55 protein-coding genes (2 of these 55 cut by a window edge) are annotated in these 54,022 nt (G+C 72.6%); 26 read left to right on the top strand and 29 right to left on the bottom strand.

The features are described 5' to 3' along the window. The 3 genes from BMW67_RS01280 to BMW67_RS01270 form a co-directional block, all read left to right on the top strand. A protein-coding gene (locus tag BMW67_RS01280; RefSeq protein WP_072746828.1) for an MFS transporter crosses the window boundary here: on the top strand, positions 1 to 343 show its 3' end. Its footprint begins 893 nt before the window's first position; 343 of the gene's 1,236 nt are visible here — the last part of the coding sequence; the start codon falls outside the window, past its left edge; it ends in the stop codon at positions 341 to 343. A gap of 13 nt (positions 344 to 356) precedes the next feature. Next, positions 357 to 1,865, top strand: coding sequence for an MATE family efflux transporter (locus BMW67_RS01275; protein WP_072746827.1), 1,509 nt, complete (start codon positions 357 to 359; stop codon positions 1,863 to 1,865). A gap of 79 nt (positions 1,866 to 1,944) precedes the next feature. Next, positions 1,945 to 2,265, top strand: a complete 321-nt coding sequence (locus BMW67_RS01270; RefSeq protein WP_072746826.1) for a 2Fe-2S iron-sulfur cluster-binding protein — start codon at positions 1,945 to 1,947, stop codon at positions 2,263 to 2,265. Positions 2,266 to 2,286: 21 nt separating this feature from the next. Here the strand turns inward: BMW67_RS01270 and BMW67_RS01265 are convergent, their stop codons facing one another. The 6 genes from BMW67_RS01265 to BMW67_RS01240 form a co-directional block, all read right to left on the bottom strand. Further along, the gene (locus tag BMW67_RS01265) at positions 2,287 to 3,906 is read right to left on the bottom strand and encodes an MBL fold metallo-hydrolase RNA specificity domain-containing protein (RefSeq protein ID WP_072746825.1); all 1,620 of its coding nucleotides are present in this window, start codon (positions 3,904 to 3,906) and stop codon (positions 2,287 to 2,289) included. Positions 3,907 to 3,979: 73 nt separating this feature from the next. Then, a complete protein-coding gene (locus BMW67_RS01260; protein WP_072746824.1) occupies positions 3,980 to 5,065 on the bottom strand; it encodes a Rossmann-fold NAD(P)-binding domain-containing protein in 1,086 nt (361 codons plus the stop codon). Positions 5,066 to 5,636: 571 nt separating this feature from the next. Next, entirely contained in the window at positions 5,637 to 6,614 is a 978-nt protein-coding gene (locus tag BMW67_RS01255) for an NAD(P)H-dependent flavin oxidoreductase (RefSeq protein ID WP_072746823.1), read from the bottom strand. Between the two features lie 82 nt (positions 6,615 to 6,696). Continuing rightward, positions 6,697 to 7,467 carry a CoA-transferase gene (locus BMW67_RS01250; RefSeq protein ID WP_072746822.1) on the bottom strand — a complete coding sequence of 257 codons (771 nt, stop codon included), beginning with the start codon at positions 7,465 to 7,467 and terminating at the stop codon, positions 6,697 to 6,699. After that, a complete protein-coding gene (locus tag BMW67_RS01245) occupies positions 7,464 to 8,294 on the bottom strand; it encodes a CoA transferase subunit A (RefSeq protein WP_083581214.1) in 831 nt (276 codons plus the stop codon). The genes BMW67_RS01250 and BMW67_RS01245 overlap by 4 nt, the downstream gene beginning before the upstream one ends. Positions 8,295 to 8,370: 76 nt before the next feature. After that, on the bottom strand, positions 8,371 to 9,663 hold the full coding sequence (locus BMW67_RS01240) for a multidrug effflux MFS transporter (protein WP_083581213.1): 1,293 nt from the start codon (positions 9,661 to 9,663) through the stop codon (positions 8,371 to 8,373). A 144-nt stretch (positions 9,664 to 9,807) separates the two neighbouring features. Here BMW67_RS01240 and BMW67_RS01235 point away from each other — a divergent pair, with 144 nt between their 5' ends. Genes BMW67_RS01235 through BMW67_RS01220 form a run of 4 tightly spaced genes read left to right on the top strand, consistent with a single transcriptional unit; the run spans position 9,808 to position 12,863 of the window. Further along, positions 9,808 to 10,569 carry a GntR family transcriptional regulator gene (locus BMW67_RS01235; RefSeq protein WP_072746821.1) on the top strand — a complete coding sequence of 254 codons (762 nt, stop codon included), beginning with the start codon at positions 9,808 to 9,810 and terminating at the stop codon, positions 10,567 to 10,569. Beyond that, a complete protein-coding gene (locus BMW67_RS01230; RefSeq protein ID WP_072746820.1) occupies positions 10,566 to 11,408 on the top strand; it encodes an alpha/beta fold hydrolase in 843 nt (280 codons plus the stop codon). Before BMW67_RS01235 ends, BMW67_RS01230 begins: the two co-directional genes overlap by 4 nt. Further along, positions 11,405 to 12,334 (top strand): DMT family transporter, encoded by a 930-nt coding sequence (locus BMW67_RS01225; protein WP_072746819.1) that lies wholly within the window; start codon positions 11,405 to 11,407, stop codon positions 12,332 to 12,334. Before BMW67_RS01230 ends, BMW67_RS01225 begins: the two co-directional genes overlap by 4 nt. Positions 12,335 to 12,338: 4 nt before the next feature. Further along, positions 12,339 to 12,863 carry a cyclin-dependent kinase inhibitor 3 family protein gene (locus BMW67_RS01220; RefSeq protein ID WP_245728420.1) on the top strand — a complete coding sequence of 175 codons (525 nt, stop codon included), beginning with the start codon at positions 12,339 to 12,341 and terminating at the stop codon, positions 12,861 to 12,863. A gap of 6 nt (positions 12,864 to 12,869) precedes the next feature. Here the strand turns inward: BMW67_RS01220 and BMW67_RS01215 are convergent, their stop codons facing one another. From BMW67_RS01215 to BMW67_RS01195, 5 genes are all read right to left on the bottom strand, one after another. Then, complete coding sequence (locus BMW67_RS01215) at positions 12,870 to 13,415, bottom strand: biotin transporter BioY (protein WP_072746818.1); 546 nt, start codon at positions 13,413 to 13,415, stop codon at positions 12,870 to 12,872. 2 nt (positions 13,416 to 13,417) lie between these two features. Further along, on the bottom strand, positions 13,418 to 14,104 hold the full coding sequence (locus BMW67_RS01210) for a CbiQ family ECF transporter T component (RefSeq protein ID WP_072746817.1): 687 nt from the start codon (positions 14,102 to 14,104) through the stop codon (positions 13,418 to 13,420). Then, positions 14,098 to 15,033 carry an energy-coupling factor ABC transporter ATP-binding protein gene (locus tag BMW67_RS01205; protein ID WP_072746816.1) on the bottom strand — a complete coding sequence of 312 codons (936 nt, stop codon included), beginning with the start codon at positions 15,031 to 15,033 and terminating at the stop codon, positions 14,098 to 14,100. Before BMW67_RS01205 ends, BMW67_RS01210 begins: the two co-directional genes overlap by 7 nt. A gap of 90 nt (positions 15,034 to 15,123) precedes the next feature. Then, positions 15,124 to 16,269 (bottom strand): thiolase family protein, encoded by a 1,146-nt coding sequence (locus BMW67_RS01200; protein WP_072746815.1) that lies wholly within the window; start codon positions 16,267 to 16,269, stop codon positions 15,124 to 15,126. A 31-nt stretch (positions 16,270 to 16,300) separates the two neighbouring features. After that, positions 16,301 to 17,731, bottom strand: a complete 1,431-nt coding sequence (locus tag BMW67_RS01195; protein ID WP_083581211.1) for an AMP-binding protein — start codon at positions 17,729 to 17,731, stop codon at positions 16,301 to 16,303. A 382-nt stretch (positions 17,732 to 18,113) separates the two neighbouring features. On the opposite strand from BMW67_RS01195, the gene BMW67_RS01190 reads away from it, so the two are divergent. From BMW67_RS01190 to BMW67_RS01160, 7 genes are all read left to right on the top strand, one after another. Beyond that, positions 18,114 to 19,607, top strand: a complete 1,494-nt coding sequence (locus BMW67_RS01190; protein WP_072746814.1) for an amidase family protein — start codon at positions 18,114 to 18,116, stop codon at positions 19,605 to 19,607. 35 nt (positions 19,608 to 19,642) lie between these two features. Further along, positions 19,643 to 21,211, top strand: coding sequence for an acetolactate synthase large subunit (locus BMW67_RS01185; protein ID WP_091764114.1), 1,569 nt, complete (start codon positions 19,643 to 19,645; stop codon positions 21,209 to 21,211). Between the two features lie 88 nt (positions 21,212 to 21,299). Then, entirely contained in the window at positions 21,300 to 22,295 is a 996-nt protein-coding gene (locus BMW67_RS01180) for a BMP family protein (RefSeq protein ID WP_083581210.1), read from the top strand. A 90-nt stretch (positions 22,296 to 22,385) separates the two neighbouring features. After that, positions 22,386 to 23,927 carry an ABC transporter ATP-binding protein gene (locus BMW67_RS01175; protein WP_072746812.1) on the top strand — a complete coding sequence of 514 codons (1,542 nt, stop codon included), beginning with the start codon at positions 22,386 to 22,388 and terminating at the stop codon, positions 23,925 to 23,927. After that, on the top strand, positions 23,927 to 25,000 hold the full coding sequence (locus BMW67_RS01170) for an ABC transporter permease (RefSeq protein WP_370426839.1): 1,074 nt from the start codon (positions 23,927 to 23,929) through the stop codon (positions 24,998 to 25,000). The genes BMW67_RS01175 and BMW67_RS01170 overlap by 1 nt, the downstream gene beginning before the upstream one ends. Next, on the top strand, positions 25,000 to 25,941 hold the full coding sequence (locus BMW67_RS01165) for an ABC transporter permease (RefSeq protein WP_072746810.1): 942 nt from the start codon (positions 25,000 to 25,002) through the stop codon (positions 25,939 to 25,941). Before BMW67_RS01170 ends, BMW67_RS01165 begins: the two co-directional genes overlap by 1 nt. 17 nt (positions 25,942 to 25,958) lie before the next feature. Continuing rightward, on the top strand, positions 25,959 to 27,245 hold the full coding sequence (locus tag BMW67_RS01160) for an amidohydrolase family protein (protein ID WP_072746809.1): 1,287 nt from the start codon (positions 25,959 to 25,961) through the stop codon (positions 27,243 to 27,245). A gap of 12 nt (positions 27,246 to 27,257) precedes the next feature. Here the strand turns inward: BMW67_RS01160 and BMW67_RS01155 are convergent, their stop codons facing one another. From BMW67_RS01155 to mutM, 6 genes are all read right to left on the bottom strand, one after another. Further along, positions 27,258 to 28,589 carry an aspartate aminotransferase family protein gene (locus tag BMW67_RS01155; RefSeq protein WP_072746808.1) on the bottom strand — a complete coding sequence of 444 codons (1,332 nt, stop codon included), beginning with the start codon at positions 28,587 to 28,589 and terminating at the stop codon, positions 27,258 to 27,260. A gap of 110 nt (positions 28,590 to 28,699) precedes the next feature. After that, a complete protein-coding gene (gene dnaA / locus BMW67_RS01150; RefSeq protein WP_256598368.1) occupies positions 28,700 to 30,160 on the bottom strand; it encodes a chromosomal replication initiator protein DnaA in 1,461 nt (486 codons plus the stop codon). Between the two features lie 107 nt (positions 30,161 to 30,267). Beyond that, complete coding sequence (locus tag BMW67_RS01145; RefSeq protein ID WP_072746806.1) at positions 30,268 to 30,717, bottom strand: rhodanese-like domain-containing protein; 450 nt, start codon at positions 30,715 to 30,717, stop codon at positions 30,268 to 30,270. Positions 30,718 to 31,126: 409 nt separating this feature from the next. Further along, complete coding sequence (rpsT, locus tag BMW67_RS01140; protein ID WP_072746805.1) at positions 31,127 to 31,414, bottom strand: 30S ribosomal protein S20; 288 nt, start codon at positions 31,412 to 31,414, stop codon at positions 31,127 to 31,129. A gap of 99 nt (positions 31,415 to 31,513) precedes the next feature. Continuing rightward, on the bottom strand, positions 31,514 to 32,290 hold the full coding sequence (locus BMW67_RS01135; RefSeq protein ID WP_072746804.1) for an enoyl-CoA hydratase: 777 nt from the start codon (positions 32,288 to 32,290) through the stop codon (positions 31,514 to 31,516). Positions 32,291 to 32,393: 103 nt separating this feature from the next. Further along, positions 32,394 to 33,245, bottom strand: a complete 852-nt coding sequence (gene mutM, locus BMW67_RS01130) for a bifunctional DNA-formamidopyrimidine glycosylase/DNA-(apurinic or apyrimidinic site) lyase (protein ID WP_072746803.1) — start codon at positions 33,243 to 33,245, stop codon at positions 32,394 to 32,396. 37 nt (positions 33,246 to 33,282) lie between these two features. Here mutM and ubiE point away from each other — a divergent pair, with 37 nt between their 5' ends. The 7 genes from ubiE to BMW67_RS01095 all read left to right on the top strand — a co-directional run bounded on the left by ubiE (position 33,283) and on the right by BMW67_RS01095 (position 39,702). Next, positions 33,283 to 34,056, top strand: coding sequence for a bifunctional demethylmenaquinone methyltransferase/2-methoxy-6-polyprenyl-1,4-benzoquinol methylase UbiE (ubiE, locus tag BMW67_RS01125; protein WP_072746802.1), 774 nt, complete (start codon positions 33,283 to 33,285; stop codon positions 34,054 to 34,056). Next, entirely contained in the window at positions 34,056 to 35,582 is a 1,527-nt protein-coding gene (gene ubiB / locus BMW67_RS01120) for a 2-polyprenylphenol 6-hydroxylase (protein WP_072746801.1), read from the top strand. Before ubiE ends, ubiB begins: the two co-directional genes overlap by 1 nt. Before the next feature lie 129 nt (positions 35,583 to 35,711). After that, positions 35,712 to 36,938 (top strand): bifunctional phosphopantothenoylcysteine decarboxylase/phosphopantothenate--cysteine ligase CoaBC, encoded by a 1,227-nt coding sequence (gene coaBC / locus BMW67_RS01115; RefSeq protein ID WP_072746800.1) that lies wholly within the window; start codon positions 35,712 to 35,714, stop codon positions 36,936 to 36,938. After that, the gene (gene dut, locus BMW67_RS01110; RefSeq protein WP_072746799.1) at positions 36,935 to 37,429 is read left to right on the top strand and encodes a dUTP diphosphatase; all 495 of its coding nucleotides are present in this window, start codon (positions 36,935 to 36,937) and stop codon (positions 37,427 to 37,429) included. The genes coaBC and dut overlap by 4 nt, the downstream gene beginning before the upstream one ends. A gap of 22 nt (positions 37,430 to 37,451) precedes the next feature. Beyond that, positions 37,452 to 37,901 (top strand): RrF2 family transcriptional regulator, encoded by a 450-nt coding sequence (locus BMW67_RS01105; RefSeq protein WP_072746798.1) that lies wholly within the window; start codon positions 37,452 to 37,454, stop codon positions 37,899 to 37,901. A 57-nt stretch (positions 37,902 to 37,958) separates the two neighbouring features. Continuing rightward, positions 37,959 to 38,912, top strand: a complete 954-nt coding sequence (gene cysK / locus BMW67_RS01100) for a cysteine synthase A (protein ID WP_072746797.1) — start codon at positions 37,959 to 37,961, stop codon at positions 38,910 to 38,912. 4 nt (positions 38,913 to 38,916) lie between these two features. Continuing rightward, positions 38,917 to 39,702, top strand: coding sequence for a HesA/MoeB/ThiF family protein (locus tag BMW67_RS01095; protein ID WP_072746796.1), 786 nt, complete (start codon positions 38,917 to 38,919; stop codon positions 39,700 to 39,702). A gap of 186 nt (positions 39,703 to 39,888) precedes the next feature. Here the strand turns inward: BMW67_RS01095 and BMW67_RS15610 are convergent, their stop codons facing one another. The 3 genes from BMW67_RS15610 to BMW67_RS01080 all read right to left on the bottom strand — a co-directional run bounded on the left by BMW67_RS15610 (position 39,889) and on the right by BMW67_RS01080 (position 41,561). Beyond that, positions 39,889 to 40,044: a hypothetical protein gene (locus BMW67_RS15610; RefSeq protein WP_170258809.1), complete on the bottom strand. Its 156-nt coding sequence runs from the start codon at positions 40,042 to 40,044 to the stop codon at positions 39,889 to 39,891. 131 nt (positions 40,045 to 40,175) lie between these two features. After that, positions 40,176 to 40,481 (bottom strand): hypothetical protein, encoded by a 306-nt coding sequence (locus BMW67_RS01085; RefSeq protein WP_072746794.1) that lies wholly within the window; start codon positions 40,479 to 40,481, stop codon positions 40,176 to 40,178. 93 nt (positions 40,482 to 40,574) lie between these two features. Further along, positions 40,575 to 41,561, bottom strand: a complete 987-nt coding sequence (locus tag BMW67_RS01080) for a 2-hydroxyacid dehydrogenase (protein WP_072746793.1) — start codon at positions 41,559 to 41,561, stop codon at positions 40,575 to 40,577. Between the two features lie 110 nt (positions 41,562 to 41,671). Between BMW67_RS01080 and BMW67_RS01075 the strand changes: the two genes are divergently transcribed. Beyond that, positions 41,672 to 42,190 carry an SH3 domain-containing protein gene (locus tag BMW67_RS01075; protein WP_245728419.1) on the top strand — a complete coding sequence of 173 codons (519 nt, stop codon included), beginning with the start codon at positions 41,672 to 41,674 and terminating at the stop codon, positions 42,188 to 42,190. A 7-nt stretch (positions 42,191 to 42,197) separates the two neighbouring features. Here the strand turns inward: BMW67_RS01075 and irr are convergent, their stop codons facing one another. Further along, positions 42,198 to 42,641, bottom strand: coding sequence for a Fur family transcriptional regulator Irr (gene irr, locus BMW67_RS01070; RefSeq protein WP_072746957.1), 444 nt, complete (start codon positions 42,639 to 42,641; stop codon positions 42,198 to 42,200). 191 nt (positions 42,642 to 42,832) lie between these two features. Here irr and fabA point away from each other — a divergent pair, with 191 nt between their 5' ends. The 4 genes from fabA (at position 42,833) to BMW67_RS01050 (ending at position 46,239) form a co-directional block, all read left to right on the top strand. After that, positions 42,833 to 43,345, top strand: coding sequence for a bifunctional 3-hydroxydecanoyl-ACP dehydratase/trans-2-decenoyl-ACP isomerase (gene fabA, locus BMW67_RS01065; protein ID WP_072746792.1), 513 nt, complete (start codon positions 42,833 to 42,835; stop codon positions 43,343 to 43,345). 39 nt (positions 43,346 to 43,384) lie between these two features. Next, a complete protein-coding gene (gene fabB / locus BMW67_RS01060) occupies positions 43,385 to 44,608 on the top strand; it encodes a beta-ketoacyl-ACP synthase I (protein WP_072746791.1) in 1,224 nt (407 codons plus the stop codon). A gap of 10 nt (positions 44,609 to 44,618) precedes the next feature. Beyond that, positions 44,619 to 45,407, top strand: a complete 789-nt coding sequence (locus tag BMW67_RS01055; RefSeq protein WP_072746790.1) for an enoyl-ACP reductase FabI — start codon at positions 44,619 to 44,621, stop codon at positions 45,405 to 45,407. A 118-nt stretch (positions 45,408 to 45,525) separates the two neighbouring features. Beyond that, on the top strand, positions 45,526 to 46,239 hold the full coding sequence (locus tag BMW67_RS01050; protein ID WP_072746789.1) for a DVUA0089 family protein: 714 nt from the start codon (positions 45,526 to 45,528) through the stop codon (positions 46,237 to 46,239). A 24-nt stretch (positions 46,240 to 46,263) separates the two neighbouring features. Here BMW67_RS01050 and BMW67_RS01045 read toward each other — a convergent pair whose 3' ends face one another. The 8 genes from BMW67_RS01045 to infB form a co-directional block, all read right to left on the bottom strand. Next, a complete protein-coding gene (locus tag BMW67_RS01045; protein WP_072746788.1) occupies positions 46,264 to 47,226 on the bottom strand; it encodes an endonuclease/exonuclease/phosphatase family protein in 963 nt (320 codons plus the stop codon). Between the two features lie 51 nt (positions 47,227 to 47,277). Next, entirely contained in the window at positions 47,278 to 48,156 is an 879-nt protein-coding gene (locus BMW67_RS01040) for a DMT family transporter (protein WP_072746787.1), read from the bottom strand. Between the two features lie 157 nt (positions 48,157 to 48,313). Further along, positions 48,314 to 50,449 (bottom strand): polyribonucleotide nucleotidyltransferase, encoded by a 2,136-nt coding sequence (gene pnp / locus BMW67_RS01035; protein ID WP_072746786.1) that lies wholly within the window; start codon positions 50,447 to 50,449, stop codon positions 48,314 to 48,316. A 236-nt stretch (positions 50,450 to 50,685) separates the two neighbouring features. Beyond that, positions 50,686 to 50,955 (bottom strand): 30S ribosomal protein S15, encoded by a 270-nt coding sequence (gene rpsO, locus BMW67_RS01030; RefSeq protein WP_072746785.1) that lies wholly within the window; start codon positions 50,953 to 50,955, stop codon positions 50,686 to 50,688. A gap of 215 nt (positions 50,956 to 51,170) precedes the next feature. Next, entirely contained in the window at positions 51,171 to 51,956 is a 786-nt protein-coding gene (locus tag BMW67_RS01025; RefSeq protein ID WP_072746784.1) for a hypothetical protein, read from the bottom strand. A gap of 82 nt (positions 51,957 to 52,038) precedes the next feature. Beyond that, positions 52,039 to 52,947 (bottom strand): tRNA pseudouridine(55) synthase TruB, encoded by a 909-nt coding sequence (truB, locus tag BMW67_RS01020; protein WP_072746783.1) that lies wholly within the window; start codon positions 52,945 to 52,947, stop codon positions 52,039 to 52,041. A gap of 68 nt (positions 52,948 to 53,015) precedes the next feature. Next, a complete protein-coding gene (rbfA, locus tag BMW67_RS01015; protein ID WP_072746782.1) occupies positions 53,016 to 53,468 on the bottom strand; it encodes a 30S ribosome-binding factor RbfA in 453 nt (150 codons plus the stop codon). Positions 53,469 to 53,568: 100 nt separating this feature from the next. Then, on the bottom strand, positions 53,569 to 54,022 hold the end of the coding sequence (gene infB / locus BMW67_RS01010; RefSeq protein WP_072746781.1) for a translation initiation factor IF-2. Its footprint extends 2,171 nt past the window's final position; only the last 454 of its 2,625 coding nucleotides appear in the window; its start codon lies beyond the right edge, outside the window; its stop codon occupies positions 53,569 to 53,571.

The following is a 54,022-nucleotide window of genomic DNA, read 5'->3' as shown; positions in this document are numbered from 1 at the left end:
GGTCTATTTCAACGACTGGCCCGCATGGGTCGCGGCCGCGCTTTACGTGATCGACCATCTGCTGTTCGCCATGGCCTTCGCGCAGAAGACATACTTCCAGAAGATCGCGGCGCCGGGCGACATCGCGCCGACCGCGGCGGTGGCCTTCACCATCAACCATGTCGCCGCGGTCGCGCTGCCGGCCTCGCTGGGCTATCTGTGGCTGGTCTCGCCGGCGGCGGTGTTCGTGCTGGCGGCGGCGATGGCCTGCGTGTCGCTGGGGCTGGCGCTGCTGATCCCGCGCCATCCCGAGCCGGGGCGCGAGACCGTCCTGTCGCCGCGCCTGGCCGGGGCGCCTTCGTGAGAGGGCGGCGGGCATGAGCGCGCGCGGGCCGCAGGGCCGCTTCGTCACCGGCTCGACCATGCGGCATGTGGCGGTGATGACCATGGCGGGCTCGCTGGGCCTGACCTTCATGTTCCTGGTCGATTTCGTCACGCTGTTCTACGTCTCGCTGCTGGGGGACGAGCGGCTGACCTCGGCGGTCGGATACGCCTGGACGATCCAGTTCTTCACCGTCTCGGTCGGCATCGGCTTCGCCATCGCCGCCACGGCCACGGTCAGCCGGGCGCTGGGCGCGCGCCGGCGCGAGGATGCGCGGCGCCTGGCGACCTCGTCGTTGAGCATCGCGGTGGCGGGCATGGCGCTGACGGCCGGCGCGGCGCTGGCCTTCCGGCGCGAGCTGCTGGCGCTGCTGGGGGCCGAGGGCATGGCCGCGCAGGCGGCGGCCGATTTCCTGTCGGTCACGCTGCCCTCGCTGCCCTTGATGGCGGCGGGCATGGCCGGAGGCTCGATCCTGCGCGCGCAGGGCGACGCGCGGCGCTCGATGATGGTGACGCTGGGCGCGGGGCTGGCGGCCATGGTGCTGGACCCGCTGTTCATTTTCGGCTTCGACATGGGCGTTCAGGGCGCCGCCTGGGCCATGGCGCTGTCGCGCGCGGTCACCACGGTGCTGGCGTTGCGGTTCCTGGCCCGCGTGCACGACCTGCTGGCGCCGTTCGATCTGCGGGCTGCGCTGGGCGATCTGCGGCCGGTGCTGGCGGTGGCGCTGCCGGCCAGCCTGACGCAGCTGTCCACGCCCTTCGGCAATTTCCTGTTCACCGGCGCCATCGCCCAGTTCGGCGACAGCGCCGTGGCCGGCTGGTCGGTGGTCAGCCGCATGACCGTGCTGGCCTTCGGGGGGATCTTCGCGCTGAGCGGCGCGATCGGGGGCATCATCGGCCAGAACTACGGCGCCGGGCGGCTGGATCGGGTGCGCAGCACGCTGCGCGACGCGCTGATCTTCAACGCGGGCTACGTCGCGGCGGTGTGGGCCGTTCTGGCGCTGAGCGCGCCGCACCTTGCGGCCGCCTTCAGCCTGTCCGAGGACGGGGCGCGGGTGGTGGCGGCCTTCGGGCGCATCGCGGCGGGGGGCTTTCTGTTCGCGGGGGCGCTGTTCGTGGCGAACTCGGCCTTCAACAATCTGGGGCGGCCCATGTGGTCGGCGCTGTTCAACTGGTCGCGCGACGCGATCGCGGCGCCGGTCATGCTGGCGCTGTTCGTCGGGCCCTTCATGGCGCCCGGCGTGGTCTATGCGCAGGCCGCGGCGGGGGTGCTGGCCGGGATCGCGGCGGCGGCGGCGGCCTGGCGGCTGGTCGGGCGGCTCGAGGCCGGCGCCCGGCCCGCCGCCGGCTGGGGCGCCGCGCCGCCGACGCCCTCGGGGCGGGCGGGAGCCTCGATGCCCGTGGCCGAGGCGGCGGGCGTGCATCCCTCGGCGGGCGACGAGCCGGACGGGGTCGGCGGGGCCGACGGCGCCGATGGGGCCGACGGGGGCGCCCCGCGCCGCTGAGCGCGCCGCGCATTGCGTCTGGCGCCGTGGCGCGCGCCGGACTAAGTATGCCGGGCACAGCGAAGGAGGCTTCCCCAGCATGGTCAAGATCACCTATGTCGAACACAACGGGACCGAGCATGTGGTGGACGTTCCCGTCGGTCTGACGGTCATGGAGGGCGCGCGCGACAACGGCATTCCCGGCATCGAGGCCGACTGCGGCGGCGCCTGCGCGTGTTCGACCTGCCATGTCTACGTCGATCCGGCCTGGACGGACCGCCTGCCGCCCAAGGACCCGATGGAAGAGGACATGCTGGATTTCGCCTACGAGCCGAAGGAGAACTCGCGCCTGACCTGCCAGATCAAGGTCACGCCCGAGCTCGAGGGGCTTGTCGTGCGGATGCCCGAGAAGCAGATCTGAGCCGCCGCGCCGCGCCGGGCGTCAGCCGTCCTTCTCGGGCGCGCGCGCATCGCGCAGCGCGCGCTCGAGCTCGGCCTGCAGCCGCGCCAGCACCTCGAGCCTTCGCCGCGGGTCGGGGATGGCCTCGAGCGCGCGGTCCATCCGGTGGCACAGCGCCACCTTGGCGTTCATCCAGTCCTGCGTCAGCTGCTCGGGAGCGGCGCGGCGGCTTGCGGGCTGGCGCAGCGGCGCGCGCCCGGCGCTGAGCGCGAAACGCTCGTCCAGACCGGGCAGCAGGATCTTCTTCTCGGGCACGCCCTGGGCGGCCAGCAGCGCCGCCAGGGCGCGGCGCGCGTCGTCCTCGCCATGGTTCAGGAACACGGCCGCGCGCACGGGCAGGCGCGCGCGCAGCCAGGCCAGAAGCTCTTTCTGGTCGGCATGGGCGGAATAGCCCTCGATGGAGCGGATGCGCGCCTTGACCTTCACGTCATGGCCGTGGATGCGCACGATGTCGGCGCCGTCCAGGATCAGCCGACCCAGCGTGCCCGGCGCCTGGTAGCCCACGAACAGCACGGTGCAGTCGTCGCGCCACAGATTGTTGCGCAGGTGGTGCTTGATGCGCCCGGCCTCGCACATGCCCGAAGCCGAGATGATGATGGCCCCGCCGCGCAGGCGGTTGATGGCCATGCTGTCCTCGACCGATTCGACGATGCGGAAATTCGGGTTGCGGAACAGCTGCGAGGGGTCCAGGTCGATGTCTTCCAGCTCGCGCGCGTGCTTCATGAACACCTTGGTCACGCGGCTGGCCAGGGGGCTGTCGAGGAACACCGGCACGCGGCGGATCCGCCCTTGCGAGAGCAGAACGCCGATGTCGTGCAGCAGCTCCTGACTGCGCTCGACGGCGAAGCTGGGGATGATCAGGTTCCCGCCGCGCGCCAGCGCCGCGTTGATCTCGTCGCGCAGCTGCTCGCGCCGCTGCTCGGTGGTCACGTCCTCGCGCTCGCGGTCGCCATAGGTCGATTCGCACACGACGTAGTCGTAGCCCTCGGGGGCTTCGGGCGGCTCGTGGAAGATCTTCTCGTCCGGTCCCAGATCGCCCGAGAAGATCATGCGCAGGGGGCGCGGGCCCCCGACCTCGATCGCCAGCTCGATCGAGGCCGAGCCCAGGATGTGCCCTGCGTTCCACAGCCGCGCGCGCACGCCCGGCGCGGGTTCGAACCATGTCTCGAGCGGCTGCGGCGCGCCATGGCGCAGGCATTCTTCGGCGTCGGCGGCGGTGTAGGCGGGGGCGACGGGCGGCTCGCCATGGCGGCGGCGGCGGCGGTTCAGGCGCTCGACGTCGCCCTCCTGGATCTTGCCGCTGTCGGGCAGCAGGAATTCGAGCAGGTCCAGCGTCGGCTGCGTGGCGTGGATCGGCCCCTTGAAGCCCATCCGCGTGAGCTTGGGCAAGAGGCCGCTGTGGTCGATATGGGCGTGGGTGAGCAGCACGAAGTCGATGGCGCGCGGATCGAAGGGAAACTCCTGGAAGTTCAGCTCGCGCACCGTGCGGTTGCCCTGGAACATGCCGCAATCGATCAGGAACCGCACGTCGCCGGCGCGGATCAGGGTGCACGAGCCGGTCACGGTTCCGGCTCCGCCGTGAAACGTCGCCTCGATCTTCATGCCTGCGCCTCCCTGCGGTCCGCCTCGGGCCGATCATGGACCCCGGCGCGCCTATGCGCCAGCGCCGAGGCGCTCAGGCCAGCTCTTCGGCCTCGGCCAGGCGGGCCAGGAAGACGGCGCGCGCGGCCTGCCATTCCTCGCCGTCCGGGAAGCGCGCAAGGGCCGGAGTCAGCTGGGCCGAGAAGTCGAGCGACGATTCGCGCGGGATCAGCGAGGGCAGGTTGTCGATGGCGGTCAGCTCGACCGGCTCGCCGGCGCCGTTGGTCCCGACGTTGATGAAGGGCGCGTCCCAGCCGGTGGGCGCAAGGTAGAGCGGCAGCGGGTTGAAGTCGCTGAACGGATCGCACGAGACGTCGCTGATGACGCGCAGCCGGCACTCGGGGCGGGGCAGCATCTCGGGGGTGGCCAGCGTCAGGCCCGGCCCGGTCATGAGCACGCAGTTGACCAGAAGCTCGTGCCCCAGCAGCGCGGCGCGCGCGGCCGGGTCGGCGTCGAGCGCGGCGGTCTCGGCGATGTCCCAGCGGGAGATCTGCGCGCCGCCCTCGGCCAGCGCGTCGGCCGCGCCGCGGCCCGAGCGCCCGAGCGCCCCGATCACGATGGCCTTCGGCGCGCGGCCGAGGCGCGCGCGCAGCGCCCGCAGCCGCTCGGCCAGCTCGGCGCGCGACTCGAAGGCGGCCACGCCGGCCTCGGGGCCCGGCTCGCCCAGCTCGCGCGCCATCAGCCGCCACAGCCCCAGCGCCGCGCCCATCCAGCCGGCCCAGTAGCCGAAGGCGGCCACGCGCCGACCGTCGGGGCCGGTCAGGTATTCGAGGTCATAGAGCGCCCCGCCCCCGCGGCGAAAGCGCGCCAGCTCGTCCGCCCAGCCCGACTGGCGCTTGAAGACATGGGCGAAGTGGATCATGCGCCAGGGCAGGTCGCGCGGCTCGGGCGGCAGTTCCTTCAGCCCCAGTATCGCCACGTCGCGCGGCGCCGTCGTCCAGCTGCCCGGCTCGGCCAGCGCGCAGCCGGCGCGGGCGTAGTCCTCGTCGGGGAAGACGCGCTTGTCCGAGCGCTCGACGGCGATGCTGGCGCCCTGCGCGATCAGCGCGGCGGCGTCGTCGGGGGCAAGGGGGGCGCGGCGCTCGGTGGCGCGGGCCTCGTCGCGCAGATGCAGCTTCATGGCGTCCTCTTCCGAGATCTGTCCGCGCACAGATAGTGGCTTGCGCGCGATGGCGAAACCCTTTCGCCCGCCCGGCGGGGCGGGCGGGGCGGACCGGGAGCGGGCATGGCGGCCCGTCGGCGGGCATCGGCCGATCGGGCGGTCGGGGATATGGGCGGACATGCGGGCGGGTGGGCGGACCGGCATGCGGATGGACGGGCCGAAGGCGACGCGGGCGCCGGTCGGGCCCGGGCGGAATGCGGCGGGGCGCCTTGCGCGCGCGTTGGAGCGGCGCGGGGCGCAGGCGCGAACATGTGCGCGGCGTGCGCAGGTCGGCCCGCGCGCGGGCGGTTGGGCGGCCCGGCTGCGGCGGGGCATGCGGCCGGACGCGGCGACGCAGGCGCAAGGCGAGGCAGGCGACGCAGCGGCGCAGGCGGCCGGGCCGGGCCGGGCGGCCGCCTTCGGGCGGCGGCGGCTGGCCGGCGCGGTTTCGGCGCCGGGGCGGGGGCGCCGCCCGGGGCCGCGGGGCGCGGCGCGGGCGGCGCGGATCGGATCGGGCGGCCCGATCGGCGAACCCGATCGGGCGGCGGGATCAGCGGGCGATCATGCCCGCCAGCCGGCGCGAGATGATCTCTTCGGCCTCGGCCATGATGCGGTCCATCAGCTCGGCCACCGAGGGCACGTCGTGGATCAGACCGGCCACCATGCCGCAGGACCAGGCGCCGGCCTCGACGTCGCCTTCGCGCATGACCTTGGGATAGACGCCGGCGACCAGCTCCATAATGTCGCCGATCTGCAGGGCGTCGCCCTTCTCGCGCTCGATCTCGAGGATCTTCTCGACCGCCGGGTTGGCCAGCACGCGCTCGGTGTTGCGCAGGCCGCGCATGACCAGGCGCGTGTCCAGCTCGGTGGCCGCGACGATGGCCTGCTTGACCTTCTCGTGCACCGGCGCCTCGCGCGTGGCCAGAAAGCGCGTGCCCATGTTCATGCCCTCGGCCCCCAGCGCCAGCGCCGCCACCAGCGAGCGCCCGTCCGCCATGCCGCCCGAGGCGACGAAGGGGATGCTCAGCTCTTCGGCCGCGCGGGGCAGCAGGATGAAGTTCGGCACGTCGTCCTCGCCGGGGTGGCCGCCGCACTCGAAGCCGTCGACGCTGACCGCGTCGCAGCCGATGCGCTCGGCCTTGAGGGCGTGGCGCACCGAGGTGCATTTGTGGATCACCTTGATCCCCGCCTGCTTGAGCGCGGGCATGTATTGCTCGGGCGAGCGGCCGGCCGTCTCGACGATCTTCACCCCGCCCTCGACGATGGCCTGGATGTATTCGGGATAGGGCGGCGCGGTGAAGGCGGGCAGGAAGGTCAGGTTCACGCCGAAGGGCTTGTCGGTCATCTCGCGGCAGCGGGCGATCTCGGCGGCCAGCTTCTCGGGCGAGCCCTGGGTGAGCGCGGTGATGATGCCCAGCCCGCCGGCGTTCGAGACGGCGGACGCCAGCTCGGCGAAGCCGACATAGTGCATGCCGCCCTGGATGATGGGGCGCTCGATGCCGAAAAGCTCGGTGATGCGGGTTTTCATGCGATGGCCTCTTGGCGAAATGAAAGCGGTTGCGGGCACAGTCAATGCCGCGCCGCGCGGGGCGCGCAAGCGTGTCGTGGCGTCATTGGGGCCGCGGTTCGGGCCCGGCGGCCGCGGCCAGGCCGGCGGCGAAGGCGGGGTAGGGGTCGGCGATGCGGCGCAGCACCTCGCCGCGGATCAGCGCCAGCGTCTCGGGATCCGGCGGCGCGGTGACCGGCGGGCGGGCCGGGGCGTCGAAGTCGAAGCCCGTGTTGTCGCGCACCTCTTCCAGCGTGACGCCCGGATGCAGCGACTCGAGCGCGAAGCGCGCCCGCCCGCGGTCGAAGCGCATCACGCACAGCCCCGTCACCAGCGCGTGGGGGCCGCCGGGGCGCAGCACGCCCTCGGGGCCGACGCCGGGGGCGGTGACGAAGTCGACGCGCTCGGGAAAGACGCGGCGCGTGTGCTCCTGCCGGAACAGGATCACGCGCGGGACCATGTAGTAGAGAAAGGCCGAGCCGAAAGCCCCCGACCAGCGCACCGTCATGCGCGGATGCGCGCCGATGCCGGTCAGGTTCACATTCGCGCGCCCGTCGATCTGCCCGCCCGACAGGAAGAAGGCGTCGATGCGCCCCTGCGCGGCCAGGTCGAACAGCTCGACCCCGCCATCCGAGCGGTGCTGCGGCAGCTCCGAGCCGATGATCGTCACCCGCGCGCCCTCGCGCAGCCCGGTCAGGATCGCGGCCGCGCCGGGAATGGGCGACAGCACCCCGACGGCGATGTGCCCGCAGCCCGACAGAAGGCGCGCGGTCGCGGCGATGAGCAGCTCCTCGAGCCGCGCGGGCGGCTGGTCGGCGGGGGGCGCGGCGCTCATGCGGCCTGCTCGCGCGGCAGCACGAAGCGGCGCAGATAGTCGGCGAACGAGTCCGCCCTGCGCGCGGCGGCGGCGTAAAGGCGGTGATGGGCGTCGTCGCGCGCATAGGCGCCGGGCATGGCCGTGGGCCAGGCGCCGCGCGGCGCCTCGGCCAGGGCGGCGACGTAGATCCCGCCGATCAGGTTGGGCGCCAGCGCCGGGTCGGCCGCCAGGTCGCCCTCGACGATGCGCTCGGCCGTGGCCAGCGTCGCATGGGCCGCATGCGCCATGGTCTTGAGCTCGTGCCGTCCGCCGACCCACAGATTGCCCCGCCGGTCGGCCAGCGCCACGTGCATCAGCGCCAGGTCGGGCCGCAGCGGCGGCAGCGCCACAACCCTGTCGCCCGGCGCGAAGGGGTTGTCGATCACCTTCCAGTCGGGCCGCGCGCGCATCAGGTCCGAACCGATGATGCCGCGGATGGTCGCGAAGGGCTGTCCCTTCTCGCCCGCCTGAAGGGCGGCGTAGACGGCGGGGCATGTCGCGTCGCGGATCTCGACCGCGCCGGCGCGCACGGCGTCGGCGAAGCGCGCGGCGGGGCCGAACTCGCCGAGCGAGACGCCGGCGGTCTCGATCCGGGCCACGCATCCGGCGCCGATCAGCATGTCGGCCGCCATGGCGCCGGTCGGCACGGTGACCAGGCGCAGCCCGCGCGCGCCGCGCCGGATCAGGGCGCGCGTCAGCGCCATGGGCGCGCCGGGGTCCTTGGCGATGGCGACGCTTGCGCCGTCGGGGGCAAGGCGCGCCAGCGCGTCGGCGTCGGGCTCGAGGCGGGGCGGCTGGCTGGGCATGGCATCCTCCTTGCCGGGCGTCGGACCCGTTCCTTGCAGGCTAGCGCCCCGACGCGCCCGCGCAAGGGGCGCGCGGTCAGGGCTCTGCGCCGACCGGCCCCTTGCGGCGCGAGACGCGCAGCACCCACAGCGTGCAGACCAGCGCCATGGCGCTGGCGCCCAGCATCATCAGCAGCAGCGGATAGGGTCCGGTCTCGGGGCCCAGCAGCGCGCCCGTCGTCGCCGCCAGCGCCGCGCCGCCGCCGATCATCAGCGCGCCGCCCAATCCCGAGGCCGCGCCCGCCAGATGCGGGCGCACCGACAGAAAGCCGGCCATGGCGTTGGGCATGGTCAGGCCGTTGCCCAGCCCCACCGCCAGCAGCGGGCCGAAGATGGCCATGGGGTGGCGCAGCCCCGCCGCGTAAAGGATCGGCGGCAGCGCCACCGCCGCCAGCGTCAGCGTCGTGCCCCAGATCAGCATCCGGTCGATGCCCGCGCGCCGCGCCACGCGCCCGGTGACGAAGTTGCCCGCCAGGTAGCCCAGCGCGATGAAGCCGAAATAGAAGCCCAGCCGCGCCGGCTCCATGCCCAGCATGACGCTGGCCACGAAGGGCGCGCCGCCCAGAAAGGCGAAGAACGCCCCCGAGGTGAAGGCCGTCACCAGCGCATAGCCCCAGAAGCGCTGAGAGCGCACCAGCTCGGGATAGCCGCGCGCCTGCGCCAGCAGGCTGGGCGAGGGCGCCCGGTTCGTCTCGCCCAGATCGGCCCATGCCAGCGCCAGCGTCGCCGCGCCAAGGGCCGCCATGACAAGGAAGTTGGCCTGCCAGCCGAACAGCTCTTCCAGCAGTCCGCCCAGCATGGGCGAGGCCATGGGCGCCAGCGACATGCCCATGGTCACATAGCCGATCATGCTGGCGGCGGCGGCGGGCTCGTGCAGGTCGCGCACGATGGCGCGCGACAGCACCATGCCCGCCGCCACCGCGCCCTGAAGGCCGCGAAAGGCCAGAAAGGTCTCGACATTGGGCGCCAGCACGCAGCCGATGCTGGCCAGGGTGAAGATGGCGAAGGCCGTCAGCGCCACCGGCCGGCGGCCGTAGCGGTCCGACAGCGGGCCGATGACCAGCTGCAGCACGCCCGTCACCGCCAGATAGCCCGACACCGCCAGCTGGATCAGCGCGTAATCGGCGCCGAACCAGCGCGCGATTCCGGGCATCGAGGGCAGGAACATGTTCATCGCCAGCGCCGACAGCGCCGCCATGGCCACCAGCGTGGCGATGTGCGGCGGCGTCGCGCGGTCCAGGAAGCGGACCGGCGGGTGGGCTGGCGGCGCGTCTTGCGGCGCGTTCGGGGGCGCGCCCGCGGGCGCGGCGGCGTGCTCGGCGAAGGACATAAGGGCTTCTTATTATGTCGCCGCGCCGCCGTCCATCCTCGGCTCGCGCGCGCCGCGGCGCTTGACGGGCGTCGGCGAATGCGGAATGCTGAATTCCGTATTCCGTCTTGTTCGGCGCAAGCCGCCCCGAAGGACGCCGCCGCGATGCAGCCGCTCAGCCCCGACGCCGCCCTGACCGACCGCGTCTGCGACGCGATCGTGGACGCGATCCTGGACGGCGACCTGGTCCCCGGCCAGCGCCTGGCGCAAGAGCGCCTGGCCGCCGCGCTGGGCGTCTCGCGCCAACCGGTCAGCCAGGCGCTGCGCCTGCTCGGCGCGCAGGGCATCCTGGTTCCGCTCGGGCGCAAGGGGCTGACCGTCGCGCCGATGGAGCCCGCGCTTGTCGCCCAGCTCTACGAGCTGCGCGGCGCGCTCGACGCGCTGGCCGCGCGGCTGTGCGCCGAGCGGGTCGGCCGCGGCGCGCTGACCGAGGCCGAGCTGGCCCCGCTCGGGGCGCTGACCGAGCGCTTCGCGGGGCCCGAGGGCGCGCGCGCCGGGCTGGCAGAGCGGATCAACGCCGACATGCGCTTTCACACCGCGCTCTACGAGCTGTCGGGCAATCCGCAGATCGAGCGCGTGACGCGCCCGCACTGGGTGCATTTCCGCCGCTCGATGCGCGCGGTGCTGACGCACCCGCAGGCGCCGCCGCCGGCCTGGGACGAGCACCGCGCGATCCTCGAGGCCGTGCGCGCCGCCGACGCCGACCGCGCCGAGGCGCTGGCCCTGCGCCATTGCCGCGCGGCCGCGGCCAAGGCCGGCGCCTGCCTTGGCCGGGGCGCCGGGCGGGCCGAGGGAACGCCGCCCGCGGCCGAGGGACCCGGCGCGGCGCTTGCGGGCAGGGGACAAGGGGAGGACCACGCGCAATGACCTATGACCATCTCGAGCTCGGCCCCGCCGAGCGCCTGCGCTTTCGCCACGAGCGGCCCGCCCGTGCGGGCGCGCCGACCTTCGTGTTCGTCAACGCGCTGACCGGCAGCGCCGCCGCCTGGGAGGCCGAGGTCGCGCCCGCGCTGCGCGCCCGGGGCTTCGGCACGCTCAGCTGGAACTTCCGCGGGCAGGAGGGCTCGGACTTCGCGCCGGGAACCGAGCTGACGCCGGATCTGATCGTGGACGACCTGGTGCGTCTGCTCGAGGCCGAGGCCCCCGACGATCCGATCCTGACCGGCCTGTCCATCGGCGGGCTTTTCGCCGCTCACGCGGTTCTGCTCGGCGCGCGGGCGCGGGGGCTGGTCCTTCTGAACACGCTGCGCCGGATCGGGCCGCGGATCGCCTGGGTGAACGAGGCCATGCCGCGCATCGTCGGCGCCGGGGGCGTGGCGCTGTTCCTGGACGCGCTGCTGCCGCTGCTGGTCAACGAAGAGCACGCCGCCCGCGTGCGCCCCGACTTCCTGCGCGCGGACTACGCCCCGCTCGACCCCGCGCATGGACACATGAACCTGATGCGCAACGCCGGCGCCGCCGACTGGGATCTGCCGTGGGAGCGGCTGACCCTGCCCGTGCTCAACGTCACCGGCCTGCAGGACCGCGTTTTCCTTGACCGCGAGGTGGTGGACGCGCTGTTCGCCCGCCTGCCCGACGCCCGCCGCGAGGACTGGCCCGACGCCGGCCACCTTCTGCCCGCCGAGCGGCCCGAGCGCCTGGCGCGCAGCCTTGCCCGCTTCGGGGCCGAGATCGAGGGCGCGGCGAAAGGGGGGGCGGGCGCATGAACATTCCTCCGCGCCTGGCGCTGGCGGCGGTGTTCGTCGGCGTGCTGGGCCATGCCTCTTCGGAATTCGTGGCCAAGGCCTCGGGCGTGTCGGGGCCCGAGCTGTCGGTCTGGCGCTATCTGCTGGGCGGCGCGGGGCTGGTGCTGCTGGCGCTGCCGGCGGCGGGGCCGCGGGCGCTGCTGGCGCCGCTGCGCGAAAGCCCCTGGGAGCTGACCTGGCTGTCGCTTGCGGGCGTGTCGGGCGCGTATCTGGCCTTCCACTGGGCGCTGGATTTCGCCTCGCCCATCCAGGTCGCCACGCTGGTGACCACGATCCCGATCTTTGTCGGGCTGGCCAACCTGATCCTGAACGGCCAGCGGCTGACGGCGGTCAAGATCGTGACCGGCCTGGCGGCGGTGGCCGGGCTGGCGATGCTGATCACCGACGGGCTGCTGGACAAGCTGCTGGCCGGGCGCGACTCGATCTGGGGCGTTCTGCTGGCGCTGGCCTGCGCGGTGCTGGCCGCCTTCTACGCCGTGCGGGTCAAGCCGCTGATCGCGCGCCACGGGGCGCTGCCGGTGACGGCGGTCTCGCTGATGATCGGCGGCGTCGGGCTGTGGCTGGGCGTGGCGCTGGCCTTCGGCGTGGCGGTCGATCCGCGCACGCTGTTCGACCGCCCGCCCGCCGAGGCCGCCTGGATCGTGACGCTGGCGCTGTGGAACACCACCATCACGCAGTTCCTGTGGATCGGGGGCCTGGCGGCGGCGGCGGACATCACCCGCGCCAGCTATCTGTTCTTCCTCAAGCCGGTGATCGCGGCGGCGCTGGCCATGGCGTTTCTGAGCACCCCGCTTTCGGCGCTGCAGGCGCTGGCCATCGCGGCGGTGACGGGCTCGGTGCTGGTCGAGCTGTTCTGGCCGCGGCTTGCGGGCCGGGCGCGGGGCTGAGCGCGTGCCGCAAGCCTGGCTGCGCATCGACCAGCTGCCGCTGGGCGCCGGGCGGCTGGGCCTTTGCGCCTGCCCCGGCGCCGAGGGGCGCGATCTGGCGCAGGATGCGGACGCGCTGGCGCGCTGGGGCGCGGACGCGGTGCTGAGCCTGCTGCCCGAGCCCGAGCTGGCTGCGCTGGGCGCATCGGGGCTGGGCGCGGCCGTGCAGGAGCGCGGCATGGCATGGCTGCGCTTTCCCATCGCCGATTTCGGCGTTCCCGCCCCCGAGGCGATGGCGCGCTGGCCCGGGATCTCGGCTTGCGCGCGGCGCCTGACGCGGGACGGCGGGCGGCTGGCGATCCATTGCCGCGCCGGGCTGGGGCGGACGGGGACGATCGCCGCGCTCTTGCTCATCGAGGCCGGCGCGCCCCCGCGCCGGGCCGTCGCGCAGGTGCGCGCCGCGCGGCCCGGCGCGATCGAGACCCCGGCGCAGCTGCGCTGGCTGTTCCGGCAGGCCGCCGCCCTGCGGGCGCCGGGCGGCGGCGCATGAGGGGGCTCAGCGCAGCGACGCCACCGCTTCGGGGCGCGCGCGCCAGATGGCGTTGACGACAAGGCCCGTGCAGATGGCCTTGATGAGGTCGCCGGGAATGAAGGGCAGGGCCAGCAGCGCCGCCTCGGGCAGGGGCTTGTCCAGCATCGCGGCCATGCCGATGATGCCGGGCACGTAGATGGCGACGATCCCGCCCAGAACGGCCGCCAGAGTGGCGGTGACGAACACGCCGCCGACGCGCAGGCGCTCCATGACCAGGCCGGTGACATAGGCGCCCAGCGGCCAGCCCAGCAGGAAGCCCACGCTCGGCCCCATGAACACGCCAAGCCCGCCGCGCCCGCCGGCCAGCAGCGGCAGGCCCAGCGCGGTCAGCGCCAGGAACAGCAGCACCGACAGCGCGCCGAGCCGCGCGCCCAGCACGGCGCCGGCCAGCATGACGCCCAGCGTCTGGGCGGTGATGGGCACGCCCGAGGCGAGCGAGAGCTTGGGCAGCAGGCCCAGCGCCGCGGTCAGCGCCGCGAACAGCGCGGTCATTGCGATCTTGCGTTCCATGGTCATGGTCTCCGGTGAGGGGAGGTTGCAGATCCGCCCTCTTGGGGGAAGGGCGAGGGGGAAGAAGAGCGCCCCGGCGGCGCTGCGCCGCCGCGCGCGCGCAGGGCTTCGGCCACGCGCTCGGCGTCGTCAAGTGCGCTCAGGCACAGCGGGGCGGCCAGGCGCCAGCCGGGGCGGCGGCGCGCACGCGCGCGCCAGGCCTCGGACAGCTGGGCGCCGCGCAGCGTCAACACCGGCGTGAAGCGCACCGCCAGCGCCGCCGCCAGCGCCAGGGCGCGCGGCTGCACGCCAAGCGGCCGCAGCGGGGCGGCCAGGCGCTCGGCCACCGAGGTCAGATCGTCGAGCCGCGTCGTCATGGTGACCAGGTTGGCCAGGCTGACCGCGGTCAGGAGGCGCAGGCACACGCGCGCGCCCTCGGCCGTCTGTCCGGTCGCCAGGTGCCAGCCCATCACCAGCACCAGCACCCAGACGAAGGGCCGCAGCATGCGCAGCGCCTCGCGCGCCGCGCCCAGCCGCCGGTCGGGGCCGAGCGAGACGTGCAGCGCCGCGCTGGCGGCGGCGGCCGCGCTCAGCGCCGCCAGGTCGTCGATCGGAAACAGCGCGGCCGTCGCCGCGGCCAGCGCCGCCAGCTTGGGCGCGGCGGGCACGTCATGCGCCCATGTGCGAAAGGGCAGGGCCAGCGTCAGCATGGCGTTCCCCTTGCACGGCTCCGGGCGTCGGCGGCGCCGTCCTCCGCGCCGCCGCCCGGCGCGCGCGTCCCCGCCCCCGCGGCCTGCGCGGCGCCTTCGCCCCCCGCCCCCGCCGCTGCGGACCCGGCGCTTGCGTCGGCGCGCCATGGCGCGGCATCGGCGGATGCTGGGCTCGGGGCGGCTTGCGGGGCGGGCGCCTGGGCGGCCTCTTCCGCCGGCGGGTCGGCGTCAAGCGCGCCCAGGCGCTCCATCTCCTGCGCGAAGGCGGCCAGAACGGGGCCGGCGGGGCCGTCGGCGCGCACGCGGCCCTGCTCGAGCCAGATCACCCGGTCGTAGCGCGCCAGCGCGGCGGGGTCGTGGGTGACCAGCACCACCCGTTGCTCGAGCGCGTCCAGAACCCGGTGCAGGCGGCGCGAGGTGGGAATGTCGAGCCCGGCATAGGGCTCGTCCAGCACGATGGTGCGCGGCGCCATGGCCAGAACGGCGATCAGGCACACCAGGTGCTTCTCGCCCTCGGACAGCGCGGCGCAGGGGCGCTCGGCCCAATGGGCGCGGCCATGGGCGGCCAGCGCGGCGCGGGCGGCGGCGCGGGCCTGGGCGCGCGGGCGGCCCTGCTGCTCGAGCCCGAAGGCGATCTCTTCCTCGACCGTGGGGAAGATGATCTGGTGGTCGGGGTTCTGAAAGATGATCCCCACGCGTTCGAGCGCCGCGGCCCGGTCGCGCGCCGGGTCGGCGCCGCCCAGCAGCACCCGGCCGGCGTCGGGCTCGGCCAGGCCGCAGATGGCGCGCGCCAGCGTCGACTTGCCCGAGCCGTTGCGCCCGACCACGCCGATGCGCCGCTCGGTCAGGCGCAGCGTAACGCCGTCAAGGGCAGGGCGCCCGCCGCGCAGCACGCGCAGCCCGGTCAGTTCGATGGCGTCCTCGTCCATGCGGCTTCGGCCCGGCCCTGGATTGTTGCGCTGCAAAACGAGTGCGAAGTTAAGAATTGCGCGCTGCAGGTCAACGAAAATCCCGCCCCCTCAGGCCTCGAGCGCCAGCGCCGTGCCCACGCCCCCCGCGGCCGCGATGGCGGCGACGCCGGTCCCGCCGCCCGAGCGGCGCAGCTCGTGCGTCAGCCGCACCGCCAGCACGGCCCCCGAGGCGCCGATCGGATGGCCGCGCGCCAGCGCGCCGCCGCCGCGGTTGACGATGCTCGGGTCGATGCGCGCGCCGCGCTGGCAGGCGATGGCCTGCGCCGCATAGGCTTCCATGATCTCGGCCGCGGCCAGGTCGGCGGGGCGGGCGCCGATCTCGGCCAGCACGGCCTCGATGGCGGCGACGGGCGCAAGGCCGGGCAGTTCCGGCGGGCCGCCGCGGCTGGCGCCGGCCAGAACGCGCACGGGCCGCGCGACGCGCAGCCGCGTCAGCAGCCGCTCGGCCGTCACCAGCACGAAGGCGGCCCCGTCGGCCGCGGGGGCCGCGTTGGCGGCGGTGACGGTTCCGTCGGGGCCGTTGAGCGGACGCGCGCGCGCCAGCAGCCGCGGCGTCAGGCGGCGCGCGTAGGGGTCGGCCTCGAGCGGCGCCTCGGGGATCGAGACGATCTCGTCGCGCAGGCGCGCGCGCTCGGCCAGGGCGGCGTGATGGCTGCGGCGCGTCCAGGCGTCCTGCTCGGCGCGCGTCAGGCCCAGGCGCCGGGCCAGCGCCTCGGCGGCCTCGTGCATGGGCGGATCGCGCTCGGGCCAGGGGGCGAAGGGCGGCTGTTCATACGGCGTCGGGGGGCCGCCGTCGGGATCGACGCGCAGGCGGATGGGGCGGCGCGACCAGCTTTCCGCGCCGCCGGCCAGCACGGCTTGCGCGGCGCCCGATTCGATCAGCCGCGCGGCCAGGATCACCGCGTCCAGCCCGCCGCAGCATTGCCGGTCGATGGTCAGGCCGGGGATGCGTTCGGGCAGTTCGGCGCGCAGCAGGGCGAGGCGGGCCGGATTGCCGCCGCCGCCCAGCGCGTTCGACAGCACGACCTCGTCCAGCGCCTCGTCGGGCAGGCCCGCCTCGTCGAGGCAGCGGCGCATGACCGGCGCCGCCAGCTCGCTTGCGTCCAGCCGCGCCAGCGCGCCCCCGCGCGGCGCGACGGCCGTGCGGAAGGCCGTCGCGATGAAGGCGCGGGCGGGGGTGCGCGCCGCTCTCATGGAGCGCGCGGGCGATGGAGGCGCGCGGGGCTCATGCGCGTCCGGCGGCCGGCCTTGCGCGGCGTCGGGGCGGGCGGGCGGGCGGCCTGCTCTCGGCGCCCAGAAGCTGCGCGATCCGCTCAAGGTCGGTCTTGCCCGCCGGCAGCATGGGCCAGCTGGTCAGCACCGCGACGCGGCGGGGGCTGAGCTCGGGTCCCAGAGCCGCGCGGCATAGCGCCTCGAGCCGGGCGGCGCGCGCGGCATCGTCCGCCTGCGGCGCGTGCACCGCCACCGCAAGGCGCGCGCCGCGCAGCGGGTCGGGCAGCGCAAGGGCGGCGGCCGCGGTCACGCCCGGCAGGGCGGCGAGGGCGGCTTCGACCTCTTCCAGATGCACGTTGCGCCCCGCGATCACGGTCATGCGCGCGGCCCGCCCCAGCAGGATGAGCCGCCCCGCCCCGTCGATCCGCCCGATTTCGGGCAGGCGCACGAAGCCGTCGGGGGTTCGCTCGGGGGCGGGGGCGCCCAGGGCCGGGCCTTCGCAAAGATAGGGGCTGCGGACCTCGACGCGGCCCGGCCGGCCCGGCGCGGCAAGCGCGCCGTCCTCGGCGCGCAGGCGCAGCTCGACGCCGGCGAAGGGGCGCCCGGCCGCTTCGGGCGGGTCGTCGGGGCCGGCGATGGCGACGAAGCTGGTCTCGACGGCGCCGTAGAAGCTCAGCAGCCGCGCGCTCGGAAAGGCGCGCGCGGCCTCGGCCCGTGCGGCCGCGTCAAGCGCCGCGCCGCCGCTCAGCGCCAGGCGCGGGCGCGCGGCGGGCGGGCCGGCGGCGGCCATCAGGCGCAGCTGCGTCGGGGTCGCCCACAGGATGTCGGCATCCTGCGCGGCGCGCATCTGCGCACGCGGCGCCAGGCCGGTCAGGAACAGCGCCGTCGCGCCAAGGTGCAGCGCCTCGGCCGCGGCGTACAGGGGCAGCGAGTGGGCGGGCGTTCCCACGATGGCCACGGTCTCGCCCGCCCGCGGGGCGCCGTCCGGCGCCTGGGCGCCGAAGCTGGCGATCCACGAGGCCTGGCTGCGCAGCACCGCCTTGGGCGCGCCGGTGACGCCGGACGAGAAGCAGATCAGCCGCCCGGGCGCGGGGTTGGCCTTCGGGCCGCGATCGGCGCCGGCCGCGCGCGACAGCGCATCGGCGAAGGGTTCGAGGCATGCGGCATCCCCGCCCCGGGCCAGGCGCTCGATCTGGCGCGCCTCGGCCACGCAGGCGTCGCGCCCGGCGGCCAGGGCGGCGAACAGCGCCAGCATCGCTTCGGCTGGGTCCTCGGCGGGTATCGCCAGGGCGGGTCCGGCGGGCGCCAGCCGCGCGGCCAGCTCGCGGATGCGCGCCTGCGCCTCCTCGGGGCCGATGCGCCGCGCGCCGAAAGCCGCGACGCCGCGCCATTCAAGGCGCGGAGCCGGCGGGTGCGGGGCGGAGGCGGCGCGCGGCGTGTTCATGTTTCATCGCCTAGCGGGCCGCGCCGCCATTGTCGAGGCGGCCGCGCCGCGACAGGCGGCCTGGCGTCGCCGCGATCCGAAATGCGAAACCGAAATGCGAAACCACGCGCGCCCTCGCCGCGCCGCCCGGCCGGGTCGCGATGGGCCGCCGGGCGAATCGCCGCGGCAAGTCCGTCACGGGGCCTCGCGGCGCGGCGGCGCGTGCGCGTGCCGGCGGCCTGTCGCGGGGCGCTCCGCCTTGCGCCGCCGGCCGGGGCTTGGGGCCGCGCCGGGCGGGGCGGGCCCTCGTGGCTCCGGATCTTCCGAAACTCCGTTCCGCAGGCTGGACAAGCCGCCGCGCCTGTGCTGCGCTGGCGCAAGGCGCTTGCTGCAGGAGGAAGCCATGCCCGACGACGCATCCCCCCTTTGGGCGCTGCCGGCCTTTCGCATCGCGGCGCTGGTGCGCTCGGGGCAGATTTCGGCGCGCGAGGCGGCGCAGGCCGCGCTGGCGCGCATCGAGGCCGCGAACCCGGCCATCAACGCGGTTGTTCGCCTGACGGCCGAGGACGCCTTGCGCGACGCCCGCGCGGTGGACGAGGCCGTGGCCCGCGGCGAGGACCCCGGCCCGCTGGCGGGCGTTCCCGTCACCGTCAAGGAGAACGTCGATCAGAAGGGGCATCCCACCACCAACGGGCTGCGCATCCAGGCCGGACTGATCGCGGCCGAGGACAACCCGGTCGTCGCCAGCATGCGCGCCGCGGGGGCGCTGATCGTGGGGCGGACGAACACGCCCGCCTTCTCGTTGCGCTGGTTCACGCGCAACAGCCTGCACGGCGCCACGCGCAATCCCCGCAACCCGGCGCTGACGCCGGGGGGCTCGTCGGGCGGGGCGGGCGCGGCGCTGGCCGCGGGCATCGGCGCGGTGGCGCATGGAACCGACATCGGCGGTTCGATCCGCTATCCCGCCTATGCGTGCGGCGTGCATGGCCTTCGCCCCTCGCTGGGGCGGGTGGCGGCGGCCAATCTCAGCGTCGGGGATCGGCACATCGGCGCGCAGCTGATGGCGGTTTCGGGGCCCTTGGCGCGCAGCGTGCAGGATCTGGGCCTGGCGCTGGCGGCCATGGCGCGGCCCGATCCGCGCGATCCGTGGCACGCGCCGGTTCCGTTGACGGGTCCCGACCTGCCGCGCCGCGCGGCGCTGTGCCCGGCGCCCGAGGGGCTTGCGCCCGATCCCGCGGTCGAGGCCGCCTTGCGCGGCGCGGCCGAGAAGCTGTCCGACGCCGGCTGGGAGGTCGAAGAGACCGACGCGCCCCCGATGCGCGAGGCCGCCGAGCTGCAGCTGATCCTGTGGCTGTCGGAGATGCGGCGCATGGGGCCCGAGGCGCTCGAGCGCGAGGGGGACCCGGACGCGCTGTTCGTCGTCTCGCAGCTCGAGCGCATGTGCCCGCGCAGCGGCTTCGAGGCGCTGATGGACGCGCTGCAGCGGCGCGTGACCCTGGCGCGGGCGTGGAACCTGTTTCTCGAGCGGTTTCCCGTGCTGCTGTGCCCCGTCTCGGCCGAGCCGCCCTTTCCCGATCATCTGGACGTTTCGGGCCCCGAGGGCTTCGCCCGCGTCTGGCGCGCGCAGCTGACCCAGCTGGCGACGCCGCTGGTGGGGCTGCCCGGCCTGGTCGTGACCACGGGCGCGGCGCAAACGCCGCTCGGCCCGGCGCCGATCGGCGTGCAGCTGATCGGCCCGCGCTTTCGCGAGGATGTGCTTCTGGCCGCCGGCGCAGAGATCGAGCAGCGCTCGCCGCCCGTTCTGCCCGTCGATCCAGCGCCCGCCGATCCCGCGCCCGCCGATCCCGCGCCCGCCGATCCCGCGCCCGCCGATCCCGCATCGGGCGGGGCGCGCTGACCTCGCCGCGGAACGCGCAAAGTCAAGGAAAGCCAATGACCGAACAGCCGATGAACGGCGCCGAAAGCCTGGTCCGCGCCCTGCATGGCGCGGGCGTCGAGATGTGCTTCGCCAATCCCGGCACTTCCGAGATGCAGTTCGTCGACGCGCTGGGCCGCACGGGCCTGATCCGCTGCGTGCTGGGCCTGGCCGAAACCGTGGTCGCGGGGGCGGCGGACGGCTATGCGCGCATGACGCGCAAGCCGGCGGTCACGCTGCTGCACCTGGCGCCGGGTTTCGCCAATGCGGCGGCGAACATCCACAACGCCCGCAAGGCGCGCACGCCCATGGTCAACCTCGTGGGCGATCACGCCTCGCGCCACCTGGCCTACGACGCGCCGCTGACGGCGGATCTGGACGCGGCCGTGGCGCCGTTCTCGGACTGGGTGCGGCGCGCGCGCTCGGCCGCCGAGATCGCCCATGACGGCGTCGCCGCCGTGGCCGCCGCCGCGGGCCGGCCGGGGCGCATCGCCACGCTGATCGCCCCGGGCGAGGCGGGATGGGACCCCGTGCCCGCCGATTTCCGCCCGCCCGCGCCCGTCGCCCCGGCCGGCCCGCGCGCGGTCGAGGACGCGGCCGTCGCCCGCGCCGCGCAGATGCTGGACGCGCGCGCCCCGGCGGCGATCATCGCCGGCGGCGCGGTGCTCGAGGACCCCGAGGCGATGGCCCTGCTGCGCGCGGCGGCCGACAAGGCGGGGGCGCTGTTCCTTGCGCCCGGCGCCAACCGCCGCATCGAGCACGGCGCCGGCCGCTGCGCGCCGCGCCGCATCCCCTATCCGGTCGATCAGGCGCTGGCGCTGCTGCGCGACGTGCGCCGCGCGGTGCTGATCGAGGCGGCGCCGCCCGTGGCCTTCTTCGCCTATCCGGGCAAGCCCTCGCTGATCCTGCCGCCCGAATGCGAGGTTCTGACCCTGGCCGATTTCGACCAGGACGGCCCCGCCGCGGCGCGGATGCTGGCCGAGCGCATGGGCGTGCGCCCCGCCGCGCCGCCGCGCCGCCGGACGCCGGACGCGCCGGCCGGCGGGTTCATCTCGCCCGACACCCTGCCCGCCGCCATCGCCGCCGCCCTGCCCGAGAACGCCGTCGTCGTGGATGAAAGCATCACCTCGGGCCGCAAGATCTTCGAGGGCTGCGCCCATGCGGCGCCGTGCTCGTGGCTGGCGATCACCGGCGGCGCCATCGGCATCGGTCCGCCCCTGGCGACCGGGGCGGCGCTGGGCGCGCCCGACCGGCCGGTGGTGGCGCTGCAGGCCGACGGCTCGGCGATGTATTCCATCCAGGCCCTGTGGACCCAGGCGCGCGAGGGGCTGAACGTGACCACCGTCATCTTCGCCAACCGCGCCTACCGCATCCTGAAGGGCGAGCTGATGAACGTCGGCGCCAATCCGGGCCCTCAGGCGCTGAACATGCTCGAGCTGGACCGTCCCGAGCTGGGCTTCGTCGAGATCGCCCGCGGCATGGGCGTGCCCGGCCGCCGCGTCGAGGATTGCGCCGCCCTGACCCGCGCCATCGCCGACGCGACGCGCGAGCCGGGGCCCTTCGTCATCGAGGCGTTCATGCCTTAGCGGCGCCGTTGACCATGCGGTAAAACATCGCGCAGTATCCCTGTTGCGCCGGCGCTCGGGCATGGCGCCGCCAGCAAGGAGGACCTTCATGCGATTTTCTCTCACGCGAATGACCCGGCGGGGGCTGATGGCGCTGGCCGCCGCCGGCGCGGCGGCCGCGGCCGCGCCCGGCTGGGCGGCCGAGAAGCTGTCCGTCGCGGCCATCTACACCGTTCCGGTCGAGCAGCAGTGGGTCAGCCGCATCCACAAGGCGCTGGTCGCGGCGCAGGAGCGCGGCGACATCGACTACGTCTATTCCGAGAACGTCGCCAACACCGATTACGAGCGCGTCATGCGCGAATACGCCGAGGCCGGCAAGCAGCTGATCGTGGGCGAGGTGTTCGCGGTCGAGCGCGCGGCGCGCAAGGTGGCGGCGGACTATCCCGACACGGCCTTCCTGATGGGCTCGAGCTTCGGCCCCGCCCAGCCCAACTTCTCGGTCTTCGACAACTGGATTCACGAGCCCAGCTACCTGACCGGCATGGTCGCGGGCAAGGCGACCAGGTCGAACCTGATCGGCCTTGTGGGCGGCTACGCGATTCCCGAGGTCAACCGCCTGATGAACGCCTTCATGGACGGCGCCCGCGCGGTGAACCCGGACGTGCGCTTCATGGTCAGCTTCATCAACTCCTGGTATGACCCGCCCAAGGCCAAGGAGGCCGCCTTCGCCATGATCGACGCCGGCGCCGACGTGCTTTACGCCGAGCGTTTCGGCGTCGCCGACGCCGCGGTCGAGCGCGGCGTGAAGGCCATCGGCAACGTGATCGACACCTCGGCCGACTATCCGGGCACGATCCTGGCCTCGGCCCTGTGGCACATGGAGCCGACCATCGACCGCGCCATCGAGGCGGTGCGCGAAGGCAAGTTCGAGGCCGCCGATTACGGCGTCTACAGCTACATGCAGTATGGCGGCGGCTCGGTGGTCATGGACCCCGCGCTGGTTCCCGAGGACGTGCGCGCCATGGTCAAGGCCAAGGAGGAAGAGATCCTCTCGGGCATGTTCCGCGTCAAGGTCAACGACGAGGCCCCGCGCTCGGACAACTGAACCGGCCCGCGCCCGCCCCGCGCGGGCGCGGCGCTCGCGGCGCGCCCGGGTCCGGGCGCGCCCGTCTTCGCTCGTGAAACGGATCTCACCATGCCGCCAACCGATGCGCCGCATGTGCTGCGGCTGCGCGGGCTGACCAAGCGCTTCGGCCCCGTCCTGGCCAATGATTCGATCGATCTCGACCTGCGCAGGGGCGAGATCCTGGCCCTTCTGGGCGAGAACGGCGCCGGCAAGACGACGCTGATGAACATGCTGTTCGGCCACTACCTGCCCGATTCGGGCGCGATCGAGGTGGCCGACGGGGCCGACGGCGCGCTGCGTCCGCTACCGCTGGGGCGCCCGCAGGCGGCGTTGCGGGCCGGGGTGGGCATGGTGCACCAGCACTTCACCCTGGCGCTGAACCTGTCGGCGCTCGACAACATCCTTCTGGGGGCCGAGCCGCTGTTCGCGCTGCGCCGGCGCACCGGCGCGGCGCGGCGCAAGATCGACGCGATCATGGCCCGCACCGGGCTGAACGTGGATCTTGACGCGCCCGTGGGCCGGCTGACGGTGGGCGAGCGCCAGAGGGTCGAGATCCTCAAGGCCCTCTATCGCGACGCCCGCATCCTGGTGCTGGACGAGCCGACGGCGGTTCTGACCCCGCAAGAGGCCGACGGCCTGTTCCAGACGCTCGGCGCCATGGCGCGCGAGGGGCTGTCGGTCATCTTCATCAGCCACAAGCTGCGCGAGGTGCTGGCCTTTTCCCACCGCATCGCGGTGCTGCGCCACGGCCGCAAGGTCGGCGAGATGCGCACCGACGAGGCCGACCTGCCCGCCATCGCGCGCATGATGGTGGGGCAGGACGTGGAATCGCCGCCCCGCCCGCCCATGACCCCCGGCGAGCCGGTGCTCGAGCTGCGCGAGGTGACGCTGGCGGGCGCGGGCGGGCGCGCGGGGCTGCGCGGCGCCTCGCTGCGCGTGCATGCGCGCGAGATCGTCGGCGTGGCCGGCGTCTCGGGCAACGGGCAGGCGGCGCTGGCGGCGCTGGTTTCGGGACTGGCCGCGCCCGAGAAGGGCGAGCTGCTCTTGCGCGGCGCCGCGCCCGCGCGCTTCGATCCCGCCGCGATGATCGCAGCGGGCGTCGGCCGCATCCCCGAGGACCGTCACCATGACGGCGTCGTCGGCTCGATGACGCTGGCCGAGAACCTGATCATCGAGCGGCTCGACGATCCGGCCGTCTCGCGCGCCGGCTTCCTGCGCCGCGGCCGCATCCGCGCCGAGGCCGAACGCGCCTGCGCGGCCTATGACGTGCGCGGCCAGGGGCCGGACGGCGCCGCGCGTCTGCTTTCGGGGGGGAACATGCAGAAGCTGATCCTGGCGCGGGTGTTCGAGCGCGCGCCCGACCTGATCCTGGCCAACCAGCCGACGCGCGGCCTTGATCTGGGCGCGGCGAACGAGGTCGCGCGCCGCCTGCTCGAGGCGCGCGCGCGCGGCGCCGGCGTGCTGCTGATCTCGGAGGACCTGGACGAGATCCTGGCCCTGTCCGACCGCGTCGTGGTCATGCATGAGGGCCGGCTGACCGAGGCGCCCGCGCGCGACCGCGCGCAGATCGGGCTGATGATGGCCGGCCGCGGCGCCGAGGAGGCCGCATGATCCGCGTCGAGCCAAGAACGCCGAGCCGCGCGCTTGCCGCGGCCGTTCCCGTCCTTTCGGCCGCGGCCGCGCTGGCGCTGGCGGCGATACCGCTGGCGCTGGCCGGGGCCGATCTGGCCGAGGCCTATGCGCTGATGGCCAAGGGGGTTTTCGGCTCGCGCTTTGCGCTGTCCGAGACGCTGACGCGCGCGACGCCGCTGATCCTGACCGGGCTGGCGGCGGCGCTGGCCTTTCGCGCGCGGCTCTGGAACATCGGCGGCGAGGGGCAGCTTTACCTTGGGGCGCTGGCCGCGGCGGCGGTCGGCTCGGGCGCGGTGTCGGGGCCGTCCTGGCTGCTGATCCCGCTGGTTCTGGCGGCGGGCGCGGCGGCGGGGGCGGCCGGGATGGCCGGGCCGGCCTGGCTCAAGATCCGCTTCGGCGCGGACGAGGTGGTGACGACGCTCCTGATGAACTTCGTGGTCATCCTGTTCGTGCAGATGATGCTCGAAGGCCCGATGCAGGACCCGATGGGCATGGGCTGGCCGCAATCGGCGCCGGTGCTGGACGAGGCGACGCTGCCGCGCCTGGCCGAGCGCACGCGCCTGCATGCGGGGCTGCCGATCGCGCTGGCGCTGGTCGTGGCGGCGCATGTGGCGCTGTCGCGCACGGTCTGGGGGCTCAAGATCCGCGCCGTGGGCGAGAACGCCGCCGCCGCGCGCCATGCCGGCATACCCGTGGGCCGCACGCTGATGAGCGCGGCGCTGGTTTCGGGCGCGCTGGCGGGGCTGGCCGGGGCGGGCGAGGTCGCGGGGCTCAAGGGCTATCTGACCGCCGACCTGTCGCCCGGCTACGGCTATGCGGGCATCGTGGCGGCGATGCTGGCGGGGCTGTCGCCGCTGGGGGTGGCGGCCTCGGCGGCGTATATCGCGGCGGTGTTCGTGGGCGCCGACTCGATGAGCCGCGCGCTGGGCGTGTCGAACTACCTTGCCGATCTGGTGGTGGCGCTGTCGCTGCTGTCGGTGCTGGTGGGCGGCTTCTTCGCGCGCAACCGCATCGTGCTCGTGCGCGCGGGCAAGGCCGGGGAGGGCGCGTGATGGAGCTGCTCGACATCCTGACCAACGCCAATTTCTGGGCCGCCGCGGTGCGCATCGCCACGCCGTTGATCTTCGGCGTCCTGGGCGCGCTGATCTGCGAGCGGGCGGGGGTGCTCAATCTGGGCATCGAGGGCATCTTCACCGCCGGCGCCATGGCCGGCTGGATGGCGGTGTGGCTGGGCGCGGGCCTGGGGGGCGGCGTGCTGGCCGCGGCGCTGACCGGGGCGGCCTTCGGGCTGATCCACGCCACGCTGACGGTGCCGATGGGGCTGTCGCAGCACGTCTCGGGGCTGGGCGTGACCATGCTGGCCACGTCGGCGGCCTATTTCGCCTATCGCACGGCGTTGCCCGACGTATCCTCGCCGCCGCGCATCACGCCGTTCCAGCCGATGGACGTGCCGCTTCTGTCGGACATTCCGCTTCTGGGGCCGGCGCTGTTCCAGCAGACCGCGCTGACGTGGCTGGCCTTCGCCATGACGGCGCTGGTGTGGTGGGCGCTGGCGCGCACGCCGCTGGGCGTGGCGCTGCGCGCGGCGGGCGACAACCCCGACGCGGTCGATGCGCAGGGCCTTTCGGTCTATGGGCTGCGCATGGGGGCGGTCACGGCGGGTTCGGCGCTGATGGGCGTGGGCGGCGCCTTCCTGACCATGTCGGCCTTCGACGCCTTCTTCTTCGGCATGGTCAACGGGCGCGGCTGGATCTGCATCGCGCTGGTGATCTTCGCCTCGTGGCGGCCGGGCAAGGCGCTGTTGGGCGCGCTGCTGTTCGGCGCGTTCGACGCCTTTCAGGTGCGCCTGCAGACGGCCTATGGCGGCCAGGTTCCGGGGCAGCTTTTCCTGATGGCGCCCTATCTTCTGTCCATTCTGGCGCTGGTGCTGGCGGCGCGGCGGGCCGAATACCCGCGCGCGCTGCTGGTTCCGTGGTTCAAGGGCCAGCGCTGACCATGCCGGAGGGTTCGATGCTTGACCTCATCGTGCGCAACGCCGCGCTGCCCGACGGGCGCGCGGGGGTGGACATCGCCTGCGCGGGCGGGCGCATCGCGCAGATCGCGCCGCGCATCGACGCCCGCGCGCGCGAAGAGATCGACGCCGCCGGGCGGCTGGTCTCGCCGCCCTTCGTGGACGCGCATTTCCACATGGACGCGACCCTGTCGCTGGGTCGGCCGCGTCTGAACGCGTCGGGCACGCTGCTCGAGGGCATCGCGCTGTGGGGCGAGCTCAAGCCCCTTCAGACGCCCGAGGAGATCGTCGAGCGCGCGCTGCGCTACTGCGACCTGGCCGTGTCGCAGGGGCTGCTGGCGATCCGCAGCCATGTGGATGTGTGCGACGACCGGCTGGCCGGGGTCGAGGCGCTGCTCGAGGTCAAGCGCCGCGTGGCGCCCTGGATCGACCTGCAGCTGGTCGCCTTCCCGCAGGACGGGCTGTTCCGCGACCCCACGGCCGAGGCCAACCTGCTGCGCGCGCTGGACATGGGCGTCGAGGTCGTCGGCGGCATTCCCCATTTCGAGCGCACCATGGAGGAGGGCGCGCGCTCGGTCCGGCGCCTGTGCGAGATCGCGGCCGAGCGCGGCCTGCGCGTGGACATGCATTGCGACGAGACGGACGATCCGCTTTCGCGCCATGTCGAGACGCTGGCCTTCGAGACGACGCGCCTTGGCCTGCAGGGGCGGGTGGCGGGCTCGCACCTGACCTCGATGCATTCGATGGACAACTACTACGTCTCGAAGCTGATCCCGCTGATGGCCGAAGCCGGGCTGGCCGCGATTCCCAATCCGCTCATCAACATCATGCTGCAGGGCCGGCACGACGCCTTCCCGCGCCGCCGCGGCCTGACCCGCGTGCGCGAGCTGCGCGACGCGGGGCTGGACGTGGCCTTCGGCGCCGATTGCGTGATGGATCCGTGGTATTCGCTGGGCCAGGCCGACATGCTCGAGGTCGCGTCGATGGGGCTGCATGTGGCGCAGCTTTCCTCGCGCGAGGACATGCGCTGGTGCTTCGAGGCGGTCACCACGATCCCCGCGCGCATTCTCGGGCTGGAGGATTACGGGCTCGAGCCGGGGCGGCGGGCGGACATGGTGCTGCTGCAGGCGGCCGACCCGATCGAGGCCATTCGCCTCAAGGCGACGCGGCTGGCGGTGATCCGCGGCGGCAAGGTGATCGCGCGCACGCCCGCGCGGGTGACCGCGCTGGCGCTGGACGGGCGCCCGCAAACGGTCGATCCGGCCGACTACGCGCCGCGCGCCTGAGCGCGGCGCGGCTCAGCCCGCCGCGCCCAGCGCCGCGTCCAGCGCCCGCCCCAGCTTGTCGACGATCTCGTCCACATGGCGCTCTTCCATCACGAAGGGCGGCGCCAGAAGGATGTGATCGCCGCGCCGCCCGTCGATCGTGCCGCCCATGGGGTAGCAGATCAGCCCGGCCTCGAAGGCGGCGGCCTTGATCGCCTTGTGAACCGCGCGCGCTGGGTCGAGGGGCTCCTTGCTCGCGCGGTCGGCGACCAGCTCGAGGCCCAGGAACAGCCCGCGCCCGCGGATATCGCCCACATTGGGATGCTGGCCGAAGCGCTCGTGCAGCGCGTCCTTCAGCGCCGCGCCCAGCGCGTTGACGCGCGCCACGAGGCCCCGGTTCAAGATCGCCGAGACCACCGCCAGCCCCGCCGCGCAGGCCGTCGGATGCCCGACATAGGTGTGCCCGTGCTGGAAGAAGCCCGAGCCGTCGGCGATGCTGTCGTAGATCGCCCTGGTGCAGAGCATGGCGCCGATGGGCTGGTAGCCCGCCCCCAGCCCCTTGGCGATGCACAGGATGTCGGGCGCGACGCCGTCCTTCTCGCAGGCGAAGAGGGCGCCGGTGCGGCCCATGCCGCACATCACCTCGTCCAGGATCAGCAGCACGCCGTGGCGGTCGCAGATCTCGCGGATGCGCTTGAAATAGCCCTCGACGGCGGGGACCGCGCCGGCGGTGGCGCCGACGACCGGCTCGGCGATGAAGGCCATGACCGATTCGGGCCCCAGGCGCTCGATCTCGGCCTCGAGCTCGTCGGCGGCGCGGCGGCCGTATTCCTCGGCGCTCTCGTCCTCGCGGCGCAGGCGGTATTCGTAGCAGGGCGAGATGTGCGTGGTCTCGATCATCAGCGGCGCGAAGGGGGCGCGGCGCCACTCGTTGCCGCCGGCGGCCAGCGCGCCCAGCGTGTTGCCGTGATAGCTCTGCCGGCGCGCGATCACGCGCCGCCGCTCGGGCTGGCCGATTTCCAGGAAATGCTGGCGCGCCAGCTTGATCGCCGCCTCGACCGCCTCGGAGCCGCCTGAGACGAAATAGACCCGGTCGAGCGCGCCGGGCGCATGGGCGATGAGCAGGTCGGCCAGCGCCTCGGCCGGCTCGGAGGTGAAGAAGCCCGTATGGGCGAAGGCGACCTTGTCGAGCTGGTCCTTGATCGCGGCCGTCACCTCGGGGTCCCCATGGCCAAGGCACGACACCGCCGCGCCGCCCGAGCCGTCGAAATATCGCTTGCCGTCGGCGTCGATCAGATAGCAGCCCTCGCCGCGCGCGACGAGCGGCAGGCGGGCCTTCGTGTGGCGGGGAAAGACGTGGGACATGGGGCGCTCCTGGCCGTTGCGCCGCGGCGGCCCGTTGCGTGCATGCGGGCGGCGGCTCGGGGCGCAAGGATTCCCCGCGGCCGGGGCGGGCGCAAGCGCTTTCGGCGCGCTCAGGCCTCGAGCATGCGGCGCAGCAGCTCGATGTCCTCGGCGATGGCGCTGTCTGTGTCCTTGAGCTTCTCGATGGTCTTGACGGCGTGGATGACCGTGGTGTGGTCGCGCCCGCCGAAGCGGCGGCCGATCTCGGGCAGGGATTTCGAGGTCAGCGTCTTGGCCAGATACATGGCGATCTGGCGCGGGCGGGCGATGGCGCGCGCGCGCCGCGGCGACAGCAGGTCGGACATGCGCAGGTTGTAGTGCGCGGCGACCTTGCGCTGGATCTCCTCGACGGTGACCTTCTTGTCGTTGGCGCGCAGGATGTCGGCCAGACACTCTTGCGTCATGTCCAGGTCCACCGGCCGCCCGACGAGCGAGGCGAAGGCCAGCAGCCGCGTCAGCGCGCCCTCGAGCACGCGCACGTTGGACGAGATGCGATGGGCCAGGAATTCGAGCACCTTGGGGTGGATCTCGACGTCGGGATGCGCGGCGCGCATGCTTTCGAGCTTGGATTGCAGGATGCCCAGGCGCAGCTCGTAATCGGTGGGGTGCAGATCGACGACCAGCCCCCATTGCAGGCGCGACTTGATGCGTTCCTCGAGCCCGTCGATCTCGCCGGGGGCGCGGTCGGCCGAGATGACGATCTGCTTGCCCTGATCGACCAGCGCGTTGAAGGTGTGGAAGAATTCCTCCTGCGTGCTGTCCTTGCCGGCGATGAACTGCACGTCGTCCACCATCAGCACGTCCACCGAGCGGAACAGCTGCTTGAAGCTGATCGTGTCCTTGAAGCGCAGCGCCTGCACGAAGCGATACATGAACTGCTCGGCCGACAGGTAAAGCACGCGGCGCTCGGACCCGTCCTCGGTCAGCTTCCAGGCGATGGCGTGCATCAGATGCGTCTTGCCCAGGCCGACGCCGCCATAGAGGAACAGCGGGTTGAAGGTGACCTCGGGCGCCTCGGCGACGCGGCGCGCGGCGGCGTGGGCCAGCTCGTTGGGCTTGCCGACCACGAAGCGGTCGAAGGTGAAGCGCGGGTCGAGCGGCGAGGAGGGCAGGTCCTCCTGCGCCGTCTCGTCGGGCTCGGCGCGGCGCTGGGCCTGAGGCCGGGGGGCGGGTTCGGCGCGCGTCTCGGCCATGCGCGGGGCCGCCTCGGGCTGGGCGCGCGGGGTTTCGGGCGCGGCCGGGCGGGCGGCGGGGCGGCGCGCGGGGCGGACGACGAATTTCAGCCGCGTGACGCCGTCGAACTCGGCGGCGATGTTGCGCACCAGCACGTCGCCATAATGGCGCTCGACCCAGTCGCCGATGAAGTTGGTCGGCGCGGTCAGCACCGCCGCGCCGTCGCGCGCGTCGATGAGGGTGAGCGGGTTGATCCAGCTTTCGAACGCCGCCGAGCCGATCTCGGAGCGCGTCATCTCGCGGATGCGGGTCCAGGCGGGGGTCAGATGCGCAGCGTCGCCGTCCAGCATGTCAGCCATGTTCTCTCTCACCTGTCGGCCGGGCGTCTGCCGCGCCCTGTCCCGCGAATCTCGAAAAGGCGCCCATGCCGCCCGGCGGGGCGGCGGCGGCGCGGGGTCGGGCGCCGTCAGCTCTGGCGCCAGGGAAGGCCGCGCGCCTTCCACCCGTTGAGCGTTCCGCGATGCCCTTCGGCGTCAAGATCGCCCTCGAAACCTTCGGCCACGTTGACGCAGCGCACCTTCATCCCCGCCTCGGCATAGGCCGCGGCGGCATGCCGCGCCGCTTCGAGCGAGCGCGCGCCCGACCGGCACAGGAAGAACAGCGTCGAGGGCGGCTGGTCGCCATGCGCGCGGCGCAGCTCGTCCATGAAGGCCGGATTGACCGACATGCCGGGGAAGAAGCGCCATTCGACGGGCCAGACCTGCTTGCCCAGGGCGCTGAGATCGGGCAGCCCGACGAAGGTCCACTCGGCGCGGGTGCGCACGTCGACGAGCGCGGCGCCCGCGTCGTTCTGCAGCGTCGCGAAGGCTTCGGTCGGGTCGGCTTCGCCCACGGCGATCTCGGCATGTTCGGTCATGAACGCGGCACGCTTTCGGTTGTGGTCGAGGATGGGAATCGCCGGCCGATCCTAGGCCCTGAGCGGCGTGACTCGCAAGCCGACTCGCGACCGGTCTTGGTTGATATTTCGTAAACCCGTTCCGTGAAACGGAAAAGCCGCAGTATTCGGCGGGATTCGGCCGGCGCGCGCAAGGTTTCCGCGCGAAATCTACTTCGCGCGGGGCGACTTGTTCTTGTCGTGTGCTTGCAGATTCGAGCGCATCATCGCGATAGCGTCCGCCGCGAGATCATACTTCGCGGGCGGGCGATTCATCAAGCGGGCGAAAATGCGAACATTCCCCGCCGTCGGGCGCGCGCAAAAGCGTCGCCGCCCCGGCGGTGCGGGGCGGCGGCGTCAAGCGGCCATGGCCGCGCTTCGGGCGCCGGACTCAGGCCTGGGCGTCGGCGGCGCCGGCGGCCATCATCTTCACGCGGCGGGCCAGGCGCGAGATCTTGCGGGCGGCGGTGTTCTTGTGGAACACGCCCTTGGTCACGCCGCGCATGATCTCGGGCTGCGCGGCGCGCAGGGCCTCGAGAGCGGCGGACTGGTCGCCCCCGGCGATCGCCTCCTCGACCTTGCGGATGAAGGTGCGGATGCGGCTGCGGCGGGCCTTGTTCACTGCGGTGCGGCGCTCGGTCTGGCGAATGCGCTTGCGAGCGGATGGCGAGTTGGCCATGCGTGTGATCCGTTTCCTATCTGTCGATGGATGAGGGGCGTCTATACACGCGCGCCCCCCATGCGTCAATGCCCGCCCCCGGGGGCGGGCGGCTGGGGCTCAGCGGCCGCGGAACTGGGGCGCGCGCTTCTCGAGGAAGGCGGCCATGCCCTCGGCCTGGTCTTCGGTGGCGAAAAGGGCGTGGAACAGCCGCCGCTCGTGGCGCACCCCCTCGGCCAGGGTGGTTTCGTAGGCGCGGTTGACGGCCTCCTTGGCCGCGATGGCGGCCAGCAGGGGCTTTTCCGCGATCTTGGCGGCGACCGACAGCGCCTCGTCCAGCAGCTTGTCGGCGGGCACGACGCGGCTGACCAGTCCCGAGCGCTCGGCCTCGGCCGCGTCCATGAAGCGGCCGGTCAGGTTCATGTCCATGGCCTTCGACTTGCCCACGAAGCGCGTCAGGCGCTGCGTGCCGCCGATGCCGGGAATCACGCCCAGATTGATCTCGGGCTGGCCGAACCTGGCGTTGTCGCCGGCGATGATGAAGTCGCACATCATGGCCAGCTCGCACCCGCCGCCCAGCGCATAGCCCGCCACCGCGGCGACGATGGGCTTGCGGATGCGCAGGAAATCGTCGTGGAAGGCCGTGAACAGGTCTTCGCGGAACACTTCGACGTAGCTTTTCTCGGACATCTCCTTGATGTCCGCGCCGGCGGCGAAGGCCTTTTCCGAACCGGTCAGGACGATGCAGCGGATGGCGTCGTCCTCGTCGAACTTGCGCAGGGCGCAGATCAGCTCGCCCAGGAGCTTCTGGTTCAGGGCGTTCAGCGCCTCGGGGCGGTTGAGCTTCACCAGCCCGACATGGTCGCGCGTTTCCACGATCAGCGTTTCATATGCCATCGGAGGCTTCCCTTGCCGTCGTTTCGTTTCGCCGCCCCCGTCGGGCGGCGCTGCGGGGGGCGTGGTAGGGCGCCCGGCCCGCGCGTTCAAGCTTCGTGGCACGCTATCGCTGGCAGGCGGGGCAATGGAAGCTTGATCTTCCGCCCTGAACGGTGCGGCGAATCGTTCCCGCGCAACCGGGGCGCAGGCAGGGCAGGCCCTCGCGCCCGTAAACGGCGAAAGCGTGCTGGAAATATCCCAGCTCGCCATTGGCCTGCCGGTGATCGCGCAGCGAGGATCCCCCCGCCGCGATCGCCTCGCGCAGGGTGTCGCGAATCGCCTGCGTCAGCCGCTCGACGCGCGCCGCGCCGATTCGGCCCGCCGGGCGCGAGGGGGCGATTCCCGCGCGCCACAGCGCCTCGGACGCATAGATGTTGCCCAGCCCCGCCACCACGCGCTGATCCATCAGCGCCGTCTTGATCGGCGTGCGCCGCCCCGCGAGGCGCGCGCGCAGGGCGGCGGCGTCGAAGGAATCGTCCAGCGGCTCGGGGCCGAGGCCGGCCAGCGGCGGCAGCGATTCGGCCCGATCGGTGGGAAGCAGGTCCATCGCGCCGAAGCGCCGGGCGTCGTTGAAGGCGATGCGCGCGCCGTGCTCCATCTCGAACACGACATGGTCGTGGCGGCGCGGCGCGGCGCGCTGGTGATGGAAGGCGCCGGGGGCGGCGTCCTCGATCAGCATGCGCCCGCTCATGCCAAGATGGATCAGCAGCGTCTGGCCCGAATCGAGGTCCAGCAGGAGGCATTTTCCCCGCCGCCGCAGGCGCAGCACGCGCGTTCCGCTCACGCGCAGCTCGAAATCGGGCGGAAAGGGGCGGCGCAGGTCCGGCCGCATCTGGCGCGCGCGCGCGATGCGCCGCCCCTCCATCGCCGGCGCAAGGCCGCGTCTTACTGTCTCGACCTCTGGCAGCTCTGGCATGTTTTGCTCCGGCGCGGCGCGGGGTATATCCACCCTCATGACCCATGATCCCGATAGCGGGCCCAGCCCCGACGCCACAACCCATTTCGGCTTTCGCGACGTGCCCGAGCGCGAAAAGGCCCGCCTCGTGCACGGGGTGTTCACCTCGGTCGCCAGCAAATACGATGTCATGAACGACGTCATGTCGGCCGGCGTCCACCGCCTGTGGAAGGATGCGATGATGGACTGGCTGGCGCCGCGTCCGGGCATGCGCCTTCTGGACGTGGCGGGCGGCACGGGCGACATCGCCTTCCGCTTCCTGCGCCGGGTGCGCGGGCGCGGGCATGCGGTGGTGTGCGACATGACCGAATCGATGCTGGTCGAGGGGCGCAAGCGCGCCGACGCCGCCGAGATGGGCGACAGCCTGGACTGGGTGTGCGGCGACGCCATGTCGCTGCCCTTTCCCGACCGCAGCTTCGACGCCTACACCATCGCCTTCGGCATCCGCAACGTGACGCGGATCGAGGCGGCGCTGGCCGAGGCGCGGCGCGTGCTGCGCCCGGGCGGGCGGTTCCTGTGCCTCGAGTTCAGCCGCATTCCCGTGGGCGGGCTGCAGAAGCTGTATGACCTGTATTCCTTCCACGTCATCCCGCGCATGGGGCAGGTGATCGCGGGCGATCGCGACAGCTACCAGTATCTGGTCGAATCCATCCGCCGCTTCCCGGATCAGGAGAGCTTCGCGCAGATGATCCGCGACGCGGGCTTCGGGCGCGTGGCCTACCGCAACCTGACCATGGGCGTTGCGGCGCTGCATTCGGGCTGGCGCATCTGATGGGCGTTCTGGCGAATCTGTGGCGGCTGGCGCGCACCGGCGCCACCTTCCAACGCACCGGCGCGATGGACGAGGTGCTCGAGGCGCTCGAGGCGCCGCCGGCGCTGCGGGCGGCGGCGCGCATCCTGGGCTGGCCGCTGGCCCCGCTGGGGCTGGCGGGCGATCCGGCGCTGCCGCCGCTGCCGCGCGCGCTGACCGCGCTGGGACCGGCCTACGTCAAGTTCGGCCAGACCCTGTCCACCCGCCCCGACGTGGTCGGCGCGCGGCTCGCCGCCGAGCTGAGCGTGCTGCAGGACCGGCTCGCCCCCTTCCCCGAGGCCGAGGCCCGCGCCGAGATCGCGCGCGAGCTGGGCGCGCCCGCCGACGAGCTGTTCGCCGATTTCGGTCCCGCCGTCGCCGCCGCCTCGATCGCCCAGGTCCACCCGGCGGTCGATCGCGCCACCGGGCGCAAGGTCGCCGTCAAGGTGCTGCGCCCGGGCGTCGAGCGCGCCTTTCGCAAGGATGTGGACGCCTTCTTCTTCATCGCCGAGGTCATCGAGCTGATGCTGCCCGCCTCGCGCCGGCTGCGGCCGCGCGCGGTGTGCCGGCACTTCGCGCAGGTGGTGGCGACCGAGCTCGACCTGCGGCTCGAGGCCTCGGCCGCCGCCGAGTTCCGCGCCAATTCGCGCGACGATCCCGGCTTCGCCGTGCCCGAGGTGGTGTGGAACCTGTCCGCGCGCCGGGTTCTGACCCTGGAATGGGTGGACGGCCTGCCCATGAGCGACGTGCCCGCCATCGCGGCGGCGGGCGTGGATCTGCGCGATCTGAGCCGCCGGGTGATCCAGACCTTCCTGCGCCACGCGCTGCGCGACGGCTTCTTCCACGGCGACATGCATCAGGGCAATCTGAAGGTGGCGCCCGACGGCACGCTGATCGCGCTGGATTTCGGCATCATGGGGCGGATCGACCCCTATACGCGGCGCGTCTATGCCGAGATCCTCTACGGCTTCCTCCAGCAGGACTACCGCCGCGTCGCCGAGGTGCATTTCGAGGCCGGCTACGTTCCCGAGGGGCAGGATCTCGAAACCTTCGCGCAGGCGCTGCGCTCGATCGGCGAGCCGATCTTCGGCCAGGACGCCAGCCGCATCTCGATGGCGCGGCTGCTGTCGCATCTGTTCGAGGTGACCGAGCGTTTCGGCATGCAGACCCGCACCGAGCTGATCCTGCTTCAGCGCACCATGGTGGTGGTCGAGGGCGTGGCGCGCACGCTCGATCCGCAGGTCAACATGTGGCGCACCGCCCAGCCCGTGGTCGAAGAGTTCATGCACGCCAATCTGGGCCCCGCGGCGGCGCTGCGCGACCTGCGGCGCACGGCGACGGTGCTGGCGCGCTTCGGCCCGCGCCTGCCCGACGTGGTCGAGCGCGCGCTGCGCCGCGCCGCCGTCGCCGGGCCCGAGCCCGACGACGCGCCGGCGCGGCTGGGCCCCGCGCTGGCGGGCGCGCTGGCGGGCGCCGCGGCGGCCGCGGCGGTGGCGCTGCTGCTCTGAGCGGCGGCGCCGGGCGTCGGTTGCCTTGGGCATTCATGCAAATTACAGTCGCGTTTCGGACAAGGCCGGATTTCCCGCCGCGCCGTTCCAGGCCCTTTTCCGGGGAGATGAGCCCATGAGGCGACCGTCATGAGCGCCGCCGATCTGGCCGGCCGGCGCGTGCTGCTGATCATCGGCGGCGGCGTCGCGGCCTACAAGACGCTGGAGCTGATCCGCCTTCTGCGCGCGCGCGGCGCGGCGGTGACGCCGGTGATGACGCGCGCCGCGGCGCAGTTCGTCACGCCCATGTCGGTCTCGGCCCTGGCGGGCGAGGCGGTGCGCGACGACCTGTTCGACCTGGGCGACGAGGCGCAGATGGGCCACATCCAGCTCTCGCGCGCGGCCGATCTGGTGGCGGTGGCGCCGGCCACGGCCGACCTGATGGCCAGGATGGCGGGCGGCCATGCCGACGATCTGGCCTCGACGCTGCTTCTGGCCACGGACAAGCCCGTGCTCGTCGCCCCGGCCATGAACGTGCGCATGTGGCTGCATCCGGCCACGCAGCGCAACCTGGCGCAGCTGACCGCCGACGGCGTGCGCACCGTCGGCCCGGACGAGGGCGAGATGGCCTGCGGCGAGCATGGCCCGGGCCGCATGGCCGAGCCCGCCCGCATTCTCGAGGCCATCGCCGCCATGCTGCGCGACGGCCCCCTGCGCGGGCGGCGTGTGATTGTCACCTCGGGCCCGACGCACGAGCCCATCGACCCCGTGCGCTACATCGCCAACCGCTCCTCGGGCGCGCAGGGCGCCGCCATCGCCGAGGCGCTGCGCGACCTGGGCGCCGAGGTGGTCTTCGTCACCGGCCCGGCCAGCGCCCCGCGTCCCGCCGGGGTGCAGGTGATCGAGGTCGAGACCGCGCGCCAGATGCTGGACGCGGTCATGGCCGCGCTGCCCGCCGACGCGGCCGTGTTCGCCGCCGCCGTCGCCGACTGGCGCGTCGAGGCGCTCAGCGGCTCGAAGATCAAGAAGGACCCCGGCGGCCGCCCGCCCGCCCTTGCGCTGACCGAGAACCCCGACATCCTGCGCACCGTCTCGCGCCTTGAGGCCGGGCGCCCGCGCCTGGTGGTCGGCTTCGCCGCCGAGACGGACGACGTGCTTGCGAACGCCCTCGCCAAGCGCCTGCGCAAGGGCTGCGACTGGATCGTGGCCAACGACGTCTCGCCCGGGACGGGGGTGATGGGCGGCGCCGAGAACGCCGTCACGCTGATCACCGCCGAGGGCGCCGAAGACTGGCCCCGCGCCAGCAAGGCCGAGGTCGCCCGCCGCCTGGCCGCCCGCATCGCCGAACGTCTGACGCAGGACGAGGCCGCCCCATGAGCCGCATCTCCGCCGCCCCGCCCGAGATCGAGATCGCGCTGCGCCTGCTGCCCGGCCGCGACCCCGACCTGCCGCCGCCCGCCTACGCCACCGCCGGCGCCGCGGGCATGGACCTGTGCGCAAATCTGCCCGAGCGCGGCGAGATGACCCTGGCGCCCATGGCCCGCGCGGTCGTGCCCACGGGGCTGGCGGTCGAGCTGCCGGCGGGGCTCGAGGCCCAGATCCGGCCGCGCTCGGGCCTGGCGCTGCGCCATGGCGTGACGGTGGCCAACGCGCCCGGCACCATCGACAGCGACTATCGCGGCGAGGTGGGCGTGCTGCTGATCAATCTGGGCGACGCGCCCTTCGTCATCCGCCATGGCGACCGGATCGCGCAGATGGTCGTGGCGCCCGTCGCGCGCGTGCGCTGGACGCTCTCGACCCGGCTTGGCGACACGCGCCGCGGGGCGGGGGGCTTCGGCTCGACCGGCCTCGGCGGCGACGAGCGATGAGCGAAAGGACGGCGACGCGATCATGCTGAAGCTTTCCCGCAAGACCGTGCTGGCCATCGAGGCGGTTCTGGACGTGGCCTACAACGCCCGCCCCGACCCGGTGCAGGCGCGCGACATCACCGAACGCCAGGGCATCCCGCAGCGCTATCTCGAACAGGTGATGCAGCGCCTGGTGCGCGCGGGCGTGCTCAAGGGCGTGCGCGGCCCGCGCGGCGGCTACGCCCTTGCGCGCGAGCGGCGCAAGGTCACGGTCGGCGACGTGGTGCGGGTGGTTTCGGCCATCGATCAGGAGGCCGAGGAGCCGCCCTCGCGCGGGGCGCTGGGCCGGGCGGTCGTCGTGCCGCTGTGGGACGAGCTGGAGGAAGAGTTCCTGGCCCGCCTCGACCGGATCACCATGGAGGATCTTTGCCGCCGCGCGACCCAGCTGGGCGTGCCGCGCGCGGGCGATGACGTGCCCGACTTCACCATCTGACCCGCCTCGTGACCCGCCGCCGGGCCGAAGGGCCCGCGCCCGAACCGGAGAAAGCGCATGCATGTGAACCCGCCCCGCGGACGCATCTATGACGACGTCACCCAGACCGTGGGCGCGACGCCGCTTGTGCGCCTGTCGCGTCTTGCCGCCGAGCTCGGGCTGAAGGCCGAGCTTCTGGGCAAGCTGGAATTCTTCAACCCCATGAGCTCGGTCAAGGACCGCATCGGCGTCGCCATGATCGAGGCGCTCGAGCGCGAGGGCCGCATCGGTCCCGACGCCACGATCATCGAGCCGACCTCGGGCAACACCGGCATCGCGCTGGCCTTCGTGTGCGCGGCGCGCGGCTATCGGCTGATCCTGTGCATGCCCGAAAGCATGTCGCTCGAGCGGCGCAAGATGGTCGCGCTTCTGGGCGCGCGGCTCGAGCTGACCGACCCGGCCAGGGGCATGGCCGGCGCCATCGCCCGTGCCGAAGAGCTGGCCGCCGAGATCCCCGGCGCGGTCATTCCCCAGCAGTTCGACAACCCCGCCAACCCCGCCGTGCACGAGCTGACCACCGCCGAAGAGATCTGGACCGATACGGGCGGGCGCGTGGACGTTCTGGTGGCGGGCGTGGGCACGGGCGGCACCGTGACGGGGGTGGGCCGCGCGCTCAAGGCCCGCAACCCGGCGCTGCGCGTGGTCGCGGTCGAGCCCGAAGACAGCCCGGTCCTGTCCGGCGGCCAGGCCGGACCGCACAAGATCCAGGGCATCGGGGCGGGCTTCGTGCCCTCGATCCTGGATCGCGAGGTGATCGACGAGGTGCTGACCATCGGCAACGAGAACGCGTTCGACACGGCGCGCCTTCTGGCCCGCGCCGAGGGCATCGCGGGGGGCATCTCGTCCGGGGCGGCGATCGCGGCGGCGGCCGAGGTGGCAGAACGCCCCGGCATGGAGGGCAAGCGCATCGTCGTCGTCCTGCCCAGCTTCGCCGAGCGCTACCTCTCGACGCCGCTGTTCGACGGGGTCTGACCCCATGGCCCTGAGCGACGAAGAGCTCGAGCGCTATGCGCGCCACATCGTCCTGCCCGAGATCGGCGGCCCCGGCCAGGCGCGCCTGCGCGCGGCGCGGGTGCTGGCGGTGGGCGCGGGGGGGCTGGGTTCGCCCGCGCTGGCCTATCTGGCGGCGGCGGGGGTGGGCGTTCTGGGCGTGGCCGACGACGACGCGGTGTCGCTCTCGAACCTGCAGCGGCAGATCCTGCACGGCGTCGCCGATCTGGGCCGGCCCAAGACCGACAGCGCCCGCGACGCGCTGGCGCGCATCAACCCCCATGTCGATGTGCGCCTTCATCCCGTGCGGCTGGACGAGGACAACGCCGAGGCGCTGATCGGGCGATACGATCTGGTGGTCGACGGGTCGGACAACTTCGCCACCCGCCACCTGGTCAACGCCGTGTGCGCGCGCCTGCGCAAGCCGCTGGTGGCCGCCGCCATCGGCCGCTGGGAGGGGCAGATCTCGACCTACAAGCCGTGGGAGGGCGGGCCGTGCTACGCCTGCGTCTTTCCGCGCGCACCCTCGGCCGAGCAGGTTCCCGCCTGCGCCGAGGCGGGGGTTCTGGGGGCGCTGGCCGGCGTGATGGGGGCGATGCAGGCGGTCGAGGCGGTCAAGGAGATCGTCGGCGCCGGGCGCGGGCTGTCGGGCCGGCTGCTGATCTACGACGCGCTCGAGGCGCGGGTGCGGGTCATGGGCGTGGCGCGCGATCCGGCCTGCGCGGTGTGCGCCGGGCTCGCGCGGACGGGGGACGCGCCGGCGGCCCCCTGAAGCCCCTGGCGGATTCGGCGGGGCGTCGGCGTCAGGGGCCACGGCCCGCGCGCCGCGCCTGCCTGGGTCCGGGATTTGCGCACGCCGATGACGCCGCGCCCGTGCGGGGCGGCGCCATGGCGGCGAAACCAGGAAATCGTGCAAGGATCGCGCACAGGCCGCGCTTCGGCGGCTGGCCCTCGCTCTTCAGTAGCGGCTGCCGCTGAAGACCCGGGCGCACACCGTGCTGACGATCATGGCCACCACAATCAACTCGACGACATGGCCGGTAAGCAACCAACTCAACGCGTCGCTCAGGGACTCGTCAAGGAGGCCCGGAGCGTGAACGAACTTGCCGGTCATGGCAGCCCCCTGTTCAGCTCCGTCAATGAACATGACATATCACTGAACGCGGGATTCCTCCAGCGTTCTAATCGTAAACGCATAAAATTTGCATCAATTCGGCCCGCCGCGGCGGCCTGCGCTGCGCGCCGTCAGGCGGCGTCCATCTTGCGCAGTTCGGCCGCTTTCTGCTGGCGCCGGCGGCGCAGCTCGGCCAGGTCTTCGCTCAGCCTGTCCTTCTCGGGCTGGGCGTGCTGCGGCGCCCGCCGCGCGCGCCAGCGCAGCACGGCGATGACCGCATACATGGCCAGCAGCAGGCTCAGGATGACGATGACGGTCATGAAGCCGTCATTGCGCAGCAGCTTCTGGAAAACGTCGAGATAGCGATCCCAGAAGCCCGGCGCCGCGCCGGGGGCGTAGTCATGCGCGACGGGGATCTGCTCGAGCCGCGTGGCCATGGGAACCTCATGCGACGAAATGGACCAAATTCATTTAGAATTCAGTTCAATTTCGGCGATCCCCGCGCGCCCGTCAATCCTTCCGGTCGATCCTCAGAGCATCGAGGGCACAACCAGGTCCGGCGGGCGGTGGCCGTCGGCGAAGGTCTTGATGTTGATGATGACCTTCTCGCCCATCTCGATGCGGCCCTCGATGGTGTTCGAGCCCATGTGCGGCAGCAGGATCACGTTGTCGAGGCCCTTGAGCTCGGGGTTCACCTCGGGCTCGCGCTCGAACACGTCCAGTCCCGCGCCGGCCAGCTCGCCCGCGCGCAGCATCCGCGCCAGCGCCGCCTCGTCGATGACCTCGCCGCGCGAGGTGTTGACGATGTAGGCCGTCGGCTTGAGCAGCTTGAGCCGGCGCGAGCTGAGCAGGTGGTAGGTCGCCGGCGTGTGCGGGCAGTTGACCGAGATGACGTCCATGCGCGCCAGCATCTGGTCGAGGCTTTCCCACCAGGTCGCTTCGAGCGATTCCTCGATCGAGCGGTGCAGGCGCCGGCGGTTGTGGTAGTGGATCTGCATGCCGAAGGCGCGCGCGCGCCGCGCCACCGCCTGGCCGATGCGCCCCATGCCCAGAATGCCCAGCCGCTTGCCCGTGATGCGTCGCCCGGTCAGCCCGGTGGGCGACCAGCCGGCCCATTCGTCGTTCTCGATCAGGCGCAGGCCTTCCTTGAGGCGGCGCGGAACGGCCAGGATCAGCGCCATGGTCATGTCGGCGGTGTCCTCGGTCAGCACGCCGGGGGTGTTCGAGACGAGAATGCCGCGCTGGCGGGCGGTCTCGACGTCGATGTGGTCGACCCCCGCGCCGTAATTGGCGATCAGCTTCAGATCCGGTCCGGCCTGCGCCAGCAGCCGCTGGTCGATGCGGTCGGTGACCGTGGGCACCAGGACGTCGGCGCGGCGCATGGCGTCGGCCAGCTGCTCGCGGCTCATGGGCGCGTCGTCCAGATTCAGGTCCACGTCGAACAGCTCGCGCAGCCGGGTTTCGACCGGCTCGGGCAGGCGACGCGTGACGACGACCCTGAGCTTGCCTGATGTCATGGGCTTCTCCTCCGCAGCGAAATCTGAAATAGACTTAACCGCAAAGGCGGGCGGGGTCCATGCGGCCCGTTCGCCGGCGCGCGCATGACGGACGGGCTGAGGCGATGCGGATGAGGCGGACGATCTCGCGACGCACGATGATGCTGGGCGCCGGGGCCGGGCTGGCGCTGGCGGCGCGACGCGGCGCGGCCGCGGCGGCGGGGCGCGGGCCGGTCACGGGGCTGCCGCTGCCGCGCTATGTCAGCCTCAAGGCGGGGCGGGCCAACGCGCGCCGCGGGCCGGGGCTGAACCACCGGGTGGACTGGGTGTTCGTGCGCCGCGGCATGCCGCTGCAGGTCATCGCCGAGCACGAGCACTGGCGGCGCGTGCGCGACATGGACGGCGCGGTGGGCTGGGTGCATTACTCGCTGCTGCGCGGCGACCGCACGGCGGCGGTGACGGTTCCGCGCGCGGCGCTGCGCGCGCGCCCCGCGCCCGACGCGCCCGTGGTCGCCTGGCTGGAAGAGCGGGTGATCGTGGCGCTCGACTCGTGCCGCGAGCGCTGGTGCAAGGCGCGGGTCGAGGGGCGTTCGGGCTGGATCGCGAAGCCCGAGCTGTGGGGCGTGGACCCGGACGAGACCTTCGACTGAGGCGCCCTCAGCGCGCGCGCCGGCGCAGCCGAATCACGACGTCGACGCGCGCCACCTCGGCGCCTTCTGGGGCTTCGGGCAGGGCCTTGAGCGCGACCGCGCCGCGGGGCGCGTCGGTCAGGCGGCCCTCATCCTCCCAGTAATAGTGGGCGTGATCCTCGACGCAGGTGTCGAAGCAGGCGCGCCCGCCATCGACGGTGATCTCGTTGAGAAGGCCCGCCTGGGTGAAGGCGCGCAGCGTGTTGTAGACCGTGGCCAGCGACACGCCCTCGCCGGCCGCGCGCGCGGCTTCGAACAGCCCTTCGGCCGTGACGTGGCGATTGCGCCCGTCGCCCACCAGCAGCCGCGCCAGAAGCCGGCGCTGGCGCGTGGGGCGCAGGCCGCCGCGCGCCAGCCATGCGGCGGCGCGGCGCTCGGCCTCGGGCGCGCGGATGTCGGCAAGCGGCTCCATGCCCGACTGATACCCCGCGCGCGCGGCCCGCATCAAGACCGTTCCGCGCGCAACGGTTGCAGGCGCATCCTTTCGCGCGCCGACCCGCGCGCTTGCGCATCCGCGCGGCGCGGTGCTAGGGAAGCGCGAAAGAGGCGCGGCGCAGGCGAAACCCACGCGCCGGGGCGCTTTGTCGGTCGTTCGGAGGATTCATGACCAACCGCAAGAACAGCTATGGTTACGAGGATCTGATGGCCTGCGCGCGCGGCGAGCTGTTCGGCCCCGGCAACGCGCAGCTGCCCGCGCCGCCCATGCTGATGATGGACCGCATCACCTCGATCACCGAGGATGGCGGCGAGCATGGCAAGGGCCAGGTCACGGCCGAATTCGACATCAAGCCCGACCTCTGGTTCTTCCAGTGCCATTTCATCGGCGATCCGGTCATGCCCGGCTGCCTGGGCGTGGACGCGCTGTGGCAGCTGACGGGCTTCTTCCTCGGCTGGAAGGGCATGCCGGGGCGCGGGCGCGCGCTGGGCGTGGGCGAGGTCAAGTTCACCGCCATGGTGACGCCCAGGACGCGGCTCGTGCGCTACGAGGTGGACTTCAAGCGCATCATCGACCGCAAGCTCAAGCTGGGCATCGCCGACGGCCGCATGTTCGCCGACGACGAGCTGATCTACACCACCAGGGACATGCGGGTGGGGCTTTTTCAGGACGAGGCGTGACGGCCTGTCGGCAGGCGGCGCAAACGCACGGAGGCGCGGATGAGACGCGTTGTGATCACGGGGCTCGGCATCGTTTCGTCGATCGGCGCGAACGCCGACGAGGTGCTGACCAGCCTGCGCGAGGGGCGCTCGGGCATCTCCTTCGCCCCCGAATACAAGGAGCACGGCTTCCGCAGCCAGGTCCACGGCAAGCCGGAGGTGGACATCCCCGCGCTGGTGGACAAGCGCGTGCTGCGCTTCATGGGCGACGGCGCGGCCTACAACTACATCGCCATGCAGCAGGCCATCGCCGACGCCGGGCTTGAGGAGAACGAGGTCTCGAACCCGCGCACCGGCCTGATCATGGGCTCGGGCGGGCCGTCGACCAAGAACCTGTTCCAGGCGCACAAGACCGTCATCGAGAAGGGCTCGCCCAAGCGCATGGGGCCGTTCATGGTCACGCGCGGCATGTCCTCGACCAACTCGGCCTGCCTGGCGACGCCGTTCAAGATCAAAGGGATCAACTACTCGATCACCTCGGCCTGCTCGACCTCGGCCCATTGCATCGGCGCGGGCGCCGAGCAGATCCAGTGGGGCAAGCAGGACATCGTCTTCGCCGGCGGCGGCGAAGAGCTGGACTGGACGCTGTCGTGCCTGTTCGACGCCATGGGCGCCATGTCCTCGAAATACAACGACACGCCGCAGAAGGCCTCGCGCCCCTACGACAAGAACCGCGACGGCTTCGTCATCGCCGGCGGCGCGGGCGTGGTGGTGCTGGAGGAGCTCGAGCACGCCAAGGCGCGCGGCGCCAAGATCTATGCCGAGATCACCGGATACGCGGCCAACTCGGACGGCTACGACATGGTCGCCCCCTCGGGCGAGGGCGGCGAGCGCTGCATGCGTCTGGCCATCGAGGGGTTGGGCGACCGCAAGGTGAACTACATCAACACGCACGGCACCTCGACGCCGGTGGGCGACGTGGGCGAGATCGAGGCCATCCGCCGCGTCTTCGGCGACGACCAGCCCGTGGCTTCGTCCACCAAGTCGCTGACCGGCCACAGCCTGGGCGCGACCGGCGTGCAGGAGGCGATCTACTGCCTGCTCATGCTGCAGCACGACTTCATCGCCGCCTCGGCCAACATCGAGGAGCTGGACCCCGCCATCCACCCCGACGAGATCGCCATGAAGCGCATCGACGACGCGGGGCTGGACACGGTCCTGTCCAACAGTTTCGGCTTCGGCGGCACGAACGCCTCGCTTGTGCTGAGCCGCTATCATGGTTGACGGGAACGCGATGACCGGATTGATGCAGGGCAAGCGCGGGCTTGTCATGGGCGTGGCGAACGATCACTCGATCGCCTGGGGCATCGCGCGCGTGCTGCACGAGCATGGCGCCGAGCTGGCCTTCACCTATCAGGGCGCGAATTTCGAGCGCCGCGTGCGGCCGCTGGCGGAATCGGTCGGCGCGAAGATCATCCTGCCCGCCGACGTGCAGGACGACGCCTCGCTCGACGCCGTCTTCGCCGCCATCGAGGCCGAGTGGGGCGAGATGGATTTCCTCATCCACGCCATCGCCTATTCGGACAAGAAGGAGCTGACGGGCCGCTTCGCCGAGACCACGCGCGCGAACTTCCTCAACTCGCTCGACATCTCGTGCTTCTCGCTGGTCGATCTGTCGCGCCGGGCCATGCCGCTGATGAAGAAGGGCGGCTCGATCGTCACGCTCAGCTTCCTGGGCGCGCATCGCGTCATGCCCAACTACAACGTGATGGGCGTGGCCAAGGCGGCGCTCGAGGCGTCGGTGCGCTATCTGGCGAACGATCTGGGGCCGCAGGGCGTGCGCGTCAACGCCATCAGCCCCGGCCCCATGCGCACCCTGGCCGGTTCGGCCGTGGGCAGCGCGCGCCGCGTCTACAAGCAGGTCGAGGCGAACGCGCCCATGCGCGCGAACGCCGCGCTCGAGCATGTCGGCGGCGCGGCGCTGTTCCTGTGCTCGGATTACGGCGCCTCGACCACCGGCGACGTGATCTATGTGGACGGCGGCTATCACGTGCTGGGCATGGCGCAGCCCGAAAATATCTGAGCGGTCCGCATCCGGGCATGCAAGGATCGCGCAGATGTGTTAACAATGCGCCAAGCGTAACCGAAAGCGTGACCGGGGGCCGGTCGGGCGTGGCATGATTGCAGACCGAGGTGAGAAAATGATTTTCGACCGCATCAAGGGCGTTGTAGCCGCAGCGGGTTTCATGGCGGGGTTGGCCGCGGCGCCGGCCATGGCCGTGACGGTCACGCCGGTGTTCACGGCGACTGGGACCTTCGCCGCCGATGACGGCGTGGCGCTGTTCCAGCTGACGCTGGACGCGTCGGGCTCGGTCGATCTGCGCACCTTCGGCTATGCGGGCGGCACGATGGAGGACGGCACGTCGGTCCCCGCGGGCGGGTTCGATCCCGCGCTGTGGCTGTTCGCCGCCGACGGCTCCTTCCTCACCGGGAACGATGACGGCGCCGGCGTCGGGTCCGACCCCGTCACCGGGCAGCCCTATGACGCGCGGATCTCGGGGCCGCTGGGCGCCGGCACGTATTTTCTGGCGCTGACCCAGTATCAGAACACGCCCCTGGCCGCGACCGACCCGGGCAAGACCCTGGCCGACGGGTTCACCTATGACGGCCAGCCGCATTACACCGCGACCCTTCAGGCGGGGTTCTGCGATCCGACCTCGTTCTTCTGCGATTCCTGGGTGGTGGATGGAAAGAGCGTGCTGCGCACCGGCGACTACGCCGTGCAGGCCAAGGGCGTGAGCAGCTTCACCCCGCTCTCCGACCCCTCGCCCAGCCCCGTGCCGCTGCCGGCCGGGCTGCCGCTGCTGCTCGGCGCCTTCGCCGGGCTTGCGGCGCTGGGGCGGCGGCGCAGCTGACCGCAAGCGCGAACCCTGCCTTGCTCACGGCGCCCCTTCGGGCGCCGTTTGCGTTTCGGCCCCGGGCAGGTCGACGACCACCGCCGCATGATCGCTGGCATGGGGGCGGTGCGGGCCGACCTGGGCAAAGCGCGGCGGCCCCGAGCGCGCGGGCGGGCCCGCCAGGCGGTCGAGCCCGGCGCGGATGATCCGGGGCCGCGCCTGCGGCCAGCGCGCCGCCAGCGCCGGCGAGGCGAGCATGGCGTCGGGTCTGCCGGCCCCCCGCCCGTCGGGCGAGGCCCAGGTCCAGCGCTCGTCCTCGGGCAGGCGCTCGAGCAGGTCCACGCAGAAACCGTCCGCCAGCGGCGCCAGGGCGCCAGTTGCCGAAAGGCCGGCGGGTTCGTTCATGTCGCCCAGAGCCAGCCACAGGGCGCGCGCCGGTTCGGCGAAGCGCCGCTCGATCAGCCGCCGCAGCCCGGCCGCCTCGGCCCGGCGCAGGGCGGCCGCGCGCTCGGGATCTGGCCATGGCGCCTTGAAGTGGCACACGAACAGCGTCAGCGCCCCGATGCGGGCCTCGAGGCAATCGCGGCGAAAGAGGGGCGCGTCGGGGTCGATGCCGGGCGGGGGCGCCACGCCCAGGCTGCGCGGGGTCTCGGCCGCGTGGCTCTGGATCCGCAAGGGCGGCAGGCGGCTCATCAGCGCCACGTCCAGCCCGCGCCCGTCATTGCCCGGCAGGCAGTGGCGGAAGGGGTAGGGCGCCGCTCCGGTCGGTGCAAGCCAGGCGTCGTGGAAATGGTCCAGCGTCGCCTGGTCGAAGACCTCCTGCAGCGCGACGACGTCGGCGTCGGCGGCGCGCAGCACCGCCGCGGTCAGGCGGCGGTCGATGGGGTCGAGCGCGTCGGCGCCGGCGTCCTCGTCCGCATCCCGGTCGCGTGCGCCGTCAAGCCGCGGCGCGCCGTCCCGCATGCGCAGGCGCATGTTCTGGACGTTGAAGGTGGCGATGCGCATGGGCGGCTCCGCAGGGGCGACGGCCCATGAGCCCCCGCTTTCGCGCCGCGGTCAAGCCGCGACGCGCCCCGCGCCGCGCCGCGCTTCGCGCCAGGCGGTGAACAGACCCGCGCCGACGATGATCGCCGCGCCGAGGATGGTCAGCGCGTCGGGCGATTCGCCGAAGAACCAGATGCCGATCATCGACGCCAGAACCAGCTGCAGGTAGGAGAAGGGCTGGACGACCACCGCGGGCAGCGCCTCGAAGGCGCGGATCAGGAAATAGTGCCCGGCGATGCCCGTCACGCACAGCGCGCCCATCAGCGGCCAGTGCTCGGGCGCGAGCGGCTGCCAGTAGAACGGCCCGACCAGGGTCAGCGCCGCCGCGCCCGCGACGCCGGTGTAGAAGAAGCTGACCTGAGACGGATCCGACCGGCTGGCCAGACGGGTGAGCACGCCGTAGAGCGCCATGGCGATCATCGCCGCGACGGCGATGAGGATGCGCGGGTCGAACACCTCGGCCCCCGGCTTGAGGATCAGCAGAACGCCGAACAAACCGACCAGGATCGCCGTCCAGCGCCGCCAGCCCACCTGCTCGCCCAGGAGCGGGACCGACAGCGCCGCGACCACCAGCGGCGCCGAGGCGAAGATGGAATGCGTCGCCACCAGGCCCACCGTGGCGAAGGCGGTGATGGCCACCACCACCTCGGCGGCCAGCAGCGTGCTGCGCAGGATCTGCAGCACGGGCCGCGCGCTGCGCGCGGCGGCGCGCAGGCCGCCCGGCCGCCGCGCGGCCATCAGGACCACGAACAGCGCGAAGGCCCAGTAGCGGATCATGACGATGAGCAGCGGCGGATGCTCGGCCGCCAGGGCCTTGGACAGCCCGTCCTGGACGGCGAAGATGGTGATGGCGAGAGCGGCGAAGGAAAGGCCCCTGGCGGCGGGTGACATCGGTCGGAAATCCTGACGGCGCGGATTCGCGCATGAACCATATGGCCGCCTTATAGTGCCGCGCCGCACCGCGCGCCAGCCCGCCGGCGCAGCCAGGGCGCGAAAAAGCCGGCCGCGCATCGTGCGCGGCCGGCTTCCTTGGGGCGGGATCGGGCGATCAGGCGTCTTCGCGCTTGATCTCTTCGCCCGTCTCCTGGTCCACGACCTTCATCGACAGGCGCACCTTGCCGCGATCGTCGAAGCCCAGCAGCTTGACCTTCACCTCCTGGCCTTCCTTGACGATGTCGCGCGGGTTGGCGCCGCGGTCCCAGGTCATCTGGCTGACATGCACAAGGCCGTCGCGCTTGCCGAAGAAGTTCACGAAGGCGCCGAAATCCATGATCTTGACCACCTTGCCGGTGTAGATCTTGCCGACCTCGGGCTCGGCCACGATCGAGTTGATCAGCTCCTTCGCCTTCTCGATCGCCGCGCCGTCGGCCGAGGCGATCTTGATCACGCCGTCGTCGTTGATGTCGACCTTGGCGCCCGATTCCTCGACGATCGAGCGGATGACCTTGCCGCCGGCGCCGATGACCTCGCGGATCTTGTCGGGGTTGATCTGCATGGTCTCGATGCGCGGCGCATGGACCGAGAAGCCGCTGGCCGAGCTGATGGCGCGCGACATCTCGCGCAGGATGTGCAGCCGGCCGTCCTTGGCCTGCGCCAGCGCCTGCTTCATGATCTCGGGCGTGATGCCCGCCACCTTGATGTCCATCTGGAGCGAGGTGATGCCCTTCTCGGTGCCGGCCACCTTGAAGTCCATGTCGCCCAGGTGATCCTCGTCGCCGAGAATGTCGGTCAGCACCGCGAAGCGGCCGTCCTGCTCGAGGATCAGGCCCATGGCCACGCCCGCCACCGGCGCCTTGAGCGGCACGCCCGCATCCATCATCGACAGCGAGGCGCCGCAGACGGTGGCCATCGAGGACGAGCCGTTCGACTCGGTGATCTCGGAGACGAGGCGGATGGTGTAGGGGAAGTCGGTCGCCGGCGGCAGCACCGCCTGCAGCGCGCGCCAGGCCAGCTTGCCGTGGCCGATCTCGCGCCGGCCGACGGGGCCGACGCGGCCCGCCTCGCCCACCGAGAAGGGCGGGAAGTTGTAGTGCAGCAGGAAGCGCTCGCGCCACTCGCCCTCAAGCGCGTCGATGATCTGCTCGTCATCGCCGGTGCCCAGCGTGGTCACGACCAGCGCCTGCGTCTCGCCGCGGGTGAACAGGGCCGAGCCATGGGTGCGCGGCAGAAGGCCGACTTCGCAATCGATCGGGCGCACGGTGGTCAGGTCGCGCCCGTCGATGCGCCGCCCGCCCGAGATGATGTCGCCGCGCAGCACCATCGATTCCAGCTTCTTGAGCGCCTCCATCGCGGCCGAGGGGTCGACCGGCTCTTCGGCGCCCTCGTTCAGCGCCTCGATCACCTCGGCGCGGGCGGCGGCGATGGCGGCCTGGCGCGCCTGCTTGTCGGTGATGGCGAAGGCGGCGCGCATCTTGTCCTCGCCCAGCTCCTTGACGCGGGCGATGAGGGCCGAGTTGTCCTCGGGCTGGAAGTCGAAGGGGTCCTTGGCGGCCTCTTCGGCCATCTCGATGATCAGGTCGATGACCGGCTGCATCTGCTCGTGGCCGAACTGGACGGCGCCCAGCATCTCGTCCTCGGACAGCTCGTAGGCCTCGGATTCGACCATCATCACCGCGTCGCGGGTGCCGGCGACCACGAGGTTGAGCTTCTGCTCGGGGTTCTCGTTCAGCCGCTGCATGTCCTCGACCTTGGGGTTGAGGATGTATTGGCCGTTGGCGTAGCCCACCCGCGCGCCGGCGATCGGGCCCAGGAAGGGCGCGCCCGACAGGGTCAGCGCGGCCGAGGCGGCGATCATGGCCAGGATGTCGGGGTCGTTCTCGAGATCATGGCTCAGAACGTTGATGATGATCTGGGTCTCGTTCTTGAAGCCGGGAACGAAGAGCGGGCGGATCGGCCGGTCGATCAGACGCGAGGTCAGCGTCTCTTTCTCGGTGGGGCGCGCCTCGCGCTTGAAGAAGCCGCCGGGGATCTTGCCCGCGGCGTAATACTTCTCCTGGTAGTGAACCGAGAGCGGGAAGAAGTCCAATCCGGGCTTGGGCTTCTTTTCATAGACCACGGTGGCGAGCACCGAGGTTTCGCCCAGCGTGGCGAACACGGCGCCGTCGGCCTGACGGGCCATGCGGCCGGTTTCGAGGGTCAGCGTCTCGCCGCCCCACTGGATGGATTTCCTGACGATGTCGAACATGCGTTTTTCCTTTTCGGACGGTCGGCGCCCGGTGGCGTCGGCCGCGTGTCGCCCCCATTCGGGGCGGGCCCCATTTTCCATATCCCATCGCTTCAACCCGGGGCCGGGGGAGGAAACGCGTCGGACGTCGGCGGCCCGCGGGGGCCGTGCCCCTTGCGGGGCGGCGGGGCCGGCCCAGGGGCCGGTCCCATCGGTTTGCGCAAGGCGCGCCCCGTGCGGAGCGCGCCTTGCCAGGGTCAGCGGCGGATGCCGAGGCGGGCGATGAGCGACTTGTAGCGCCCTTCGTCCTTCGACTTGAGGTAGTCGAGCAGCTTGCGCCGCTGCGACACCATCTTCAGAAGGCCACGCCGCGAGTGGTTGTCCTTCTTGTGGGTCTTGAAATGCTCGGTGAGCGCGTTGATGCGGTGGGTCAGGATGGCGACCTGGACCTCGGGCGAACCGGTGTCGCCTTCCTTGGTCGCGTATTCCTTGATCACGGCTTCCTTGACGTCGGGAGCGATCGACATCGTGGCCTCCTTGGGCTGTCATGGTTGTTGCGGTCGGCGTCATGCGCCGTTCTCCGCCGGCGCGCGCCGGGATGTCGTCCAGCGAGGTCGTCGGAGAAGACCGTCATATGCCCCGGATCGGCGGAAAATGGAAGCCCATTCTGCCGATCGCGCCGCGCCGAACGAAACGGGGCGGCGCCGGCGCGCCGCCCCGCATCCGTTCGCACCCGTCGGGCTCAGCTCTTGCGCCGGCGCGCCGCGAAGCCCAGCGCCGCCAGCGCCGCGGCCATCAGCGGCAGCCCCGCGGGCAGGGGCGCCGGCGTCGGCGGAACCGAGACGGTCAGGTTGTCGAGCAGGATCATCTCGCCATTGGGGTCGTTCTGCGCGAACCCCAGCCGCGAGGTCAGCGTCGCGCGCACGATGCCCGCCGCCGAACTGGCGCCGTAATACTGCCCGGTGGAGCTGGAAAACTGCGGCGCGATCTCGAGGAAGTCGATGAGCGCGTCCGAGGCGTCGTAGGTCGCGAGTTCCCAGGTGTTGTCGAGCCCGCCCAGGTTCATGGCGAAGAAGGTGGCGGGGGCAGTGAACAGGAACTCGATCTGCGTGACGTAGGGCAGTGGCGCGCCGCCATCGTCGTAGTTGATCGATTCCTCGCCGTTGCTCAGGCTCTGGCCCTGCGTGTTGTATTTGCCCGAAGTGTCGTAGCAGACGTAATCGCCGCAATGGCTGTAGGGCCCGAAGGGCGTCGGCAGCGCCGAGGCGTGGTCGATGGGAAACTTGCTGTCGACATGCAGCGGCGCGGCGGTCTTGCCGCCAGAGCGCAGGTCCCAGCCGCTGAGCTTCACCAGGCCCAGGTCAAGGACCGTATAGGCGCCCGGAGCGACGCTTTCGAAGTCGAACTTGACCGCCCCCGCCGCGGCGGGATCGGAAAGGGGGTCGCCGTTGCCCGTGATGGGCGCGGCAAGCGCGCCGGTCGCCGTCAGGGCGGCCGCGGCCAGCCAGCTGAAAATGCCTTTCATCATGCGAATCCCACCGTGCCGTAAAAGATCATCAGCGTTCATGTTCGGTGCAAATTCGCTAAAAGTCAATGCGCCGGCGCCGGCGTCAATCGGCGGCGAAGACCCTGTTCGGATGCACCTGCCCGCCCTTGTAGACCCCGATCGCCACCGCCCGCCCGTCATGCGAGGCCCAAACGGCGTCGCCGTATTCGGCGTCGGCGCGCAGGGCCGGGGCGGGCTGGCCGGCGCGCAGGCGGCCGGCGCCCTCGGCGGTGACGGGAATTTCCTCAAGGCCGCTCAGCCCCGCTTCGACCGGCAGCAGGCGCGCGGCCGCGTCCGGGTCGTCGCGCATGGCCTCGAGCGCCTCGATCGACACCGCGTCGGCCAGCTCGAAGGGGCCGGCCCAGATGCGGCGCAGCTGCGTGACATGGCCGCCGCAGCCCAGGACGCGGCCCAGATCCCGGGCGATCGCACGCACATAGCCGCCCTTGCCGCACACCATCTCGAACACGGCGTGATCGGGGTCGGGAATGTCGGTCAGGGTCAGGCTCTCGACCCACAGGGGGCGGGGGGCGAGGGCCACCTGCTCGCCCGCGCGGGCCAGGTCGTAGGCGCGTTCGCCGTCCACCTTCACCGCCGAGAAGGCGGGGGGCGTCTGCATGATCTCGCCCTCGAAATCGGGCAGGGCAGCCTCGATGGCGGCGCGGTCCGGGCGCAGGTCCGAGCGCGCGATCACCTCGCCCTCGGCGTCGTCGGTCGTCGTGGAGGCGCCCCAGCGCACGGTGAACGCATAGGCCTTGAGCGCGTCGGTCACATAGGGAACGGTCTTGGTCGCCTCGCCGAAGGCCACGGCCAGAACCCCCGTCGCCAGGGGGTCGAGCGTGCCCGCATGGCCCGCCTTTTGCGCGCGCAGCGCCCAGCGCGCCTTCGACACCACCTGCGCCGAGGTCATGCCCTGCGGCTTGTCCACCACCAGCCAGCCGTCGATCGGCAGGCCCTTCTTGCGTCGCGCCATCTTCGCAGCTCCCTCATGCGGCCGAGCGGGGGCGGGGAACGGCCCGTCGCGCCCGGCCCGCCGCGCGGTCAGTCGCCCTGGGGGCCGCCCTCGCCCGCATCGCCGGGGCCGTCGGCCTCGGCGTCGTCATGCGCCACGTCGCGGCGCACGCGCTCCTCGGACAGAAGGCGGCGCGTCTCGTCCATGCGGTCGAAGCTTTCATCCAGGACGAAACGCAGATCGGGCAGGTATTTCATGGTCACATGCCGCGCCAGGGCGCGGCGCAGCGTGGCGCGGGCGCGCTTGAGCGCGTCCAGCGCCTGGTCGATCTCGCGCCCGCCCAGCGGCATGACGAACACGGTCGCATGGCGCAGATCGGGCGAGCAGCGCACCTCGGTCACGGTGATGGTGTGCCGGGCAAGCTCGGGGTCGTGATGTTCGCCGCGCATCAGCACGTCGGACATGGCGCGGCGGATCAGCTCGCCCGCGCGCAGCTGGCGCTGGCTGGGGCCGCGGCCGTCGTCGAAGCGTTTGGCGCTCATGCCTCATCCTTTCAAATGCGTCCGGCGCCGGGGCCGGGCGGGGCGAACGCGAACGGCGCGGCGAGCGGGTCGCCGCGCCGTTGCTTGCGGCGGCTTCGCCTCAGAGCGTGCGCTCGACCTTCTCGGAGGTGAAGATCTCGATCACGTCGCCGGGGCGGATGTCCTCGTAATTCTCGAAGGCCATGCCGCATTCCTGGCCCGCGCGGACCTCGGCCACCTCGTCCTTGAAGCGCTTGAGCGTCTTCAGGCGGCCTTCGTGGATCACCACGTTGTCGCGCAACAGGCGCACGCCGGCGGCGCGGCGGGCGACGCCCTCGGTGACCACGCAGCCGGCCACCTTGCCCACGCCCGAGACCTTGAACACCTCCTTGATCTGGGCGTTGCCCAGGAAGGTTTCCTTGATCTCCGGCGAGAGCAGGCCCGAAGCGGCCGCCTTCACGTCGTCCACAAGGTCGTAGATCACCGAGTAGTAGCGGATCTCGACGCCCTTCTGGTTCGCCGCCTCGCGCGCGGGGGCGTTGGCGCGGACGTTGAAGCCGATGATCGGGGCCTTC

The organism is Oceanicella actignis (genome assembly GCF_900111545.1).
Taxonomy (GTDB): Bacteria; Pseudomonadota; Alphaproteobacteria; order Rhodobacterales; family Rhodobacteraceae; genus Oceanicella; species Oceanicella actignis.
This window is presented reverse-complemented; position numbering and strand designations above follow the sequence as displayed.

Excerpts from the sequence above, each read along its gene's own strand:
- BMW67_RS01185 (WP_091764114.1), top strand. The coding sequence starts at position 19,643 with ATGACCGAACAGCCGATGAACGGCGCCGAAAGCCTGGTCCGCGCCCTG.
- BMW67_RS01250 (WP_072746822.1), bottom strand. The coding sequence starts at position 7,467 with ATGAGCGCCGCGCCCCCCGCCGACCAGCCGCCCGCGCGGCTCGAGGAG.
- BMW67_RS01260 (WP_072746824.1), bottom strand. The coding sequence starts at position 5,065 with ATGAAGCTGCATCTGCGCGACGAGGCCCGCGCCACCGAGCGCCGCGCC.
- BMW67_RS01180 (WP_083581210.1), top strand. The coding sequence starts at position 21,300 with ATGCGATTTTCTCTCACGCGAATGACCCGGCGGGGGCTGATGGCGCTG.
- BMW67_RS01195 (WP_083581211.1), bottom strand. The coding sequence starts at position 17,731 with ATGAACACGCCGCGCGCCGCCTCCGCCCCGCACCCGCCGGCTCCGCGC.
- BMW67_RS01230 (WP_072746820.1), top strand. The coding sequence starts at position 10,566 with ATGACCTATGACCATCTCGAGCTCGGCCCCGCCGAGCGCCTGCGCTTT.
- BMW67_RS01200 (WP_072746815.1), bottom strand. The coding sequence starts at position 16,269 with ATGAGAGCGGCGCGCACCCCCGCCCGCGCCTTCATCGCGACGGCCTTC.
- mutM (WP_072746803.1), bottom strand. The coding sequence starts at position 33,245 with ATGCCAGAGCTGCCAGAGGTCGAGACAGTAAGACGCGGCCTTGCGCCG.
- rpsT (WP_072746805.1), bottom strand. The coding sequence starts at position 31,414 with ATGGCCAACTCGCCATCCGCTCGCAAGCGCATTCGCCAGACCGAGCGC.
- BMW67_RS01105 (WP_072746798.1), top strand. The coding sequence starts at position 37,452 with ATGCTGAAGCTTTCCCGCAAGACCGTGCTGGCCATCGAGGCGGTTCTG.
- BMW67_RS01080 (WP_072746793.1), bottom strand. The coding sequence starts at position 41,561 with ATGACATCAGGCAAGCTCAGGGTCGTCGTCACGCGTCGCCTGCCCGAG.
- cysK (WP_072746797.1), top strand. The coding sequence starts at position 37,959 with ATGCATGTGAACCCGCCCCGCGGACGCATCTATGACGACGTCACCCAG.
- truB (WP_072746783.1), bottom strand. The coding sequence starts at position 52,947 with ATGGCGCGACGCAAGAAGGGCCTGCCGATCGACGGCTGGCTGGTGGTG.
- dut (WP_072746799.1), top strand. The coding sequence starts at position 36,935 with ATGAGCCGCATCTCCGCCGCCCCGCCCGAGATCGAGATCGCGCTGCGC.
- BMW67_RS15610 (WP_170258809.1), bottom strand. The coding sequence starts at position 40,044 with ATGACCGGCAAGTTCGTTCACGCTCCGGGCCTCCTTGACGAGTCCCTG.
- fabB (WP_072746791.1), top strand. The coding sequence starts at position 43,385 with ATGAGACGCGTTGTGATCACGGGGCTCGGCATCGTTTCGTCGATCGGC.
- BMW67_RS01155 (WP_072746808.1), bottom strand. The coding sequence starts at position 28,589 with ATGTCCCACGTCTTTCCCCGCCACACGAAGGCCCGCCTGCCGCTCGTC.
- rbfA (WP_072746782.1), bottom strand. The coding sequence starts at position 53,468 with ATGAGCGCCAAACGCTTCGACGACGGCCGCGGCCCCAGCCAGCGCCAG.
- BMW67_RS01075 (WP_245728419.1), top strand. The coding sequence starts at position 41,672 with ATGAGGCGGACGATCTCGCGACGCACGATGATGCTGGGCGCCGGGGCC.
- pnp (WP_072746786.1), bottom strand. The coding sequence starts at position 50,449 with ATGTTCGACATCGTCAGGAAATCCATCCAGTGGGGCGGCGAGACGCTG.
- BMW67_RS01265 (WP_072746825.1), bottom strand. The coding sequence starts at position 3,906 with ATGAAGATCGAGGCGACGTTTCACGGCGGAGCCGGAACCGTGACCGGC.
- BMW67_RS01040 (WP_072746787.1), bottom strand. The coding sequence starts at position 48,156 with ATGTCACCCGCCGCCAGGGGCCTTTCCTTCGCCGCTCTCGCCATCACC.
- fabA (WP_072746792.1), top strand. The coding sequence starts at position 42,833 with ATGACCAACCGCAAGAACAGCTATGGTTACGAGGATCTGATGGCCTGC.
- BMW67_RS01270 (WP_072746826.1), top strand. The coding sequence starts at position 1,945 with ATGGTCAAGATCACCTATGTCGAACACAACGGGACCGAGCATGTGGTG.
- BMW67_RS01210 (WP_072746817.1), bottom strand. The coding sequence starts at position 14,104 with ATGCTGACGCTGGCCCTGCCCTTTCGCACATGGGCGCATGACGTGCCC.
- BMW67_RS01050 (WP_072746789.1), top strand. The coding sequence starts at position 45,526 with ATGATTTTCGACCGCATCAAGGGCGTTGTAGCCGCAGCGGGTTTCATG.
- BMW67_RS01205 (WP_072746816.1), bottom strand. The coding sequence starts at position 15,033 with ATGGACGAGGACGCCATCGAACTGACCGGGCTGCGCGTGCTGCGCGGC.
- coaBC (WP_072746800.1), top strand. The coding sequence starts at position 35,712 with ATGAGCGCCGCCGATCTGGCCGGCCGGCGCGTGCTGCTGATCATCGGC.
- BMW67_RS01165 (WP_072746810.1), top strand. The coding sequence starts at position 25,000 with ATGGAGCTGCTCGACATCCTGACCAACGCCAATTTCTGGGCCGCCGCG.
- BMW67_RS01225 (WP_072746819.1), top strand. The coding sequence starts at position 11,405 with ATGAACATTCCTCCGCGCCTGGCGCTGGCGGCGGTGTTCGTCGGCGTG.
- BMW67_RS01175 (WP_072746812.1), top strand. The coding sequence starts at position 22,386 with ATGCCGCCAACCGATGCGCCGCATGTGCTGCGGCTGCGCGGGCTGACC.
- BMW67_RS01235 (WP_072746821.1), top strand. The coding sequence starts at position 9,808 with ATGCAGCCGCTCAGCCCCGACGCCGCCCTGACCGACCGCGTCTGCGAC.
- ubiB (WP_072746801.1), top strand. The coding sequence starts at position 34,056 with ATGGGCGTTCTGGCGAATCTGTGGCGGCTGGCGCGCACCGGCGCCACC.
- dnaA (WP_256598368.1), bottom strand. The coding sequence starts at position 30,160 with ATGGCTGACATGCTGGACGGCGACGCTGCGCATCTGACCCCCGCCTGG.
- BMW67_RS01190 (WP_072746814.1), top strand. The coding sequence starts at position 18,114 with ATGCCCGACGACGCATCCCCCCTTTGGGCGCTGCCGGCCTTTCGCATC.
- BMW67_RS01275 (WP_072746827.1), top strand. The coding sequence starts at position 357 with ATGAGCGCGCGCGGGCCGCAGGGCCGCTTCGTCACCGGCTCGACCATG.
- BMW67_RS01215 (WP_072746818.1), bottom strand. The coding sequence starts at position 13,415 with ATGGAACGCAAGATCGCAATGACCGCGCTGTTCGCGGCGCTGACCGCG.
- BMW67_RS01095 (WP_072746796.1), top strand. The coding sequence starts at position 38,917 with ATGGCCCTGAGCGACGAAGAGCTCGAGCGCTATGCGCGCCACATCGTC.
- BMW67_RS01135 (WP_072746804.1), bottom strand. The coding sequence starts at position 32,290 with ATGGCATATGAAACGCTGATCGTGGAAACGCGCGACCATGTCGGGCTG.
- BMW67_RS01245 (WP_083581214.1), bottom strand. The coding sequence starts at position 8,294 with ATGCCCAGCCAGCCGCCCCGCCTCGAGCCCGACGCCGACGCGCTGGCG.
- BMW67_RS01255 (WP_072746823.1), bottom strand. The coding sequence starts at position 6,614 with ATGAAAACCCGCATCACCGAGCTTTTCGGCATCGAGCGCCCCATCATC.
- ubiE (WP_072746802.1), top strand. The coding sequence starts at position 33,283 with ATGACCCATGATCCCGATAGCGGGCCCAGCCCCGACGCCACAACCCAT.
- rpsO (WP_072746785.1), bottom strand. The coding sequence starts at position 50,955 with ATGTCGATCGCTCCCGACGTCAAGGAAGCCGTGATCAAGGAATACGCG.
- BMW67_RS01085 (WP_072746794.1), bottom strand. The coding sequence starts at position 40,481 with ATGGCCACGCGGCTCGAGCAGATCCCCGTCGCGCATGACTACGCCCCC.
- BMW67_RS01025 (WP_072746784.1), bottom strand. The coding sequence starts at position 51,956 with ATGATGAAAGGCATTTTCAGCTGGCTGGCCGCGGCCGCCCTGACGGCG.
- BMW67_RS01240 (WP_083581213.1), bottom strand. The coding sequence starts at position 9,663 with ATGTCCTTCGCCGAGCACGCCGCCGCGCCCGCGGGCGCGCCCCCGAAC.
- irr (WP_072746957.1), bottom strand. The coding sequence starts at position 42,641 with ATGGAGCCGCTTGCCGACATCCGCGCGCCCGAGGCCGAGCGCCGCGCC.
- BMW67_RS01145 (WP_072746806.1), bottom strand. The coding sequence starts at position 30,717 with ATGACCGAACATGCCGAGATCGCCGTGGGCGAAGCCGACCCGACCGAA.
- BMW67_RS01045 (WP_072746788.1), bottom strand. The coding sequence starts at position 47,226 with ATGCGCATCGCCACCTTCAACGTCCAGAACATGCGCCTGCGCATGCGG.
- BMW67_RS01055 (WP_072746790.1), top strand. The coding sequence starts at position 44,619 with ATGACCGGATTGATGCAGGGCAAGCGCGGGCTTGTCATGGGCGTGGCG.
- BMW67_RS01160 (WP_072746809.1), top strand. The coding sequence starts at position 25,959 with ATGCTTGACCTCATCGTGCGCAACGCCGCGCTGCCCGACGGGCGCGCG.